The organism is Pararhizobium sp. PWRC1-1 (assembly GCF_049897905.1).
Taxonomy (GTDB): Bacteria; Pseudomonadota; Alphaproteobacteria; order Rhizobiales; family Rhizobiaceae; genus Pararhizobium.
This window is the reverse complement of record NZ_JAFCXE010000004.1, coordinates 230,687-287,054: the sequence shown is the minus strand read 5'-3', so window position 1 is coordinate 287,054 and position 56,368 is coordinate 230,687. Positions and strand designations below refer to the sequence as shown.

52 protein-coding genes and 10 pseudogenes (2 of these 62 cut by a window edge) are annotated in these 56,368 nt (G+C 56.2%); 40 read left to right on the top strand and 22 right to left on the bottom strand.

Features of this window, described 5'->3' with window-relative positions:
• The 12 genes from ACP7E0_RS09300 to ACP7E0_RS09245 form a co-directional block, all read left to right on the top strand.
• A protein-coding gene (locus ACP7E0_RS09300) for a methyltransferase domain-containing protein (protein ID WP_426124440.1) crosses the window boundary here: on the top strand, positions 1-2,983 show its 3' portion. Its footprint begins 1,145 nt before the window's first position; the window shows 2,983 of its 4,128 coding nt (coding positions 1,146-4,128); the start codon falls outside the window, past its left edge; it ends in the stop codon at positions 2,981-2,983.
• Positions 2,984-3,022: 39 nt separating this feature from the next.
• Positions 3,023-3,766, top strand: coding sequence for a glycosyltransferase family 2 protein (locus ACP7E0_RS09295; protein ID WP_426124438.1), 744 nt, complete (start codon positions 3,023-3,025; stop codon positions 3,764-3,766).
• 45 nt (positions 3,767-3,811) lie between these two features.
• Positions 3,812-4,741: an NAD-dependent epimerase/dehydratase family protein gene (locus ACP7E0_RS09290; protein WP_426124437.1), complete on the top strand. Its 930-nt coding sequence runs from the start codon at positions 3,812-3,814 to the stop codon at positions 4,739-4,741.
• 31 nt (positions 4,742-4,772) lie between these two features.
• Entirely contained in the window at positions 4,773-5,702 is a 930-nt protein-coding gene (locus ACP7E0_RS09285; protein ID WP_426124435.1) for an NAD-dependent epimerase/dehydratase family protein, read from the top strand.
• Positions 5,703-6,062: 360 nt separating this feature from the next.
• Positions 6,063-7,064, top strand: a complete 1,002-nt coding sequence (locus ACP7E0_RS09280; RefSeq protein WP_426124434.1) for a polysaccharide pyruvyl transferase family protein — start codon at positions 6,063-6,065, stop codon at positions 7,062-7,064.
• 146 nt (positions 7,065-7,210) lie between these two features.
• On the top strand, positions 7,211-9,895 hold the full coding sequence (locus ACP7E0_RS09275) for a LuxR C-terminal-related transcriptional regulator (protein ID WP_426124433.1): 2,685 nt from the start codon (positions 7,211-7,213) through the stop codon (positions 9,893-9,895).
• Between the two features lie 120 nt (positions 9,896-10,015).
• Entirely contained in the window at positions 10,016-11,707 is a 1,692-nt protein-coding gene (locus tag ACP7E0_RS09270) for a hydantoinase B/oxoprolinase family protein (RefSeq protein WP_426124545.1), read from the top strand.
• Positions 11,704-13,767: a hydantoinase/oxoprolinase family protein gene (locus ACP7E0_RS09265; protein ID WP_426124432.1), complete on the top strand. Its 2,064-nt coding sequence runs from the start codon at positions 11,704-11,706 to the stop codon at positions 13,765-13,767. The genes ACP7E0_RS09270 and ACP7E0_RS09265 overlap by 4 nt, the downstream gene beginning before the upstream one ends.
• Before the next feature lies 1 nt (position 13,768).
• Positions 13,769-14,851, top strand: coding sequence for an ABC transporter ATP-binding protein (locus ACP7E0_RS09260; protein ID WP_426124431.1), 1,083 nt, complete (start codon positions 13,769-13,771; stop codon positions 14,849-14,851).
• A gap of 52 nt (positions 14,852-14,903) precedes the next feature.
• Positions 14,904-16,082, top strand: coding sequence for an ABC transporter substrate-binding protein (locus tag ACP7E0_RS09255; RefSeq protein WP_426124429.1), 1,179 nt, complete (start codon positions 14,904-14,906; stop codon positions 16,080-16,082).
• A gap of 60 nt (positions 16,083-16,142) precedes the next feature.
• Positions 16,143-17,012, top strand: a complete 870-nt coding sequence (locus ACP7E0_RS09250; RefSeq protein ID WP_426124428.1) for an ABC transporter permease — start codon at positions 16,143-16,145, stop codon at positions 17,010-17,012.
• Positions 17,009-17,809, top strand: coding sequence for an ABC transporter permease (locus ACP7E0_RS09245; protein ID WP_426124427.1), 801 nt, complete (start codon positions 17,009-17,011; stop codon positions 17,807-17,809). The genes ACP7E0_RS09250 and ACP7E0_RS09245 overlap by 4 nt, the downstream gene beginning before the upstream one ends.
• 25 nt (positions 17,810-17,834) lie before the next feature.
• Here ACP7E0_RS09245 and ACP7E0_RS09240 read toward each other — a convergent pair whose 3' ends face one another.
• Positions 17,835-18,416, bottom strand: coding sequence for a TetR/AcrR family transcriptional regulator (locus ACP7E0_RS09240; protein WP_426124543.1), 582 nt, complete (start codon positions 18,414-18,416; stop codon positions 17,835-17,837).
• An 89-nt stretch (positions 18,417-18,505) separates the two neighbouring features.
• On the opposite strand from ACP7E0_RS09240, the pseudogene ACP7E0_RS09235 reads away from it, so the two are divergent.
• Positions 18,506-19,102, top strand: a pseudogene (locus ACP7E0_RS09235) (3-keto-5-aminohexanoate cleavage protein); the annotation flags it as partial.
• 323 nt (positions 19,103-19,425) lie between these two features.
• On the top strand, positions 19,426-21,360 hold the full coding sequence (locus tag ACP7E0_RS09230; RefSeq protein ID WP_426124426.1) for a M10 family metallopeptidase: 1,935 nt from the start codon (positions 19,426-19,428) through the stop codon (positions 21,358-21,360).
• A gap of 426 nt (positions 21,361-21,786) precedes the next feature.
• On the opposite strand, the gene ACP7E0_RS09225 is transcribed toward ACP7E0_RS09230, so the two are convergent.
• Genes ACP7E0_RS09225 through ACP7E0_RS09215 form a run of 3 tightly spaced genes read right to left on the bottom strand, consistent with a single transcriptional unit; the run spans position 21,787 to position 23,403 of the window.
• Positions 21,787-22,458, bottom strand: a complete 672-nt coding sequence (locus ACP7E0_RS09225; protein WP_426124424.1) for a hypothetical protein — start codon at positions 22,456-22,458, stop codon at positions 21,787-21,789.
• Positions 22,436-23,182 (bottom strand): CbtA family protein, encoded by a 747-nt coding sequence (locus ACP7E0_RS09220; RefSeq protein WP_426124422.1) that lies wholly within the window; start codon positions 23,180-23,182, stop codon positions 22,436-22,438. Before ACP7E0_RS09220 ends, ACP7E0_RS09225 begins: the two co-directional genes overlap by 23 nt.
• Before the next feature lie 11 nt (positions 23,183-23,193).
• Positions 23,194-23,403, bottom strand: a complete 210-nt coding sequence (locus ACP7E0_RS09215; protein ID WP_426124420.1) for a CbtB domain-containing protein — start codon at positions 23,401-23,403, stop codon at positions 23,194-23,196.
• Positions 23,404-23,613: 210 nt separating this feature from the next.
• Here ACP7E0_RS09215 and ACP7E0_RS09210 point away from each other — a divergent pair, with 210 nt between their 5' ends.
• Positions 23,614-24,180, top strand: a complete 567-nt coding sequence (locus tag ACP7E0_RS09210; protein ID WP_426124419.1) for a histidine phosphatase family protein — start codon at positions 23,614-23,616, stop codon at positions 24,178-24,180.
• Positions 24,181-24,469: 289 nt separating this feature from the next.
• Here ACP7E0_RS09210 and ACP7E0_RS09205 read toward each other — a convergent pair.
• Positions 24,470-24,691: pseudogene (locus ACP7E0_RS09205) on the bottom strand (GSU2403 family nucleotidyltransferase fold protein); the annotation flags it as partial.
• A gap of 63 nt (positions 24,692-24,754) precedes the next feature.
• Positions 24,755-26,461 (bottom strand): adenylate/guanylate cyclase domain-containing protein, encoded by a 1,707-nt coding sequence (locus ACP7E0_RS09200; protein ID WP_426124418.1) that lies wholly within the window; start codon positions 26,459-26,461, stop codon positions 24,755-24,757.
• 387 nt (positions 26,462-26,848) lie between these two features.
• On the opposite strand from ACP7E0_RS09200, the gene ACP7E0_RS09195 reads away from it, so the two are divergent.
• Positions 26,849-27,157 carry a hypothetical protein gene (locus ACP7E0_RS09195; protein WP_426124417.1) on the top strand — a complete coding sequence of 103 codons (309 nt, stop codon included), beginning with the start codon at positions 26,849-26,851 and terminating at the stop codon, positions 27,155-27,157.
• Positions 27,158-27,427: 270 nt separating this feature from the next.
• Here the strand turns inward: ACP7E0_RS09195 and ACP7E0_RS09190 are convergent, their stop codons facing one another.
• The 4 genes from ACP7E0_RS09190 to ACP7E0_RS09175 form a co-directional block, all read right to left on the bottom strand.
• Entirely contained in the window at positions 27,428-28,156 is a 729-nt protein-coding gene (locus ACP7E0_RS09190; RefSeq protein ID WP_426124416.1) for a response regulator, read from the bottom strand.
• Entirely contained in the window at positions 28,119-29,078 is a 960-nt protein-coding gene (locus ACP7E0_RS09185) for a PAS domain-containing protein (protein WP_426124415.1), read from the bottom strand. The genes ACP7E0_RS09190 and ACP7E0_RS09185 overlap by 38 nt, the downstream gene beginning before the upstream one ends.
• Positions 29,075-29,872 carry an alpha/beta fold hydrolase gene (locus ACP7E0_RS09180; RefSeq protein ID WP_426124414.1) on the bottom strand — a complete coding sequence of 266 codons (798 nt, stop codon included), beginning with the start codon at positions 29,870-29,872 and terminating at the stop codon, positions 29,075-29,077. The genes ACP7E0_RS09185 and ACP7E0_RS09180 overlap by 4 nt, the downstream gene beginning before the upstream one ends.
• A 160-nt stretch (positions 29,873-30,032) precedes the next feature.
• On the bottom strand, positions 30,033-30,434 hold the full coding sequence (locus ACP7E0_RS09175; protein ID WP_426124412.1) for a hypothetical protein: 402 nt from the start codon (positions 30,432-30,434) through the stop codon (positions 30,033-30,035).
• A 61-nt stretch (positions 30,435-30,495) separates the two neighbouring features.
• On the opposite strand from ACP7E0_RS09175, the pseudogene ACP7E0_RS09170 reads away from it, so the two are divergent.
• The 3 genes and pseudogenes from ACP7E0_RS09170 to ACP7E0_RS09160 all read left to right on the top strand — a co-directional run.
• A pseudogene (locus ACP7E0_RS09170) lies at positions 30,496-30,675 on the top strand (alkyl sulfatase C-terminal domain-containing protein); the annotation flags it as partial.
• Between the two features lie 52 nt (positions 30,676-30,727).
• Positions 30,728-31,174: a hypothetical protein gene (locus tag ACP7E0_RS09165; RefSeq protein ID WP_426124411.1), complete on the top strand. Its 447-nt coding sequence runs from the start codon at positions 30,728-30,730 to the stop codon at positions 31,172-31,174.
• A complete protein-coding gene (locus ACP7E0_RS09160; protein ID WP_426124409.1) occupies positions 31,171-31,362 on the top strand; it encodes a hypothetical protein in 192 nt (63 codons plus the stop codon). The genes ACP7E0_RS09165 and ACP7E0_RS09160 overlap by 4 nt, the downstream gene beginning before the upstream one ends.
• 15 nt (positions 31,363-31,377) lie before the next feature.
• Here the strand turns inward: ACP7E0_RS09160 and arsH are convergent.
• From arsH to ACP7E0_RS09130, 6 genes and pseudogenes are all read right to left on the bottom strand, one after another.
• A pseudogene (gene arsH, locus ACP7E0_RS09155) lies at positions 31,378-32,060 on the bottom strand (arsenical resistance protein ArsH).
• A 16-nt stretch (positions 32,061-32,076) separates the two neighbouring features.
• Complete coding sequence (gene arsC, locus ACP7E0_RS09150; RefSeq protein WP_426124408.1) at positions 32,077-32,499, bottom strand: arsenate reductase (glutaredoxin); 423 nt, start codon at positions 32,497-32,499, stop codon at positions 32,077-32,079.
• Positions 32,496-33,197 carry an aquaporin gene (locus ACP7E0_RS09145; protein WP_426124542.1) on the bottom strand — a complete coding sequence of 234 codons (702 nt, stop codon included), beginning with the start codon at positions 33,195-33,197 and terminating at the stop codon, positions 32,496-32,498. Before ACP7E0_RS09145 ends, arsC begins: the two co-directional genes overlap by 4 nt.
• Positions 33,198-33,201: 4 nt before the next feature.
• Complete coding sequence (locus tag ACP7E0_RS09140) at positions 33,202-33,711, bottom strand: arsenate reductase ArsC (protein WP_426124407.1); 510 nt, start codon at positions 33,709-33,711, stop codon at positions 33,202-33,204.
• A 4-nt stretch (positions 33,712-33,715) separates the two neighbouring features.
• Positions 33,716-34,099 carry an ArsR/SmtB family transcription factor gene (locus ACP7E0_RS09135; RefSeq protein WP_426124406.1) on the bottom strand — a complete coding sequence of 128 codons (384 nt, stop codon included), beginning with the start codon at positions 34,097-34,099 and terminating at the stop codon, positions 33,716-33,718.
• A gap of 696 nt (positions 34,100-34,795) precedes the next feature.
• Entirely contained in the window at positions 34,796-34,957 is a 162-nt protein-coding gene (locus ACP7E0_RS09130) for a hypothetical protein (protein WP_426124405.1), read from the bottom strand.
• 236 nt (positions 34,958-35,193) lie between these two features.
• Between ACP7E0_RS09130 and ACP7E0_RS09125 the strand changes: the two are divergent.
• Positions 35,194-35,913: pseudogene (locus tag ACP7E0_RS09125) on the top strand (sulfatase-like hydrolase/transferase); the annotation flags it as partial.
• A 20-nt stretch (positions 35,914-35,933) separates the two neighbouring features.
• Here the strand turns inward: ACP7E0_RS09125 and ACP7E0_RS09120 are convergent.
• On the bottom strand, positions 35,934-36,383 hold the full coding sequence (locus tag ACP7E0_RS09120; RefSeq protein WP_426124404.1) for a MarR family winged helix-turn-helix transcriptional regulator: 450 nt from the start codon (positions 36,381-36,383) through the stop codon (positions 35,934-35,936).
• 344 nt (positions 36,384-36,727) lie between these two features.
• On the opposite strand from ACP7E0_RS09120, the gene ACP7E0_RS09115 reads away from it, so the two are divergent.
• From ACP7E0_RS09115 to ACP7E0_RS09090, 6 genes are all read left to right on the top strand, one after another.
• The gene (locus ACP7E0_RS09115) at positions 36,728-37,495 is read left to right on the top strand and encodes an alpha/beta fold hydrolase (protein WP_426124403.1); all 768 of its coding nucleotides are present in this window, start codon (positions 36,728-36,730) and stop codon (positions 37,493-37,495) included.
• Between the two features lie 69 nt (positions 37,496-37,564).
• The gene (locus ACP7E0_RS09110) at positions 37,565-37,981 is read left to right on the top strand and encodes an aconitase X (protein WP_426124402.1); all 417 of its coding nucleotides are present in this window, start codon (positions 37,565-37,567) and stop codon (positions 37,979-37,981) included.
• Positions 37,982-38,282: 301 nt separating this feature from the next.
• On the top strand, positions 38,283-39,257 hold the full coding sequence (locus ACP7E0_RS09105) for an MBL fold metallo-hydrolase (protein WP_426124401.1): 975 nt from the start codon (positions 38,283-38,285) through the stop codon (positions 39,255-39,257).
• A gap of 595 nt (positions 39,258-39,852) precedes the next feature.
• Positions 39,853-40,239 (top strand): cytochrome P460 family protein, encoded by a 387-nt coding sequence (locus ACP7E0_RS09100; RefSeq protein ID WP_426124400.1) that lies wholly within the window; start codon positions 39,853-39,855, stop codon positions 40,237-40,239.
• Between the two features lie 32 nt (positions 40,240-40,271).
• Positions 40,272-40,511: a cytochrome P460 family protein gene (locus ACP7E0_RS09095; protein WP_426124398.1), complete on the top strand. Its 240-nt coding sequence runs from the start codon at positions 40,272-40,274 to the stop codon at positions 40,509-40,511.
• Between the two features lie 36 nt (positions 40,512-40,547).
• Entirely contained in the window at positions 40,548-40,967 is a 420-nt protein-coding gene (locus ACP7E0_RS09090) for a cupin domain-containing protein (protein ID WP_426124397.1), read from the top strand.
• Between the two features lie 348 nt (positions 40,968-41,315).
• On the opposite strand, the gene ACP7E0_RS09085 is transcribed toward ACP7E0_RS09090, so the two are convergent.
• On the bottom strand, positions 41,316-41,930 hold the full coding sequence (locus tag ACP7E0_RS09085; RefSeq protein ID WP_426124396.1) for an alpha/beta fold hydrolase: 615 nt from the start codon (positions 41,928-41,930) through the stop codon (positions 41,316-41,318).
• 179 nt (positions 41,931-42,109) lie between these two features.
• Positions 42,110-42,631 (bottom strand): DUF417 family protein, encoded by a 522-nt coding sequence (locus ACP7E0_RS09080; RefSeq protein WP_426124394.1) that lies wholly within the window; start codon positions 42,629-42,631, stop codon positions 42,110-42,112.
• An 81-nt stretch (positions 42,632-42,712) separates the two neighbouring features.
• On the opposite strand from ACP7E0_RS09080, the gene ACP7E0_RS09075 reads away from it, so the two are divergent.
• The 6 genes and pseudogenes from ACP7E0_RS09075 (at position 42,713) to ACP7E0_RS09050 (ending at position 49,696) form a co-directional block, all read left to right on the top strand.
• Positions 42,713-43,225, top strand: a complete 513-nt coding sequence (locus ACP7E0_RS09075; RefSeq protein ID WP_426124393.1) for a MarR family winged helix-turn-helix transcriptional regulator — start codon at positions 42,713-42,715, stop codon at positions 43,223-43,225.
• Between the two features lie 313 nt (positions 43,226-43,538).
• Entirely contained in the window at positions 43,539-44,258 is a 720-nt protein-coding gene (locus ACP7E0_RS09070) for a substrate-binding domain-containing protein (protein WP_426124392.1), read from the top strand.
• A gap of 870 nt (positions 44,259-45,128) precedes the next feature.
• A complete protein-coding gene (locus ACP7E0_RS09065; RefSeq protein ID WP_426124391.1) occupies positions 45,129-45,638 on the top strand; it encodes a DUF417 family protein in 510 nt (169 codons plus the stop codon).
• Between the two features lie 342 nt (positions 45,639-45,980).
• On the top strand, positions 45,981-46,673 hold the full coding sequence (locus tag ACP7E0_RS09060; RefSeq protein WP_426124389.1) for an FMN-binding negative transcriptional regulator: 693 nt from the start codon (positions 45,981-45,983) through the stop codon (positions 46,671-46,673).
• Positions 46,674-46,686: 13 nt separating this feature from the next.
• Positions 46,687-47,252 (top strand): annotated as a pseudogene (locus tag ACP7E0_RS09055) (glutathione S-transferase family protein); the annotation flags it as partial.
• A gap of 497 nt (positions 47,253-47,749) precedes the next feature.
• Positions 47,750-49,696 carry a HAMP domain-containing methyl-accepting chemotaxis protein gene (locus tag ACP7E0_RS09050; RefSeq protein ID WP_426124387.1) on the top strand — a complete coding sequence of 649 codons (1,947 nt, stop codon included), beginning with the start codon at positions 47,750-47,752 and terminating at the stop codon, positions 49,694-49,696.
• Between the two features lie 84 nt (positions 49,697-49,780).
• On the opposite strand, the gene ACP7E0_RS09045 is transcribed toward ACP7E0_RS09050, so the two are convergent.
• Positions 49,781-50,146 carry an SH3 domain-containing protein gene (locus ACP7E0_RS09045; RefSeq protein WP_426124385.1) on the bottom strand — a complete coding sequence of 122 codons (366 nt, stop codon included), beginning with the start codon at positions 50,144-50,146 and terminating at the stop codon, positions 49,781-49,783.
• 460 nt (positions 50,147-50,606) lie between these two features.
• Here ACP7E0_RS09045 and ACP7E0_RS09040 point away from each other — a divergent pair.
• The 3 genes and pseudogenes from ACP7E0_RS09040 to ACP7E0_RS09030 form a co-directional block, all read left to right on the top strand.
• Positions 50,607-51,013, top strand: a pseudogene (locus tag ACP7E0_RS09040) (non-homologous end-joining DNA ligase); the annotation flags it as partial.
• Between the two features lie 171 nt (positions 51,014-51,184).
• On the top strand, positions 51,185-51,661 hold the full coding sequence (locus ACP7E0_RS09035; protein WP_426124383.1) for an Hsp20 family protein: 477 nt from the start codon (positions 51,185-51,187) through the stop codon (positions 51,659-51,661).
• Positions 51,662-51,732: 71 nt separating this feature from the next.
• Positions 51,733-51,897: pseudogene (locus ACP7E0_RS09030) on the top strand (DUF982 domain-containing protein); the annotation flags it as partial.
• A 144-nt stretch (positions 51,898-52,041) separates the two neighbouring features.
• Here the strand turns inward: ACP7E0_RS09030 and ACP7E0_RS09025 are convergent.
• Positions 52,042-52,938: a LysR family transcriptional regulator gene (locus ACP7E0_RS09025; RefSeq protein WP_426124381.1), complete on the bottom strand. Its 897-nt coding sequence runs from the start codon at positions 52,936-52,938 to the stop codon at positions 52,042-52,044.
• A 134-nt stretch (positions 52,939-53,072) separates the two neighbouring features.
• On the opposite strand from ACP7E0_RS09025, the gene ACP7E0_RS09020 reads away from it, so the two are divergent.
• From ACP7E0_RS09020 to ACP7E0_RS09005, 4 genes and pseudogenes are all read left to right on the top strand, one after another.
• A complete protein-coding gene (locus tag ACP7E0_RS09020) occupies positions 53,073-54,059 on the top strand; it encodes an MBL fold metallo-hydrolase (protein ID WP_426124379.1) in 987 nt (328 codons plus the stop codon).
• Between the two features lie 122 nt (positions 54,060-54,181).
• A complete protein-coding gene (locus tag ACP7E0_RS09015) occupies positions 54,182-54,805 on the top strand; it encodes a pyridoxamine 5'-phosphate oxidase family protein (protein WP_426124377.1) in 624 nt (207 codons plus the stop codon).
• A pseudogene (locus ACP7E0_RS09010) lies at positions 54,802-55,286 on the top strand (DUF1348 family protein). The gene ACP7E0_RS09015 and the pseudogene ACP7E0_RS09010 overlap by 4 nt, the downstream one beginning before the upstream one ends.
• Positions 55,168-55,596, top strand: coding sequence for a hypothetical protein (locus tag ACP7E0_RS09005; protein WP_426124559.1), 429 nt, complete (start codon positions 55,168-55,170; stop codon positions 55,594-55,596). Before ACP7E0_RS09010 ends, ACP7E0_RS09005 begins: the two are co-directional and overlap by 119 nt.
• Positions 55,597-55,598: 2 nt before the next feature.
• Here ACP7E0_RS09005 and ACP7E0_RS09000 read toward each other — a convergent pair.
• Positions 55,599-55,972, bottom strand: a pseudogene (locus ACP7E0_RS09000) (adenylate/guanylate cyclase domain-containing protein); the annotation flags it as partial.
• A gap of 333 nt (positions 55,973-56,305) precedes the next feature.
• On the opposite strand from ACP7E0_RS09000, the gene ACP7E0_RS08995 reads away from it, so the two are divergent.
• Positions 56,306-56,368, top strand: partial view of a hypothetical protein gene (locus ACP7E0_RS08995; protein ID WP_426124375.1) — the 5' end (the start) only. Its footprint extends 138 nt past the window's final position; the window shows 63 of its 201 coding nt (coding positions 1-63); the start codon lies at positions 56,306-56,308; its stop codon lies off the right edge, out of view.

Sequence of the window (56,368 nt, the reverse complement as noted above, 5' to 3'; positions counted from 1 at the left end):
TGGGGTCAAAGATTGTGAGTGGTGTGTGGCTGTTTGCATGCGGCCGCCTCTTGCCGAAACCAAGGCAGAATATCGAGAAAAACTATTTCCTAAAGAAGCGTCAGACCGCAAACCAAATTTGCTAAACTTCTCTCAAGAATACAGCAATCCGTGGCTTATGAGGAGCATGGTATCGATTGGTGTGAGGATGAGCGATCCTTTAGAGTTGAGCAAACTCGCCGAGAAGGTGAAGAAGACGTCGACTAACTGGAACGAGCGGGCCGCCGCGCTGTGTGTTCTATCTTATCGAGAATTAGACATTTTCAGCGGTTTTCCACGAATAAGAAAACTGTTGGTGGAGATACAGGATTTATTAGAAGCTGTTGGTAAAATGTCGCCGGCTAAGGTTCGTTGGGTCACGTCACTCACTTTTGTGTCCGCGTTGCTTCACTTGACACTCGGAGAATTGGTCAAGGCAGAAAAATTATTCGGGCAGACTGCGGATATGCCGTTTGACCAATACTCAAGCCTGCTTGCTACCAAAACGGTGGAAGCTTCGTTTAGAGCAGGCGTTATGGCGTTCGGACGGGGAGACCGCGCCAAGGCACGCTATCTTTGGCGGCGAGGGCTCGATATAGCCAGAATTGCAGTTGGGGTGGATTGGGAAGCAGATTTTGGTAGTCTGGATCACCCTCCGGATTTCGCGTTAAGAGAAATGACTGCGGTACTTGACGCAGGCACACGGTGCGCAACTGCCCTAAGCGTTCTTGTGGATGGAGAGCAGCGACCAGAAGCTGTAGCGAGAATATTCTACAATAAGACCTCTCAGATCAATTCACTGACGAGCACGGCGTTCGACGCTGCCAATAACCTGCAGCGATATATTAGCGATAAAAAAAATCTAATGCACGCGATCGATACTTTCCAAGCCGACATTGCCAAGCTTGATTTGGAGCTTGAAGAAAGTCGGTTGCGTGAAACGCAAGACCAAATCAGGATACAAAAATTGCTAGAATCTGAACGAGACGCTTTAAAAATGCTGTCTTTGTATAAGGCAAAACTTTCTCAAGAGAGATACTCTCACTTCAAGGAAAAAGAAAAAAATGAACTCGAGAACAAAACTCTTAAATTAATTATAGAAATGGAAAACCATGTATATCAACGAAATATACAGTTGGCAAAAAATAGTTTAAGTGTTCAAGATGAAGTCTTGATGAAGTATCAGCGTGTCGTCGAAGACGTATTGGCAAATTCTGCCTACTTGGCACAGTTTATAAATAGAAAAGCTCTACCCCTGTCGTATTCTGGGATTGCTGAGCGCGTCCGGCGAAAATTGAGTGGATCAACCCAATTGGTGTTCGATGCCACCAACGAATTGCAAAAATCCCTGTCGGCTCTAGCTAGCATTGGTCAAACGCGCGATTTGAGCCACCTCGATCCGTCGCTCGATAGGGTGCTGGAGACATCTCCTGCGCTCCATGCGGCGTTGATTCACGATTCCGGACTATTCGACCCTCAATGGTATCGAAATGCAAATCCTGACATAGGGGATATGGATCCCTTTTACCACTTTTTGAATCATGGAGGATTCGAGGGACGTAAGGCAAGTCCTGAGTTTGATACTAGGCAGTATGTAGAGCAGTATCCCGACGTTCGGGAGACGGGACTTAACCCATTGGTACACTACATTGTACGCGGGCTTCCCGAAGGAAGGCTATTGGGTCGAGATGAGAGATTGCTCTCGCTAGCGCAAGAAGTGATTCGCGATAACTCGCAATTCGAGCCGGATTTGGTTGCAACAGTTGAGTTCTCCGATCTTAAGAACGTTCCATGGTTCAGAAGCATTAGGGGCGACAAATTTGCGTCAGTTTGGGGTGCGATCTACTCATCACTTAAGAGTTCCTACACGCATTTTATAATAGCGCCCTGGCTGACACATGGCGGGGCCGATTTGGTTGCGTGCAACCTAGTCAAAGCCGCGATCACCCGGCATGGTGCTTCTAACGTGCTTTTTATTATTTCCGACTACGCTGATGTAAGCGCCGGATCATGGCTACCTGCCGAAGCGAATATATGTGTCTTTTCTGAATATGACGCTGACTTGCAGCATGAAGAACGGATACAACTGCTAGAGGCGCTAATTTTGGCCCTCAGGCCAATATCGGTCATTAATGTTAACAGTCGTGCCGCTTGGGATGCGTTTGAGCGTCGTGGAAAAGCTCTATCTAATATATCAAGGCTATTCGCAACACTATTTTGTAAGGACTATACGAAAGATGGACAGCCTGCCGGATACTCGAGCACTCATTTTCGTTCGTGTCTGCCATATCTCTCTAAGGTGTATGTTGACAACAAGCGATTTAGCGAAGAACTCTCCTCCGAGTATGGGCTTACAGAGAGCTATAGAAAACGGCTAATTGTTCTTAAGCAGCCCGTCTCTGATGATGTGCATTCGCGGTCCCAAAAAGATTGGGACGTCTCCGGGCGTCCAATCCTTTGGGCAGGGAGATTTTCGCGTCAGAAAAATGTTGAATTGCTCGTGTCAATAATAGAAATGGCACCACATTTGCAATTTCATGTCTACGGTCGAGGTGACGAGGAGTATAATGATATGCTCGTTCAAGCTAACGACAAACTAACTAATCTTACTTTAATGGGCCCTTACGATTCATTTGGAGCGATCCCTCTGGAGGATTACTCGTGTTTGCTGTTTACGTCATTGTGGGAAGGGACGCCCACAACGATCATTAATGCGGCAATGGCGGAACTGCCCATAGTGGCATCGGATGTCGGCGGAGTTTCTGAACTCGTGGATGGTTCTACAGGATGGATTATCGATAATGTTGCTGACGCGAATGCCTATATTCAGGCCTTGGACCAGGTTCAATTAAACCCCAGTGAGGCGAAAGCCCGTTGTGGTACGATGCTTGAAAGAATTAAGGAAGCGCATAAGTGGGAAAAATTCCTTTTCGACCTGTCATCGTGTGATGGGTTTCTTGAGTGAATCGTATCTTCTGATGTGGATTTTACGCATGGGGCTAAAATGAGTGATTTTGATATCAGTGTAATTATAAACGGCCATAAAGAGGGGCTTTTGGCGAAGCCTTCTTTGCTAAGTCTCTCTCAAAATGTGATGATGGCCGAAAATTCTGGACGTAGTGTGGAAGCAATACTGGTTCTCGATCGACCGGATGACGGCACCCTCGAGCTGTTTAGCGAGTTTGCGGCAGAACATTCTTGGGCCCGGCTATTAGCGGTGGACTTTGGAGATTTAGGCTTGGCGCGCAACGCTGGAGTAGACGCTTCGGCAGGAGAATGGATCGCCTTTTTGGATGCTGACGATCTATGGGGTGCCAACTGGCTCGTCAGTGCGCTAAAAACCGCGAGAATGGACACGAGAATGGTCGTTTGGCATCCCGAGCTTAACGTTTATTTCGGACACGATCCACATGTATATCAACACATTGATATGGAAGATCCAGACTTTACTCTCTCGTCTCTTGCACTTTCTAACTGTTGGACTGCCCTTTGTTTTGCGAAGCGAGATATGCTGATTCGTATACCGTATAGAATGACAGAAATATCAAAACAGATTGGTTACGAAGACTGGTCTTGGCATTTGGAAACAATTTCTCATGGAGTGATCCATAAAATTGTCCCAGGAACTGGTCATGTTATTAGGAGAAAGCGGGCATCGCTTGTCGCTGAAACTAATTCGGCGAGATGCATGCCGCGGCCATCTGACCTGTTTTGCAACGACATCGATCAACGTTATCTTGGGGTCTAAAGGCCTTGATTCACGGAATTTTTGGTTAGCGGTGAGATATTAACAGTGATTGCAATATTTGGAGGAGATGGCTTCATTGGTCGTCATCTAACCACCCGGCTGTTAGCCGGGGGGGAGAAAGTCAAAGTTTTTTCCCGACGCTTCGACGGAGTGCTGGACAAGAATACAACGGATTATGTCCAGTTCATAGAAGGTGATTTCTTTCACCCGATGGATCGCGCTAATGCTCTTGTTGGAGTGGAAGTTGTCGTTCAGCTAATATCCACGTCAAGCCCAGGGCTGAAAAATGATTTTGCTATTGCTGATATACAAGAAAACGTGATTCCCCATGTAGAGTTTATTCAGGAATGCATTAGGAGCGGCGTAGAAAAAATTATATTTTTATCTTCTGGTGGCACCGTATACGGACCGGATGCAAAAGTACCAAGTAGTGAGGATAGCCCAACCAATCCAATTAACTCCCACGGCTTAACAAAATTGGTGGTCGAAAAATACCTTGGAATGTTCGGATTTGTTGATGGGTTAAATAGTATAACACTTAGAGTTTCTAATCCTTACGGACCTGGTCAACAGTTGAAAAAGGGCCAAGGGCTTGTTCCTGCTATTCTTCGAAATATCAGCTTGGGAGAACCTATAAAGATCTTTGGTGACGGCAGCGCGAGGCGCGACTACATATTTATCGATGATTTGATCGAGGCAATTCTACACGCAATAAAGCATAACGCGAAGGGCGGTGAATTGTACAACATCGGAAGTGGTGAGTCTCGTTCTGTTCAGGAAGTAGTTCTTGCCATAGAAGAATCATTAGGGATCCAGATTGAACGGGAATATCTGGCGGCGAGGCCCACCGATGTGGATGTTGCGTATTTGAACACAACTAAGGCTCAGGATGTGTTGAAGTGGCAGCCAAAGGTTTCGTTCAAAAAGGGAATAGAGAAAACTATCGCTGATTTTATGTTAGCAAGAAGTCGATGAATATAGTCATGAAATTTAAAAGAGAGATCTGTTGAGTAAGTTCTTGGTTACTGGCGGGTGCGGGTTCATTGGCTCACATCTTGTACGCTCCTTGATTCGGGAGGGGCATACGGTTCGCGTACTCGACGACCTCTCGACGGGCAAGAAAGCAAAATTGCCACCGGGTGTCGAGCTCGTAGTGGGGGATGTCGCGAATGGGGTTGTAACTGATAGATGCATGCAGGGAGTAGATGGATGCTACCATCTGGCTGCTGTAGCTTCGGTGCAGAGATCCATTGAAGCTTGGCAGGAAACGCATCGGACCAATATGTCTGGTACCATCGCGGTTTTGAATGCTGCCCGTGGTAGCGAAGACCGCAGGAATATACCAGTAGTATTTGCCTCGTCAGCAGCAGTGTATGGAGCTAATAAAAACGTGCCGTTAGTGGAAGGTGCGAGTGTAGAGCCATTGTCCGCCTATGGAGCCGATAAGCTGGGATGTGAACTTCACGGAGCTGTTGCTGCAAGTGCATTCGGAATGCAGGTAACAGCTTTTAGGTTCTTTAATGTTTATGGGCCGGGTCAAGATCCTTCGTCTCCGTATTCAGGTGTCGTAAGCATTTTTGTACGCCGGATGATCGAGCGTAAACCGATCACTATATTTGGTGATGGGAAGCAAACTCGAGACTTTGTATTTGTCAGTGATGTAGTTAATGCGTTAAAGAGTGGAATGGAATTTAATAAACTAGGATTTCGTGTTTATAACGTTTGCACAGGTAAAGGAAGTAGTTTGCTTGAGATCATAGATACACTTGAATCTATAACGGCAAGAAAAAACGTTGTTTTGTTTTCACAGGAGCGGAATGGGGAGGTTCGTGACTCTATTGGGGATCCATCCTCTCTCAGAGATGAGCTCGGTGTTGAAGCACAAATTTCGCTATCGCAAGGTCTTTCAACACTTTTCGCTGAGGAGTTCTGTTGATTTATGGCTGATGCGGCGTCTGGCGGGCGGATTTTGCTAGCCAGGCAATATTCTAACGTTAAAACCGGGGTTAATGCTGATGACCTGTGACGTTAGAAAGCTCTCCTACTAGCTCCCGGGCCGGCTGTAGTGTGGCGTCCTGGAAAACTTGGTCTCTCGAAAGGAAAGCTTGTGCGTCGATTTCAGCTCTGGCACGACCATCGCAGAGAAGCGTGTGTCAACTAATAAACTTTTAGAGGTGTAAACTTGGGTCTAGCAACTGCGTTTTTTAGCAAAACTCGGTCGGTTGGGCGTTCTGGGCGGGCGCTACTATTGAACGATACGTCAGATAGTTATCATTGGGGATGCTATGGCACATCCATGATGATCTATAATCACCTCATAGAATCTGGATATTCTGTGAAGCCTATAGATGTTGAAAGTACTCATTTTGGACTCCCTGACGCTCCTCTCTCACCGGGTGATCAAGATTTCTTCCAGTTTTATAATCAATTGAAATTGATAAACCCATTTCTTCATAGAGCCATCGAAAGAAGCGATCTAATTGTCGTGAACGGCGAGGGGACTATACATGGATTTCATGCGGGATGCCGACAGTTACTGTCGCTCATTTATGTTGTTAAAAATATTTACAAAAGGTCAGTGCACCTAATCAATCACAGTTGTTTCCCGTCTGCCAAATCGGAGGGCGTTATAGAGGAGCGTGATTTATTCTATAAGGCATGCTTGGAAAAAGTTGATAGAATCGTTGTCCGGGAATCCAAGTCACAGCTAAATTATTGCCGACTGAGTATCTCCAGTGAACTAGGATTTGATTGCCTTCCCCTCTTTGTATCGAAATATACGAAAGTCCGACGTGCGCAGAATGCAGTTGTTATTGGTGCGGCATCGTATTGGTCGCCTGAGGTTGCAGCTTCAGTGGCAAGAGAAATACGACTGCACATTAATGACAGATCTCGTGTGATCTTTCTATCAGGTGGGCACAAACATGAACCGCCCGAAGACATTGTTCATTTTGAAAGCATGCAACAAGAGATTCCCAATCTTGAAATCAGCAGACCTACTTCCATCGACGACTGGATGGCGGAGTTCCGATCCGCCAGCTTGCTGATTACAGGCAGATTTCATCATTACATTGCGGCGGCGGCCGTTCGCACTCCAGCCGTTATCTTTCGGGGCAATACTGAAAAGTCTGATGCCGTAGCGGCCATGTTAAATCATCCACCTGCGATCGATGAGCGCCTCGATGACTGGAAACAGATTCTGGCTCAGCGATTATCAGCACCTTCAAGAACTTCGCCATCACAAGTACGACAGATCCTGAAGTTGGCCAAAGTGAATTTTGCTTCTGGCACCAACTGAACCCAGCAAGCTGTTAAAGCTCGTCAACTCCGTCTAGCGCCATTGTTTCTGAGGCGTCCCCACAATAGTCCACCATTTCCGAATTTAGTAACCGCTTATTTCCATCCTGAACTTGCAATCTGTTCCGGCCCCAGCAAACATAGGGAATGGTGACGCGTCAAACCCGATTTCAACCACCGGTACATGGCAGCCAGCATATCCGCCGGCGCAATCTCTTGCACCAACTGCTGCATTTGGGGCCACGGCGGTTGACGACGATCGTCGCGCCCGCCGGTTACGGCAAGACGTCGTTTGCTGCGCAATGGCACGATCTGCTGAAAAGCCAGGGTGGAAAGCTGATCTGGTTGCCGCTCGAGCCGGATGATTGCGACCAAAGCCACTTCCTCATTGCCCTGCTGGAGGCGCTGCAGGGTTTGCTTCAAGGCGAGCGGCGGGGCCTTGATGCCAGCAGCATGCCGGTCGCTACACTTTTGTCGGTTCTCGTCACACGGTTGCGGCGGATCGACGGCCCAATCACGCTTTTCCTGGACGACTATCACTTCGCCCAGACAGATGCGACGGAATCGCTTCTGGCAAAGCTGTTGGCTGCAAAGGATCTTGGTCACGTCAAATTCGTGTTGATTTCCCGTAGCGCCCCGCGGTTTCCGATCTCCGCTTTGCGGCTGAACGGCGAGTTCCGGCAGCTCGGTGCGGCCGATCTCAGCTTTTCGGATACCGAGGCGCAAGAGTTTTTTGCCGGAAAGGCAGCAACGCTGACACGCGAACAGATCGGCGAATTGAACAAGCGAACCGAGGGTTGGGCCGTGGCGCTACAGATGGTCCGCGTTCTCGTTGCAGAAAGCAAGGACAGCGCTGCCATCCTGGAATCGTTCGACGGCAGCAATTTCGAGATGGCCCGTTATCTCTCGGAACAGGTTTTTTCCAGTTTGCCAAAGGTGGTTCAGCATTTCCTCCTCGAGACGGCGTCGCTGCCGGCAATCAGCCGCACGCTGGCAGGCTCAATATCTGGCAGCCCAGATGCAGCAGCTCTGTTCAATCGGCTTGGAGAATACGCTCTCCCCATCGCTGTTCTGGACAGCCAGGGGACATGGATTCGCTACCATCCGGTCTTCAACAGCTTCCTCAAGGAAGAGGCGGAGCGGGTCGGCATTGAGACGCACGCGATCTTGCGAAAGGCCGCGCACTGGTTTGAGGCCGCCCACGATTATGACGCAGCGGTGCGTCACGCTCTCCTGGCTGGTGACGCGGGCCTCGCAGCTGCCATCGTCGAGGCCGCCGGCGGATGGCGGCGGGTCTATGCCACCACGCGCGGTGGAACGTTGCTGTTCCAGACGCTCATCGCCAAAGCCCCCGACATCAATCTTTCCAGCTTTCCACTGACAACCCTGGGTCTGTGTGTCATCAGCGCCAAGGCGGGTCAGCTCGATGCAGCCAACCACTATCTGGCGATCGCCGAGCGGGCATGTGCCGATGGAAAATTCTCCCGCGACCTGCGCGTGGTCCGCGTGCTCATGTCGCTTTATACCGATCGCTGGGCCACTGCTGCCGATCTCTCGGCCCTGGAGGCTGACCTGTCGCATGGCGATGATATGGAGCTTATCTATCGGGCACTGGCGCTCAACATGCTGGCCTATAACTTCCTGATCCGCACGGATCTCGAACGGGCGATGCACTATGGGCAACTGGCGATCCGCGCGTTTCGCGACGGGGGCGCAGATTTTGGTGCAATGCATCTCTACACCCATATCGGTCAGGCGGCTTTTTTCAGCGGTGACAGCAAAAGTGCGCAGGATGCATACCGCAGCCTGATTGCCGAAGCGCAGGCCAATATCGGCGACGGCAGTGACCTCGATGCCGTCGGTCAGGTGCTATGGAGCGAGGTCCTGTCGATGCGGGGCGACCACGATGCCGCTTCCGCTGCCCTGGCCTGGGCGCTCCCGCATCTGGAACTGCACGATACCTGGTTTGACCTTCTGGCGGCAGGCATAATGGCGCAACAACGCGTCTTGCGGCTGAGCGGCGATATGCTTGCGGCGCATGCCGCAATCGACAGCGCCCGGGCCGCGGCGCGTCGGCGGGGTTTCGAGCGGCTCACGCGGTTGATTGACGGCGAGCGCGTCACGCTCCTCATTGCGACAGGCGATATTGAGGAAGCGATACGCTACGCCGAGATCAGCGGGTTCCAGGCACAGACTGGTTATGCGGATGCCCCCAACAATCTTGCTGTCAACCTGCGTGGCTGTGTTCCTGCCCTCCTGTGGACGAGAATTTACGCAGCTCAAGGGGATATTGCACGCGCTCGGGATCTGTTTTATCGCCTGACAACGCAGCAAGCCCTGAAACCGCATGTCCCGCGGCGAATCGAACTCGGATTGCTCGATATCCGCCTGTTGCTGGCGCAGGGGCAGCCGGACAAAGCTGCCGCCTGCCTCTCCAGTCTCCTATTGTCACTGCCAATGGCCGACTACCGGGCTATCCTTCAGATCGAAGGGGCCGATTTTACAGACTGGCTTCGACGCCTTGCGTCGACAATGGAAATGCCGGCAGTCGTCTCGCAGCGATTGACGTTTGTGCTTGATGGAAGCGCTAAACCTCCGGCCACGACGCGTGCAACGGCAGTCGCCCTGACCGAAGCCGGTGGATTGACGGAGCGCGAGCGCAGCGTGATGCGTCTCTTGAGCGCAGGTCTCAGTAACAAGGAGATCGGCCGAAAGCTGGATCTCAGCGACAATACGGTCAAATTTCACCTGCGTAATATTTTCACCAAGCTGAATGTCACGTCCCGGACGGCAGCGGTGACGGTTGGTCGCGACACAGGTGTCCTGCAATGATCAAGGACCCACCCAAACGGGTAGGCCGTGGAGAAACGCAACCACCCATCTGACCAGCTACCGCCGCGCGTCAAACGCTCCTAGTCTGCCCTTAATAGGTGTGATGAGGGTTTGCAGACGATGATCACCGGCGGAAAACTTGTCGATCCTGTGACGCAGGAAATCATCGAAGGCAAGTTGATGGCCACAGTCGACGAAATGGGCATCGTCATGGCCCGCACCAGCATGAGCCCCGTCATCTACGAAGTGCTCGATTTCGCCTGCGGCCTTTTGACGGCGGATGGTGAGCTGGTTGCCCAGATGAATGGCATCACCCTGTTTACCGGCACCTTTGGCGTACAGGTGCGGGCGCTCATCGAGAAATTCGCGGGTAACCTGGCCGATGGGGACATCCTGTTGTCCAACGATCCCTATGCCGGCGGCACGCACGCCTGTGATTTCGCCATCGTCAAGCCGTTGTCCGTTGACGGTAAAATCCTCGCCTATGCAATCAATGTTGCCCACTATCTGGACGTGGGCGGGTCTGTGCCGGGAAGCCTTGCGCCGAACGCGACCTCGGTGTTCCAGGAAGGCTTGCGGCTGCCGGGCGTCAAAGTCGTTCGCGCAGACGTTTTTTCCGATGAAATCCTCAATATTGTCAGTGAGAATGTCAGGCTGCCCGAAATCGCGCTTGGTGACCTCAATGCGCAGGTTGCAACAGTTCGGGTTGCCGGGCGGCGGATGGCGGAGCTGGCGTCCCGGTACGGGGCCGGTATCGTCGAGGCGGCTTTTGCCAATCTTCTAGCGGCCAGCGAGACCCGTAGCCGCGCGGCAATTGCGGCACTTCCCGATGGTCGTTATGAGGCCACGGATATTATCGATGGAGACGGCGTTAGCCACCTGCCGATCCCTGTGAAGGTGGCTGTCACCATTTCCGGCGACAGCATCACGATCGATTTCACCGGGTGCCCGCCGGCGGTTGCCGGGCCGATCAATTGCGCCCGTGGCGCTTTGCAGTCGGCGGTTAGGACGATCGTCAAGGCAATGGTCGGGCCGCACGATCCTTCCAACGAAGGTTGGTTCAGGTCCCTGACCGTTATTTGTCCCGCCGGAACCATCTTCACCGCCGAAAAGCCGTCACCGACCGGTTGGTATTACGAAGGATCCGTCCACGCATCCGAACTTGTCTGGAAGGCTTTGGCGCCTCTGATACCGTCGCGCTTTTCCGCCGGGTCCTATTCCAGTCTTTGTGTCGTCTATATTTCCGGCACGGATCACAGCGGTCAGCCGTTTATCCATATCGAGCCGCAACATGGCGGCTGGGGGGCAAGCGAACATCGCGACGGTGCTGGCGCCCTAATCGCGCTGACAGATGGTGATACATACAATTATTCAGTCGAGGTGATAGAGGCGCGCTTCCCCTTAAGGGTCAAGCGCTACGGCTTCAATGTCGAGGGTGGTGCCGGCGCGGGGCGCCGCCGCGGCGGCTTTGGCATCGTGCGTGAATACGAGATGCTTGCCGACAACGTATCGGCATACGGCAGTTTCGGGCGCACAGCCACACGGCCCTGGGGCATGGATGGCGGCGGGCAGGGGACACTCAATGCCTTACAGATCGCGCCAGTCAATGGGGCGCTGCAGACCTATAGCCGGGTGGCGCATCTCGATCTCAGCAAAGGCGATGTTCTTCGCGTGATAACCGGTGGCGGTGGCGGCTGGGGTGATCCGGGCCTGCGCGAGCCTCTCCTGGTTGAGCAGGACGTGCGCAATGGATTTCTCACCGGGGCGCAAGCCTCAAGTCTTTATCGATATAACGGGGAGGCTTCAGAATGATCAGGCTGGCAACCGATGTTGGAGGCACATTTACCGATCTCGTCGGCTATGACGAGCGCAGCGGTGAGCTTTTCACCGCAAAAAGCCTGACCACCGTCAAAAACCAATCCCGCGGCGTACTCAACGCCATTGCATCGGCGGAAGAGAAGGGTGGGCTCAGAACCCGGGATGTCACGTTCTTTGCCCATGGTGGAACCACCGTCATCAATGCCATTACCGAACGCAAAGGCGTGCGCACGGCGCTGGTAACCACTGCGGGTTTTCGCGATGTGCTCGAAATCGGCCGGGGCAATCGCCCCGATCTCTACAATCTGCAGTTCCACAGCCCCGAACCGTTCGTCCCACGGGAATTGCGCTTTGAAGTGCGCGAGCGCCTCGATGCTTCGGGCAAGGTCATCGTACCCCTTGAGCTTGATGATTTGAGACCGATCATTGCCCGGTGCAAGGCAGAAAAGATCGAGGCAATTGCCGTTCTTTTCCTTCACAGCTATGCCAATCCCGAGCACGAAATTCTGTGTGCCGGTATACTCGCCGATGCGCTTCCAGAGGTCACCGTCTGTGCAAGCCACTCCGTATCGCGGCAGTGGCGCGAATACGAACGGTCCAACACGGCTGTGCTGAACGCCTATGTCCAGCCGATTATTCAGTATTACTTCGAGCGGCTGGAGGAGGCCCTGATGAAGCGGGGGCTGACATGCCCCTATTACGCGATGCAGTCGAATGGCGGTATCTCCACCTTCGATCAGGCAGTCAAAAGTCCGCTGACCCTGGTGGAGTCTGGACCCGCAGGCGGCGTTGCCGGTGCAGCCAGGATTGGCGATGCGCTGGGGGAAAGCGAAGTGTTGTCGCTCGATGTCGGTGGCACGACTGCCAAATGTTCACTGATCCACGCGGGACGCCCGACACTCAACGTCGATTACAAGCTGGAGCACACCCGTATCCGTCCCGGCCATCCCGTTCAGGTGCCTGTCGTGGATATCGTCGAGATCGGTTCCGGTGGCGGCTCGATCGCCCGGCTTGACGAACGGGGAGCATTGCGGGTCGGCCCGGAAAGTGCGGGTTCAACACCTGGGCCTGCTTGCTACGGACACGGCGGCAAAAAGCCAACTCTGTCTGATGCCATTCTCACGCTCGGAATCTTCGATCCGGCCACCTTTGCCGGCGGCAGCATGCATCTAGACAAGCAGAAAGCTGCAGATGCGATCGCCACCGTTGCCACGCCCCTCGGCATGAGCATCGAGGATGCGGCGCTGGCGATCGTCGACATCGCCCATGCCAACATGATCAACGCCCTGAAACTCGTGACGGTACAGCGCGGCCACGATCCCAGGGACGCCGTATTCGTCGTCAGCGGTGGTGCCGGGCCGGCGCTGGCGACCCGTCTCGGCCGCGATCTCAGCGTCAAGGCAATCGTCATACCGCCGCATCCGGGAATCTTTTCCGCCTGGGGCATGCTGGCGGCAGAACCGCGGGCCGATTTTCGCGGTACCTGGTTTGCGGCCTTGACGCAGGAAACCTTGAAAGAACTGGCAGGCCGGTTCGATGGGCTGGAAGCAGAAGCCGTCGATTACTTCGCCAAGGGTCAGGACGCCGATATCCGGTTCACCTATCAGGTTGAAGTACGTTATCGAGGCCAGGAACACGGTGTCTTTGCACAGTTTGACCGCAAGGATGATATGCATAGCTTTGCGGAGCGCTTCCACGCCGCCCATGAACGGGCCTATTCGTTCCGCTTGCCGGATGCTGGGGTAGAAATCACCACGTTGCACCTTGAAGCCGTCCTGAACGGTCCTGTGATCTCCTTGCCGTTGCTGGCCGCAACCAGTAATGGTATTGAGGTGGCCATGACGGGGCGTCGTAATGTCTATTTCGGTGCATCATTGGGTTGGGTGTCATGCCCGGTCTATGAACGCAGCCTGCTTGGGCCTGGGCAATCGATCGAGGGACCGATGATCATCGAGGAGGCGACGGCAACCACACTCGTTCAGGACGGCCAGAGAATGGACGTGACGGATACAGGTATCCTGATCATCCGGGATAACCGCATCGAGGCACGGTAAGATGGCGATATCGATCCAGGTCGATCATGTCAGCCGCGAATATGGGCCGGTCAAGGCTCTGGACGATGTTACGCTCGACATCAAAGCCGGTGAATTCTTCACATTGCTTGGCTCGTCGGGATGCGGGAAAAGCTCACTCCTAAAGCTTATTGGCGGCTTTGATACGCAGACATCGGGCCGGGTTTGTTTCGATGGCAAGGATGTCAGCGGTTTGGCGGCCAACAAACGGCCGGTCAATACGGTCTTCCAGAGCCTTGCCCTGTTTCCACATATGAGTGTCGCGCAGAATGTTGGTTACGGACTTCGCCTGTGCGGGCTGTCGGGTTCTGCCTTGGACACCAGGATTAACGATGCTCTCGATCTGGTTGAACTTTCGGGCTTCGGTCCGCGCAACGTCAATATTCTCTCCGGTGGCCAGAGGCAGCGTGTTGCACTTGCCCGTGCGTTGGTGATGGAACCGGGTATCCTGTTGCTTGACGAGCCGCTGACGGGCCTTGATGAACGCCTGCGCCAGCAGATGCGCGACGAATTCGGGCGACTGCACAAGCGGACAGGTGCGACCTTTATTCTTGTTACCCATAATCAGGACGAAGCACTGAGCCTGTCGGATCGCATGGCGGTCATGCATAAGGGGCGGATCGAACAGGTGGATACGCCGGCCCGCTTCTTCGACGCCCCGGCCAATGGTTTCGTCGCCCGTTTTATCGGGATTGATACATTGCTACGGCCGGAGAAGATTGACACGACAAACGGTCATGTCGAGGCGACGGTTGCCGGCCAAAAGTTGCCGGTGCGCGTGGAGGGACCTTTGGATCCGGAAGCGAGTGTGGTCGCCATTCGTCCGGATCGATTGGTTCTGGCGCAAGGCGCGCCATCCTCGTTGCTGCTGACGGTTGTCGAAACGACGTTCCGCGGTCTGCATCGTGACCTGAAACTTGCTTTTTCTGATGGCCAGACACTGGTGATCGCCATTGAGGCGGACGCGGAGGCCGGGCAACTTATCGCCGGACAACAGGTGCGCGTTGGGCTCAAGCCCGATGCCGCGGTCCTGGTTTCCAGCGCGGGACTACCGCAGGCCGGGTGATAGGCCGCGGTCGATTGATCAATGAATGCCAAGAACCAAAAGGGGAATGTTCATGACACAGCAGCGCAGACCACTTTTACCTCAGTCGCACAGCAATGTGCAGCGGCGTGATTTTCTCAAGTTGATGGGGGCGGGCGGCATGGCCCTGTCTGCCGGAGGTTTGGGTTTTGCCTCGCGTCTTTCAGCGCAGGATGCGGGAACTGTCGCCTTCTGGGCAACGGCGACGCTGGATATCGGCGACAAATGGCCGGAATTTGCCAAGCAGAACGGCGTCACACCGGAATTCACCGATAATGGCAACGATCTCGGCCCGGTCATCGCCCGCCTGGCCGCCGGCAACGCCAACGATCTCTTCGATATCGGCGGTTTCCAAGGCGGCGCCGAAAAGGAATTGGCGCGCCAGGGGGTGATCATTCCCTGGGATACCGCCAAGATCCCCAATTACGAAAGCCTATGGCAATGGGCCAAGGACATTCCCTATCTCAAGCATGAGGGCAAGCAGTACGGTATTCCAGCCGTCGTCAATGCCGACTCGATCATCTACCGGCCCGACAAGCTCGGCAAGATCGACAGCTATGGCGCCATCTTCGATCCGAAGCTGAAGGGCCGCGTGGCGATGGAAGATGCCTGGATCAACAGCGCCATCTTTACCGCCATGTATCTTAAGGAAAGCGAAAACCAGCCGATCGCCGATCCCGGCAATCTGTCGGAATCCGAACTCGGCCTGGTGATGGAATTCCTGATCAAGCACAAGTCCGACGGCCAGTTCCGAACCTTCTGGAACGGCTGGGAGCAGGGCGTCCAGCTTGTTGCCGATCAGGAGGTCGATGCCATGACCGGCTGGGAGCCGATTGTCTACGAAGGCCGCAAGCGCGGGCTGCAGGTGGAATATGCCGTCCCCGTCGAAGGGTATGAAGGCTGGGGCAACAACATGGTCCTGCTCAAGGGCGCCGGCGACCGCGGCGTTGCGGATACGGCCCATAAGTTCGTCGACGGTTTGCTTGGTGGCTTCTACGGCTGCGAACTCGGCCAGGCGCGCGGCTATCTGGTGCCGACCGACAACAACGTTGTCTACGCCAAGGCCCACCCGGACGAATACAAGCCGGAGGAAGTCGAAAAGCTGGCCGAGCACGTGAAGGCAAAGTTTGCCGGCAAGATCTACTGGCAGAATGCCCGGCCGGATAATTTTCAGCTCTACGAAGAATGGTGGCAGAAGCTGCGCAATGCCTGAGGTCAATCCTTGGCAGCGGCAAGCGTCTTTGCCGTTGCCTCCACTCCTTGAAGGACTAGCATGACCGGACCGCGCCTGCCCATTTCACCTGTTCTGATGACGCCGCCGCTGCTGGCGATCTTGGCGCTCGGGTTGGCGCCGCTGACCATCGTCGTCGTCTGGAGCTTCTGGAGCTGGGACCCGTCGACATACTGGATCAAGCCGGATTTGAGCCTCGCCGGATATGCAGGCATACTGGAGGCGGGGCGATGGACGGTGATCGTCTCGACATTGGTCAAGGCCTTCGGAACGGCACTTTTGTGCCTGCTGATCGCTTATCCGACAGCCTATGCCGTGCATTTCCTTGCCGGACGGCGGCTCAGCATCATTCTACTGGCGCTGATCACAATCCCCTTCTTCACATCCTACCTGATCCGGTCCTTCTCGTGGCGGCTCGTTCTTGGGCGCACTGGTGTGCTCAACACGTGGCTGCAGGATCTGGGGATTATCAACGCGCCACTCGACTGGCTTCTGTTCAGCAATTTTGCCGTCATCGTCGGTTTGGTCGCCTCTTACCTGCCGTTTGCAACCTTTCCCTTGCTTCTCTCGATGCGCCGGGTCGATCCGACCTTTCTTGCCGCAGCCCAGGATCTGGGTGCCGGCTTCTGGAAAAGCCTGACCAGCATTCTGTTGCCGCTGACCATGTCTGGCATCTTTGCGGGCTTCCTGTTCGTCTTCGTCATGGTGGTCGGCTCCTCCACCGAAGTGCAGATGCTGGGCGGCGCCGGGGCGTCGATCGTCTCGGTGATGATCAACGACGTCATGCGCGTCGCCAACTATCCGCTGGCCTTCGCGATCTCCACCATCGTCCTGATCGTCATCTTCGGTCTTGTGCTCATCGGCAACCGCATTTTCGGACTTGGATCGCTGTTTGAGGATCAGTCGCCATGATGATCCGGGAAGGCCTATCCAACCGTATCCTGCTTTGGGCAATCACCATTGCCGGACTGATTGTCATCTATGCGCCGCCGCTCTACTTGCTGGCCGTATCCTTCAATCCGGCCTTGCAGCCCGGCCTGCCGCGCCTCTCCGATCTCAGCCTCACATGGTATGCAGCACTGCCGAACGACCGGGCGCTGGTTGGGGCGTTGCAGCAGTCGCTGATGATCGCGACAATCACCGCGGTGCTGGCGACCGGCATGTCGCTTTTGGCAACCCTTGCCTATTTCGAATTGCGCGCGCAGCGGACAGCCTGGTTCCTGACCGTGATCCTGCCGATGTTCGTGCCGGGGGTGATACAAGGGTTGGCGTTATCGGCGGTTTTTACGCGAAGCGGCATCAAGGCTTCGAGCCTCACGGTGATCGCGGGTCATCTCCTGTGGGCCTTGCCCTTTGCTTTCATCGTCATCCTCACCAGCTTTGCCGCCGTGCGTCGTTCATACCTGACCGCCGCAGCCGATCTCGGCGCGACATGGTGGCGTCAGTTCGTCGATATTACATTGCCGCTCATTCGCCCGGGCCTCATCAGCGCCTTCATCTTTTCCTTCCTGCTGTCGCTCAACGAATTCACCCGCGCCTTCTATCTCGCCGGCCGCCAGAACACCTTGCCGGTTGTGCTGTTCGGCAAAATGAATTCGGGCGCATCACCGGTGATCTACGCAATGTCCGGCGCCATCTTCCTGGTGTCGGTGGCTTGCGTCGCCTTGGCGTCTATCCATTTCATGCTTCGCCGAAACCCAGCACAGTGAGCAGATCGCGCTGAGTGCGCAATCCTTATGCTTTCAGGTATCCGATAACAGCGTCGGCGATCATCGTCCGGTGACGCTCGATCGTTGCTGGTTCTGAGAGGTCGCGCCGGAAGATCGAACCGAACGTGTATCGGTTGAAGACGCGGAAGAAGCAGAACTCGCTGATCATCATGTGAATGTCGATCGGATCGGCCTGGCGGGTGAAGACAAGCTGGTTGATGCCGCGTTCAAGAATGCCGGCGATCGTCTCGATGCCGAGACGTTGAGGTCGCGGATCACCCCCCGAGCGCAGCATATGGGCGGCGTGGTGGATGTTTTCGATGTTGTCCAGCCGGACGAAGTCTGGGTGCGCTTCGTCATGATCGAATGTCGTCGAGATCAGGACGCGCAGCGCCTCTTCCGGCGCCAGATTGGAGAGCTGGAGATCTGCTTCGAGGGTGCGGATCTTGCGACAGGAGCGCTCCAGATGGGCAAGGTAAAGGCCCTCCTTGCTGCCGAAATAATAATAGATCATCCGCTTGGACGTGCGGGTCCGCTCGGCGATGGCATCGACGCGCCCGCCGGCAAGGCCATGGGTGGAAAACTCTTCTGTCGCCACCTCAAGGATATTTTCCTGGGTGCGCTGCGGATCGTTTTTCCTGCCGTTTTCAGACTTGGTTGCCCTACAGAGAGCCAGCCCGGCACAAATGCGAACCCGACCATATGGCCCAGACGGTTGCCTATGAGGAATTGTTGACTTGGCTCTTGTTTTACACCGCGATCTTTGAGACGCAGAACGCACCGATGGTGGATATCATCGATCCGGCCGGCGTCGTGCGCAGCCAGGTGATCGAGAATCCCATTGGAACCTTACACGTTGATCGGCTCGGAAAACCGCCGCACGCTTGCCGGCCATTTCACCGCCGAGACCTTCGGCTCGGGTATTCAGCATCTGGCCTTCAGCACCGACGACATTTTCGCAACGGCCAAGGCGCTCAAGCAGAACGGTTTCCAGCCGCTGCAGATTTCACCAAAAATTATTACGACGATGTCGAAGCCCGGTTCGGCCTTGACCCGGGGCTGAGCGAGCGGTTGAAAGCGGAAAACATTCTCTACGACCGCGACGAGCACGGCGAATTCTTCCAGCTCTACAGCGGCACCTATGGTGAGGGTTTCTTCTTCGAGATCGTCGACTGGTGCGGCTATCGCGGCTACGGCGCCGGCAACGCCATCTTCCGCATCGCTGCTCTGAAGAAGCAGATCCGCCCCGAAGGCATGCCTGCTATCGCAAACAAGCCGTCACGGAAACTCTAGATGTTTGCCTTGGGGCAATACGTTTAAGCGTATCGTATAGCGATCGTACAATGCCGCCGATCACCCGCCGACCCTCAACGTGCTCAATGCGCAGAGCCAAGAAATAGCGCTTGATTCGACCGATCTGCGGCGCGATGGCGAAAGAACCATTAACAGAGTTTTAAGAGATTAACTGAACCGCAACGAAGTTCGTTCATCTCTATCTTATGGTTTTTGCTACATAACTCCAAAAAACACTTGATAATTTAAGGTTGCGCGGGTGTATACATGCACGCCCCATCAGCGTGCAGTTCGTACGAATCAGCATCAATGAAGAGAGAACCATGCCAGCAGCCACTACCTATGCCTTTTCCGGCGATATCTATGTTGACGGCGTTCTGGGTGACTGGAAATGGGCAGTGCGGGATTTTACATTCAGTTTCCCGGCAAGTGCCTCGTTTTATGAGTCCAATTATGGAAGTGACGAGTCATGGTATGATTTTTCCGGCCTCAATCCAGCGCAAAAAAACGCCGCGCGAGCAGCATTCGAGCAGTTATCATCGGTCGCTGACGTGACGTTCACAGAGATTGCGGAGAGCACTATCCAGCACGCCGATCTCCGGCTTGCCTCGTCCAGCCTTCCAATTACCGCGTGGGCGTACTTGCCGTCCACGACACCCGAAGGTGGAGACGCCTGGTTTAATACAGTGTCAGGCCACTTCACGGCTCCCGCCAGAGGCAATTATGCCTATCTATCATTCTTCCACGAGATTGGCCACGCCCTTGGCCTTGACCATCCTCATGAGGGCAACGTGATGCCGACTGGTCGCGACTCTATGGAATACACGATGATGAGCTACAACTCCTACGTTGGCTCTGACGATAAAGTATATACAAACGAGACTTGGGGCTTTGCTCAATCGCTGATGATGTACGACATCGCAGCTCTGCAGCATATGTACGGCGCCAATTATAACACGCAAAGTGGCAACACAGTCTATTCGTGGAGCCGGGCAACGGGCGAAATGTTCGTCAATGGGCAAGGTCAGGGCGCACCGGGCGATAACCATATTTTTCTGACCGTTTGGGACGGAGGCGGCACCGACACTTATGACTTTTCAAATTATACTACCGCAGTAAAAGCTGATCTACGCCCCGGCGAATGGACCACAACATCCACTTCACAACTGGCGAAACTTGATACTGATGGATCGAAAGTAGCGGTTGGCAACATTGCCAATGCCCTCCTTCATAACAACGATACTAGGTCGCTTGTCGAGAACGCTATCGGTGGGTCTGCTGACGATACTATCATTGGCAACATTCAGCACAACAAGCTGCTTGGAGGACACGGCAATGACTGGTTGAAGGGAGGGGACGGCTCAGACACATTGGACGGTCAGGCAGGGTGGGACACAGCCGCCTTCGAGTTCAGTCTGACGGATGCCAAATTTTCGTATCACGACCGCGCGATGATACTCGAAAACAATGGTTCATTTGACCATCTCTTTTCAATCGAGCAATTTCAGTTTTTGGATCGTACGATCGTTCAGGCCGACGGCAACCCGCTCGTTGATGATATGTATTACTACAGTCAAAACAGTGATATCTTTCATGCATTCGCGGATGCGGAGCAGCACTATTCGCAAAGCGGATGGCGAGAAAAGCGCGACCCCAACAGCTTCTTCGATACGTCAGACTATCTCGAAACATATGCCGACGTTGCCGCCGCCGGCATAAATCCGCTGGAGCATTATGCCCTGTACGGCTGGAAAGAGGGGCGGGATCCTTCGCGTCTATTCGACACTATCGACTATTTACGACTGAATCCAGATGTCGCGGCATTGGGTCTAAACCCACTGAGCCATTACCTTTCTAACGGTATCTATGAGGGCCGCAGGATTGATAGTGGCATGGCGCTCGTCGACGACATGTTCTATTTCAGGAATAACAAGGACATAGCCGCAGCTGGCTTAGACGCCGAGCAGCATTTCCTTCAGTACGGATGGCGTGAGGGCCGTGACCCAAACTCCTTCTTTGATACCTCTGGATATTTGGCTACCTACGGCGATGTGGTTACGGCGGGCGTGAACCCTCTGGAACATTATCTTTCCGACGGCTGGCGGGAAGGGCGAGATCCATCGGCGAGTTTCGATACAGCAGGATACCTTCAGCTTAATCCAGACGTGGCTGCGACAGGTGTAAACCCGCTGGATCATTACTTACGTTATGGTATTTACGAAGGTCGAAGCCCTGTCGATGACGGAATGTTTGGGTGAATGTTCCCGATGGACAGGATGATGCAAATTCCTCGCTCGGCTGATATTCATGTCATCCCTAAACATTTTTGCATCTATTCCGCCTCATATCCTGTTGCTTTTAAGAAGGTCCGGCATTCTCTGATGGAGAAGAGACCACAGATGTCGCGAGAGCGTCTGAGAGGGCATCAAAGGTTCGTTCTGGCGTTTTCGCAACAGGGCCTTGAGCTTGCAAAAGGCCACTCCCATGGGATTGAGGTCCGGCGAATAGGGCGGCGGGAAGAGAAGCTCCCCCAAATGGGGGACGTCCGGCACCGCTTTTCGGTGCTATCGATCCGCGTGTGAATGCGGCGCGACCTGGGCCACCCCGCATCTCAGTGGTGCGGGGTGGGGCGCGCCTTACGGATGTTGGCGGTATAGTCGGCTGGCTTTTGGTCACCTTGATCGTCAGCGAGGCGAACGGCGCACGATTCTGAAGAAAACCGGACTGGCCAGGATCATCAGCAGCCCGCCTGTTGCCGCCATTGTCGGCATATGAGCAGGCACGTTTTCCCAATGCGGCGTCACTACACCGGCCGTATTGAATGAGCCGCCGGAATACTGACAGCCGATAAAAGCGGCTCCCGTCCGGATCATTTCCGTGTCGATCTGGGAAACAAGCTCGGCGATTGCCGGAGCAGCGTTCGGCATCGCGCGCATGTAGAGGAGCAACGCCTTGGCCGCCGCCAGATAGGCATGGGCACATTCGTTGAATGGGCTGGCTTCATCCGTGATCGTGCCGGGGGCTGCACCCCAGAAGCAATAGGAATATTGAATGGCGGCGTAGTTCTGCAGCCGCCTGAACGACGGGTCGGTGCGTTTGACCTTATCGGCAACGCCCATGATGTCGCTGCGATATGTGGTCAAAACCGCCATCTCGCCATGCGAGAGGTTGGGGATAGAGATGCCTGAAACAGGGCCGGTGGAAGACCTTCCGTGTGCCAAAACGTCCGTGGCTTGCAAGAAGGCCAGCAAAAGAAGAATACAGGATAACAGCTGTGTCACGCCGCTTATAAGAAACGGGCGCCGCATGTTTGCGGCGCCCGGCAATGGATAATCAACGCGCGGCGGAAAGCGCACGGTAATTTCCGGTTTGGCTCAAAAGCCGTTCAGCAAGGTAGCCGAAGACCAGCGCAATACCTGTCCAGACCGTTGCCTGAAGACCGAGGGTCGCAAGACGAAAGGAATAAAGGTTCGTTGCCGAGAAGTTCTCGGGGACTTCGTTGATCGCCGGCAGTAGTCCATGAACGATCGCGATGAAAACGATATATGCGCTGCCTGCGAGGATGGCGGCATTCCAGGCACCAAAGCGCTCACGCAGGTTCTTGGCCACAGCAAATGCCAGCGCCATGCCGAAGATCGAGGCGGCGATCATCACGAAGAACAGCTGGGTGCGAACACCGATCGTTTCCGGATTACCGACCGCCGGCGGGTTTGGCGCGTATTTGAGGTCAGGCACGATCACGAGTGCGATGAATGCGGCAATCCCCAGCACGGCTGACAGACCGCGTGGGCCAAGCCCGCTGGCGCGGCCGTAAAGCCCCGCGAAAACCAGCGAGAAGATGCCACCCATAGCAACGCTATAGGTCATCACGCCAGTAAAGAGCCCGATGCCGGCTTGGGTCTCGCGGCTGACCACGTCTGGCTCGGCCGTTGCGTTCGGGTTTTCCGCCGCCGCCATCTGTTCTTCAAAGGCGATTGCCAGCTCGACTTGCGGTTCGCCGAAGACGCTCGCAAAACCAAAGGCCAATAGACCGGCGATGAGGCCGGCAATCATGCCCCTCATTAAGAGATGACCAGTCATAGCGGTACCTCTCAATGGCACGGAAAGCCGAGAAGATGGCGCCCATCATGAACGAATTCATGAACTTCCATACCCGGAATCATTTGCATTGCACCTTCTTCGGTGCTGACAAAATAGAGTGCGATCAGGAGGAGGAGGCCGCCAAAGATCGCCCATGGGGCCACTTGCCCAATCGGAACAGGAGTGGCGATCGTTTCTGGTGCGTAACTGATATTGGCCATGCGAGTTCCCCTGTGAATAGCGCGTTCAACGTATGAATGACTTACCGCAATCAGGGTCTGGCTTTCGATTTTCTCGATTACAGTGGCGCGACCGCACCAGAATTTCACTGGCTTCCCGAATTGCAATGATCAATTGTTATAGGCTTGCGCTGAATACTGTCAATCACCGGCATGGACTGTACCATGTCATGTTCATGGAAGAGGCTCGTCTTGAGCAGAGCAACGCGTCTGACCCTGATTTCCCGCGGCCGCACCGAAGCAACGAAACTTTCAGGCTTTTCATCGGATGAGCCCTTGCTGGAGGGCGATGCAAATATCGCTGCGGGTATGGGAAGCACGCTACGGCGGGTGGACCGACTGCTATCGGCGCCGGAGCGGAGCGCACGCGAGACAGCAGCAGCAATCGGCGCCGCACCTGCAATCGATCCCGCCTTCCGCGATTTGGCTTACGGGCGGTGGCAAGACAAAACTCTGGCCGATATTGCAGCCAGCGAGCCTGATGCCCTGGGCCTTTGGATCAGCGACCCGAGTGCCGCACCACACGGTGGCGAGCCGGTCACGCAACTGTTCGAACGGGTCTCGCAGTGGATGGCGCAGAACCTTACCGCCGGCGGCCATACTGTGGTTGTGACCCATCCTATTGTCATCAAGGCGGCGGTGCTCTCTTCACTGGATGCTCCTGCCAGTTCGCTCTGGAAACTCGATGTCGACCTTCTAAGCGTCACCGATCTTCGCAGCGACGGCCGCAGATGGGTATTGCGGTCGCTTGGCAAATGAACGCCGTTCATTGTCGAATTTGGTTGCCGACATGACGATTGCCAACCTGGGTCCGGCCATCGCCTTACGGTTCTTCGGCGTGTGATCAGGCGGCCTTCACAGATGACCCCAGGGATGGGACTGACCCCATGGCTGTCCGAGCTCGGGTCGGTGCCAGAGATTGTGAACGCTGCTCATAGACATCCCAGTCTTCTACTGCCTAGAATGGAATGATCAGCGTTTCCCCGATCTGCTTGCATCCCGCTTCGAGCGAGGCGAAGAGGGCACCTACCCATATCTGACATTAAGCTGCACCGGTTCGGATTCCCTCCTGCCATGCATGACCTCGTTCCCACGCTTCGACATATGGAGGCGATGTCAACAGACTGTCGATTCTCACCCATGGCTTCGAACAGGATCTCAGCTGGCGAACGTCCTTCAGCTTCTTCAGGGCGCTATCGCCGTGGGAAAGACGGCGTGATGCGACGATCAGCTTGTGGACCGCGTACCGGGACGGATCCGGGACAAGTACGCTCGCGCAGCGCATATCCGCCGGTCGAGTTCTCGAACGCGTCGCGACTGTCCCCACCCGCTGTCACATCTCCGGCAGGCCGGCCTTTCGAAAGCCGTCGACAAAGTGGTCTCGTACAGATGCATCGCGCAGCGGCTGGGAACTGAGCCAATGGCCGATCGTGAAATGAGGGTGGGCGATCAGGAACAATTCTGCTTCTCGCCGCGCCTCTTCACGGTGGCCCAACTGCGCCAGCGTAGCAGCCAGGAATTTGCGTGAGTTGGTACGATACGTGTCTTCCCTGCGAAGTGTCGCGGTTGCCGCCTCATAGTCACGAGCGGCGTACTGCGCCTGCCCAAGATGACAAAGATACCAGCAGGTTGGATAGGGATTGAGCCGCAGAGCTTTTTCGATTTGCGCTAGTCCGTCGGCAACCCTGCCGTCCAGCACGGACATGTCCGACATGGCGGCCCAGGTGTCGGCGTGGTTGGGGTCCAACTCCAGGGCCTTGGCGAAGGCGGCCTCTGACTCTTCCCATCGCCGCTCATAAGCCAAAATGGTCCCCAGAACGTAACGGCAGCCGGCATCGTTGGGATCTAGGTCGACCGCCTTCTGCGCGAACGTCGCCGCCATCTGACGGTTAGGATCTTCGGGCTCGCCGAAATGAGTCCAGGCAAGCCAACGGTTATAGGCGAGCAGACCGACCGCCTCAGCATATGATGGCTCGAGCTCAACCGCGCGTTGGAGCAGCATATAGGCCTCACGCTCAGTTTGCGGCGACTCTTCCGTCAGGAGGCGGGCGCGCACACACAGATCGTACGCCTCAAAGTTCTTCGGCCGGTTGCGGTGCTTCGAGATGGTCAGCCGGCCGACGAGGGCTTCAACAATCTTGGCGTTAACTTCATCCTGTAATTCGAAAACATCTTCCACCGTCCTGTCAAACCGGTCGGCCCACAAGTGCTGGCCGCCAACCGCGTCAATCAATTGGGCATTGATGCGGACACGGCCCATTGCGCGTCTGGCGCTCCCCTCCAGGACGTAGCGGACGCCGAGTTCCTGGGCGACCAGCCGTACGTCGACCGGCTTTTCCTTGTAGCCGTACACGGAGTTGCGCGCGATGACGAACAGGCCAGCCGTACGGGAAAGGTCAGTGATCAGGTCTTCGGTCAAGCCGTCGACGAAAGGCGCGTCCGCTTCATCCCCACTCATATTCTTGAACGGCAATACAGCGATCGAGGGACATTCGGGCAGCGGCAATACGCTCGAAAGCGCCTCCGGCCAATGCCACACGTGGACCGGGCGAGTCAGGTTCTTTAGGTAGCGTTCGCCTGCATCAAAGAACCGGTCACCGATCTTGCCGACGATCTCGCCGTGAACTTTGGCTGAAATGCAGATACCTCCCGGTGCGGCCTGCGTCTCGAGGCGCGCTGCGACATTGACGCCGTCGCCGAGGACGTCTGATCCGTCGTCAATGACATCTCCCAGATTAACGCCTACACGCAAAAGCAGGCGCCGGTCTCCGGAAGCCCCAACAGCAGTGGTGCCCCGTTGCATTTCCAACGCTGCTGCGACCGCGTCCACCGCGCTACCGAATACGATTAGGAATCCGTCCCCCATCACCTTAAAGATGCGACCGTTGTAGCGCATCACAGCCGGCTCGATAACGCCGGAACGGAGTTCCCTGAGGTTCGCCAGCGTTGCGACCTCATCAGCCTCCATCAGGCGTGAATATCCCACCACATCGGCAACGACGATGGCGGCCAGACGACGCTGAATAGATTGATCCGTCATGTGAGGACAAGCCTAACGACCGAGTTAGCAATTTATTGTTCAACCGCGGGTTAGTCAACAAGTGGTGAGAGGGAATGTCCAGGCGATCTCTACCTCCATCGAGCCGTCATCCTTCTGTGTGACCGACGGCGTCGAGGTGGACCACACGGAAATGAGTATCCACGGAAAGCGGCCGGTTCTTAAGCGTCTGGTGATGGGCGGCGAGCGGGGGGCCTCGGCGGAAGTGCCCAGTTCTGTCCGGGGGAGACCCAAACTGCAACTGTGAACTGCGCTAAGTCTGCATTTCTGGCTAACTCTCCAGATGCGACCAGTCTCCTTCCGGCCCCTTGAATCCTGCGCTCATGCATTTCCCCGAAAGCCAATTGTGGTGTATTGCACAATACGATAATGCAGCACTGGTCCAAACCAGCACTGTTACTGACCGTGTTGTCGAAATCGTTCGGCCAGCTACTGACAAGGCCCGCTTCAATAAAACAAGCGTTTGCATATGTTGCGGACGCCATGCCTGGACGGATGAGGATGGGTGCGGCATCTGCGAAGAATGTCTCGCTCCGGATGAATTGTTCATCGTCACTGGCGAGCGGCTTGCTCGATCGTCTCGATCAACGTCGCGGGCGGCGAACGTCCGCGAAACGTCATGACGTGGGCGAAGTGATCGAAGTCATCGGCTTTGACAGTTCGGTTTTGGCTGGGTGACGCGGCGACGCCCGTTTCATACGGTCCAGCCAACCACCACCCGCAGCCGTAAATCTGGACCGAGCCCGCGGTCGCAGGTGGCCAACCGCACGAAGTCCTATGAGGCGAATTTAGCGAAAGCTCGTTAACGGTGACGCCGGGAAGCCTTGCCCAGACATCGAAACAACCGGGTCTTGTGCCGCACCTATCGGGTCTGACCAAGTCATTTTATCCACCTCATGCGGTCTCAATCGATGGCTTGTGCGACAGCGATCGTGTCATATTTCCATGTCACGCATCGAGCGCGGCACGAACTTTGCGGGCAAGATCGCCTAGCGTCGCGGGCTTTTGAAGGAAAATGACTCCTGGATCCAGCACACCGTTATGGACGACCGCATTGCGGCTATATCCAGTTGTAAACACCACCGGCAGTCCCGGTCGCTTAATCCTTGCCTCGTCTGCAAGCAGCCGACCATTCATCTGCGGCATGACAATGTCGGTGAACAGCAGCGCCACATCTGGGCGCTGCTCGATAGTGGCAAGAGCTGCAATGGGTCCGTCGACGGCGATAACCGTATAGGCGAGCTCTTCTAGCATTCGAGTGTGGATCTCCCGGACGCTGGTATCATCCTCAACCAGAAGAACGACTTCGCTTGCTGCCCCGCGGGGCACGCTGTCATTTCTCACATGCTGCGCGGTATCGTCTTTTCCATACTCACGTGGCAGATAGATCTTCAGCGTCGTGCCGATACCGACCTCCGAATAAATCTTCATGTGACCGCCGGACTGCTTGGCAAACCCGAAGACCTGACTGAGGCCGAGGCCCGTTCCCTTGCCCACCGGCTTCGTCGTAAAAAACGGGTCGATCGCCTTTTTGATAATGTCCTGCGGCATTCCGCAGCCCGTGTCAGTAACAGCAATCATGACGTACTGGCCGGGTTCGATGTCATGCTCGGCAGCATAGGCTTCATCGATATGGGCATTAGCCGTTTCGATCGTTTGTTTGCCACCATCTGGCATGGCGTCGCGGGCATTGACCAGCGAGATTGAGCACGGCGTTCTCGAGCTGGTTCGCGTCGGCCTTTGTGCGCCAAAGTCCTGAGGTCAGCACAGTCTCTTTCTGGATAACCTCGCCAAGAGTAGAGGCAAGGATCTCCGCCATGTTCGCCACTAGCTTGTTGGCATCTACGGTTTCTGGCGACAGCGGCTGCTGCCGAGAGAAGGCCAGAAGCCGCTGTGTCAGCGTCGCGGCGCGGTTTGCGCCATCCAGGGCGGCTGCTAACAATTTAGGAACGTCGTCAAGCGCGCCACGATCGATACGGCGTTGCGCCATGTTAAGGCCGCCGATTACGACGGCGAGCATGTTGTTAAAATCGTGGGCAACATCACCGGTGAGGTGACCAAGCGCCTCAATCTTCTGAGCCTGATGCAATGCAGTTTCAGCGGCGATTTTTTCCTGCACTGCCGTCGCGACACGCTCCTCAAGGTTTGCGTTCAGGTCTTTCAGCGCCGTTGCCGCGCGCTCTGCCACCGCTCTCGCTTCGAGGAGTTCCTTTTCATAGCGGCGCCGATCGGTCGCGTTGAAAATGGTAATCCGGATAAACCGGACAGCTCCCTCTTCTGCAATCCGCGCGACAGCGTTCACGAGCACGGGCAGGCGAGACCCATCTGCTTTTACCATGTCGAGAGCAACTTCGTTGAATGCGCCCTGCATCGTCACCAACGGCGCGAAATGGGTTTCGAAGTAGATCTTCCCAGGCATGGTCAGGAAATCGATGAACCTGCGGCCAACGATCTTGTCACTGGATAGGCCAAGCCAAGAAGACAGCGTTCTGTTGGCAAGCATGATGCGTCCGTCAGGTGCTGCCGAGATGTAACCGCAAGGCGCGTTCTCGAAGAGGTCGACGAGTTCGTCGACCTCGCTGCCAATCTGCGGGGTCATTCGACGTCCACAAACGACCGAATCGCCTCAGTCGTCTCTTTGGGATGGCTAAGGTTCGGGCAGTGACCCGTTGCATTCATCAAGACCAGCTTGCTGTCGGGCAGTTTGGCATGCAGGTAGTGACCGACGGATACGGGAGCGATCACATCCTCAGCACATTGCAGGATTAGGGAAGGAACCGTCACGTTGTCGAGATCGTCTCGATTGTCCGCCATGAAAGTCGCGCGCGCGAAATGCTTGGCGATTTCCGGGTCAGTCTTGCAGAAGCTGTTTGTCAATTCCTCTGACAACTCGGGGTGCTCCGGATTGCCCATGATGACAGGCGCCATCGCCTGCGACCAGCCCATATGATTGCTGTCTAGGAACTCCAACAATTCGTCCACTTGTTGCTGGGTAAAGCCGCCGTGATAGTCACCGTCGTTGATATAGCGCGGCGATGGGCCGACAAGCACGAGCCTGGAGAACATTTCCGGTGCCTTCAACGACGCCAGCACGCCCATCATGGCACTCACGGAATGGCCGACGAAAATGCCGTCGTCGATTCCAAGCTCATGCCCGAGCTCAACGATGTCGGAGGCATATCCCTCAAGCGTCCCGTACTTCTGAAAATCATATGCAGAAAGGTCGGAGCCGCCGGCCCCGACATGGTCGAAGGTGACGACACGGAAATCGTCCTCAAACTGTGGTGCTACATAGCGCCACATATTCTGATCGCAACCGAACCCATGAGCGAACATCATGGTACGGGTACCGTTGCCGGTAATCTTCGCGTTATTGCGGCGGGAAAACGACATAGATGAGACCCTTCGTTTGCTCGAAAGATAAAAGGTTCGGCTGCTCGGGTGACGTAAGCCTCTGATATTCGCAGAGACGCGTATTCGTCAAGCCAGCCATGAGGGCCACCCCAAATCCTGCTCGAAACATGGCTGCCCCTTAGTCCGGCCGATGTCGCGCCTACGCAATCTCGTAAAGGAAGTCGCAGACGAGATCCGCGATGAGGCCGGCTTGGGCGTCGCTCATGTAGGCGGCCGTTTCCACTGCGGTAGCCTCCACGTCACCCCGATCGACGGCGATCAGGTCGAGTATTCTTGCAAACTTGATTGTTAGTTCAGGATCGCCGGCGAACTCATCGATGGTCACGCTCAGCAGACTTTCGGTCGCGTCGATCAGCCGGGTCTGAATACTTTCAGGAGATGAGGCCAGCACTCGGAGCGCTTCGAACAGAAGGGCCCGTGCTTTCGGGTATTTAACGTCCATTTTCGTGTAACCTTCTTCTGGCGCAAGACCAGACGCTCGTTTGTTGCAGGGCGAGGATATGCGTTCGTTGCTGCCTATCAGCGTGTCGATTTCGAACAACCTCGGCAAGCAGTATGCCCTTACCGTTGAAAATGCGACCTAGAACTACACGGATAGACCTGCAGACAAGGCCGACGTGAAATTGACCCCCACCAAGGAGCTTCTCGACAGGATACAGCTGAAGGAAACGTCGCTCGTCAGCTCTGGCGGCTTGAAGGTCGACGGGAAGAGCGAGGCATTCACCGAATTCATTGACTTGCTCGATAACTATCCCTTCTGGGTCAACATCGTGACACCTTAAACTAATCGGGCCGGTAACCGCATCCGACTTGCTGTTATAAGGGGTTGCCGCCATGCCTTCTAACAAATACCAATCACCGATGGCCTCGATTGTTATCGCCGCTTGGGTCGGGGTATCTTTGGCGGCGATCGTTATTCTTGGGTCAGGGACTGCAAAAGGATGTTCGCTTGAAGGCGGAATAGCCTCAGATTTCCTGACCCCTCAGCACCATCGCTCGCTGGAGGTCGCGATGGCAATCCGCCAAGCGGCCTCCGACAAAATCCTCATTCTGATCGCAGCAAAGCATTCGCCATGGGCGTTCTATCAGGTGTCGAGGTATCTTCGGAAGTTCAGCGATGTGCTTTCCGCCAAGGGCGAAGTCGGATTACTGACCGGGGATTACTACGTGTTACTCGTCGAGTATGGTCTTTGGGGAAAGTCGTCCCCCGAACGCGGCGGCTCGGTTCGGCTGAGGGTGCACGTCGACAAACCTGCCGCTGACGCAGGAGGCCGCCGATGACGGTCCCGACGGTCGAACCTGCCGCCATGACGAACAAGAAGCTCCGGTTGCGGCCGATGACCGCAAAGCTCTGGTCGTGGCTGTATCAGGTGAATGCAACCAGTATCGTCGGAAGGCTGACGGCGCGCGAGACGGTGTTTTTGGGGTGTCATGGCACGGCGCGAACTGTCCGGCCAGATACAACGTGAAAATTCCACGGTGATTCAGATGGATTTCAGTGATGCACGCTGCTCCAGCCTTTCGGCATCTTCCCTGCGCTCGCTGTAGCGATCGGTCAGGTAGCCGGAGACGTCACGAGTAAGGAGTGTGAACTTAACCAACTCTTCGCAGACGTCGACGACGCGGTCATAGTAGGAGACGGCTTCATTCGTCCGTCGGCGTCGAATTCCTGGAAAGCCTTTGCGACCGACGACTGGTTCGGGATGGTGATCATCCGCATCCAGCGCCCCAGAATGCGCATCTGGTTCAAGGCATTGAACGACTGCGAACCGCCCGACACCTCCATGAGCGCGAGAGTCTTGCCCTGCGTCGGCCGTACCGATCCAATCGAAAGTGGGATCCAGTCGATCTGCGCCTTCATGATTCCGGTCATGGCGCCGTGGCGTTCAGGACTGACCCAGACCTGGCCTTCGGACCACTCCGACAACTCGCGCAGTTCCCGCACCTTGGGGTGGCTCGTCGGTTCTGCATCGGGGAGGGGAACGCCCGCCGGATCGAAGATGCGAACCTCGCATCCGAGATGCTCCAGCAGGCGCGCGGCTTCCTTTGCGAGAAATCGACTGTAGGAAACCGTGCGCAGCGAACCATAAAGGATGAGAATGCGTGGCTTGTGCGTCGAGAAGGCAACGCGCAACGCATCATTGTCGGGAAGCCGGACATGCTCCATGCCGACAGCGGGGAGATCAGCCAATCCGCTTGCCCTCCGCGTCAAGCACCTGTTCGCCGTCTTCCTTGGCGAACGCCCCCTTGTGGGTGTCGGGAAGGATTTCGAGCACGACTTCGGACGGACGGCAAAGGCGGGTTCCCATCGGGGTGACCACGAAGGGACGGTTGATTAGGATCGGATGGTCCATCATGGCGTCCAGGAGCTTGTCGTCAGCCAAGGCGGCATCATCAAGGCCGAGTTCTGCGTAGGGCGTTCCTTTCTCGCGGATCGCTTCACGAACAGCCAGACCCGCGTCTGAAATCATCGTAACGAGCTCATCCCTTGACGGCGGCGTCTTCAGATATTCGACGACGATCGGTTCGATGCCCGCGTTCTGGATCATCGCCAGCGTATTACGCGACGTCCCGCAGTCGGGGTTGTGGTAGATGGTGGTTTTCATTCGGCACCTTTGAGAGTGAGGTTGGTTGCGGGAGTGGTTTCAGGCTCCCGCAGCATCCATCCTGCAATGGCCATGGCGAGCAGCGCGCCCAGCACCTCCGCCACGATGAAGCCGGGCAGGTCTATCGGACGGATACCTGAGAAGGTGTCGGACAAAGTTCGGGCGATCGCGACGGCCGGATTGGCAAAGGATGTCGATGCGGTGAACCAGTACGCGGCGGTGATGTAGAACGCGACCAGCGCCGGTATGGATTCAGGTCGGAACCGGATGCCGCCGAGAATGGTCAGGACGAGACCGAACACGGCGACTACCTCCGCGATCCATTGTCCCGAGCCCGTGCGCACCGTCGCCGAGATCTGCAGGATCGGTAGCTCGAACATGGCATGGGCGATCAAGGTTCCTGCAATGCCACCGAGAACTTGTGCGAGGACATAAGAGAGCGCCGACCGTGCCTCGATCTCTCGCTTCAAGGCAAAGACCATCGTCACGACAGGATTGAAGTGTGCACCCGAAATCGGCCCCAGGAGCGTGATCAGCACGAAAAGGATCGCACCCGTCGGGATGGTGTTGCCAAGCAGGGACAGCGCCACGTCGCTTGTCAGGCGGTCCGCCATGATGCCGGAGCCGACGACGGTGGCGACAAGCATGGCGGTGCCAAGCGCCTCCGCTGCAAGGCGGCGCGACAGATCAAATGCCACGGCTTCAGCCCGCCCTTGGAAGGTTGCGACCGATCTCGTCAAGCCGTTTCTGCAGGGCGAGCTTGTCGAGAGTGCTCATCGGCAGGCTGATGAAGATGGAAATCCGGTTGTTGAGCATCCGGTAGGTGTCGGCAAACGCAAAGTGGCGCTCTGCCTCCGTACCTTCCACCGCTGCGGGATCAGGGACGCCCCAATGGGCCGTCATGGGCTGACCGGGCCAGACGGGGCAGGACTCATTGGCCGCGTTGTCGCAGACGGTAAAGACGAAATCCATTTCGGGCGCGCCGGGGACCGCGAATTCCTCCCAGTTCTTCGAGCGGGCGAACGCGGTGTCGTGGTTCAGACCCTTGAGGAGCTGCAGCGTGAACGGATGGACTTCTCCCTTGGGCTGGGAGCCAGCCGAGAAGGCCTTGAACTTGCCGGAGCCGATCCGGTTGAGGATCGCTTCGGCGATGATCGAACGCGCCGAGTTTCCGGTGCAGAGGAAGAGGACGTTGTAGGTTCGGTCGGTCATTGGATCAGTTCCGTGGGTTGGTGTCGGAGGTTGCGGAAATGGTCGGCGTCGTCGGTAGGCAGCAAGAGGTGAGGTCTGCAATCAATGGAGCGCATAGCTCGGGGTTGCCGCCGCAGCAGTCCTTGATGAGAAACAGGGTCAGGTCACGGAGACTGTCGAGGTTGGCCCGATAGATGATCGAGCGGCTATGTCGTTCGCTGTCGATGAGACCGGAACGAGATAGAATGCCTAGATGCGTCGACATCGTGTTGTGCGGCACGAGTATGAGCTTGGCGATCTCGCCAGCCGGGAGGCCTTCGGGTTCGTGCTTCATAAGGAGGCGGAACACCTCGAGCCGTGTGGACTGGGCAAGGGCGGCGAGGGCGGGAATTGCTTCTAAGTTATCCATATGTCGAGAATAATAGAAAATATAGGATTTACAAGTGCGTTGCTGGCCGTCTGTTGATCACGCGCTAACCGCAACAGTCCTTCGCATTTGCCGAAAGGTCTTTGACACGCAGTCGCTTCCCGGACCGCCTGCGAAGGTCTCTTTGCACGGGGTCACAAATACCTTAAGGCGCGTTTCAAGGAGACGCAGTTCGTGTCCACCAGGATGAAACAGGACCAACAAGGACGGGCGTGAGGTTGTCTGCCAAAACTTCAAATCCGCGCTTTGCGAAGCCGGGTACTTACTGCGTTCACAGTTTCAAACAGGGCACCCGGAGGGCGTATCGTTTTAATACAAGCGTAAATTGGGATGTCCGAATATGCGCACGCCGAGGCGCCCACGATCTGTCCCGCCTAGGTATTGTTACTCACCCGCGCTCGCCTCTCGGATGGGTTTACCGCGCCGCCCGCTCCCGAGGGTCTCGTCGGAGCAAACGTTATACCGCACTCCAGATCCTCATGGCAGGTTCCCGATCAAACTTGTGAAGGGGAGGCCCTTCTCGGGGAGGACGAGAAGGGTGAAGGTTTTGGTGCTGGAAAAATAGCCTTATGCGAAGGTTCGCTCCCTTGGCTACTTGCAGTATCGCTAACTTATGTGAGCGACTGATGTCGTCCAAACGTCCAACGGTTCTCCAGCCTTGTCTAAATCCGTGTCAGCTCACTTCCAGAACCGTTTCGCATCGAGCACATCGTCCAACGCGTCCTGCGCTTTGCGGATGAGCGAGGCCTTATTCGCAAGGGAGACAAGCTGGGCGGCCTCCGGATGTTCGCGGAGGCCGTGTTTGTCGAGGACGTCCGGCCCGGTGGTGAGATCGTTCAACGCGCCTAATTGATCTTGGAGGCTTTCCATTGCGGCGATGAAACGTTTGTAGCGACAGGCGCTTCGCTTATCCGCAAAGGACGACCCGAAGAACTCGGTACAAGGCCTCGGATGCGAGGCGCTTCAGGTGAGCGAATTCAGAAGGCGATCCCGATAGAACGTGTTGGTTCGGCCGACAGGCGACCTCAGCGGACGGCCATGCTGGCGGCCCTGCCGTGAGTCTCAGCCTAGTCGCCGAATTGGCGGATGACGTCGGCATCTGGAACATAGGTGCCTACAATCGTGGCATGATGGCTGGACGAACGCCTCACCTCGACAAACTTGCGGCTGAAGGATGCTCTTTACCGACTACTACGCCGAAGCAAGCTGTACTGCGGGCCGAGCGAACTTCATTACCGGCGAATTGCCAGTCCGCACGGGCATGACGACGGTCGGTCAGGCAGGTTCACCGATTGGGTTGCCCGCAGCCGCTCCCACCATTGCAACCGTACTAAAGGACATGGGCTACGCCACGGGTCAATTTGGTAAGAACCATCTTGGCGATCTTAATGAGTTTCTTCCGACCGTTCATGGGTTCGACTTCGACGCCATGGAGCACCCATCACACCCAGGCTATCCGCAAGAGTTGTTCAATGTCGTGGGTCCGCGCAACATGGTTCACTCATGGGCGACACAGGTGGATGATCCCACGGTGATGCCGCGCTGGGGCAAGGTGGGCAAACAACGGCATCGAAGATGCCGGGACGCTTTATCCCGAGCGCATGAAGACCGTTGACGACGAAATCCAGTCCCTCTCCTTCAAGTTCATTGAGAAGGCCAAGGCGGAGGGCAAGCCCTTCTTCCTCTGGCTGAACCCGACCCGAATGCACATAGTAACGCATCTCTCGGACAAGTATGAAAACATGCGCAACTCTGAGAATGGGTGGACCATTCACGAGGCTGGTATGGCTCAACTGAAGGGAAGTCGGGTCTCAGGTCACTTGATCTTGTCTCGAATGTTGTCGATCGAGGCTTTGACGGCTCGCACCACCTCAGCGTCCATTCCGACGGCTTCCTCAATGCAGCGCATGACATCAGCGGCGTGGATTTTCAGGGCGTGCCCTTTCTCCGTCGGATGAATGAGGACCTCGCGCTCGTCTTTAGGATTGCGGGTCCTCCTAATCAGCCCTGCCGCATCCAGCCGCTTCAGGAGCGGTGTGAGCGTACTGGAATCCAGAAACAGGATTTTACCGAGTTCCTTCACGTTCTGACCGTCACGGTTCCACAGCGTCACCATGACCAGGTACTGCGGATAGGTGAGGCCGAGGCTATCGAGCAATGGCCTGTAGAGCTGTGTGAATGCATGGCCTGCAGAATAGAGAGAAAAGCAAAGCATGCCGCTGACGTCGAACGAGACGTTGTCGGGGTCAGATGGGGCATCGATCATAGCAGACTCCTTTCCCCACAAATAATTTGTAGGCAATCTATTTGCAAGCGATTGACAGATGGCGCAGCACCGGGCATATAGATCGTGCACAAATTAATCGTCCACAAACAAATACTGATCCTGGAGGGCGAGATGTCGGTTTTTACCACCGACGGAACACGAGATCGTGCTGATTGACAACTCGGCCCATTACACTGCCGTGCCTTACATAGTGTGGGAGTGACCGGAGCTGACCGTTTCAACGCCTATGGAATCGCTTTCATCCGCGGCTGAACATCCGCAGCTTCTCCCCCAAGCGAAAGAACCTTCTAACCACCACCCTGACCTTTAGAAAAGGAACTATCATGTCGAAGTTCGTTGCAAGCCTTGTCGTTGTTGGCGCCCTGCTTTCGGGTAACGCGGTTGCCCAGCCCGCCAAACCCACAGTTGTTCTCGTTCATGGCGCCTTTGCCGACTCTTCGAGCTGGAACGGTGTCACTCGGATACTGCAGAAGGATGGCTACCGTGTCGTTGCCGCCGCCAATCCATTGCGCAGCGTCTCATTCGACGCTGCCTATGTCTCCGATGTTGTCGCAAGCATCGAAGGACGTGTCGTACTCGTTGGCCACTCCTACGGCGGCCAAGTGATCACCACTGCTGCAAACGGCAGGGATAACGTCAAGTCGTTGGTGTATGTGGCGGCATTTGCGCCGGATGAAGGCGAGGCGGCGGCCGATCTTGCCGGCAAGTTCCCGGGTGGCACCCTCGGGCAGGCGCTCGCTGCTCCAGTAAAGCTAGCCGACGGCGGCACGGACCTCTCCATTGATCAGGTAAAGTTCCACGATCAGTTCGCTCATGACGTAGGCGCCGATGACGCTGCGCTTATGGCGGCCGGTCAGCGTCCGATCACTGAAGCGGCACTGACGGAAAAGTCAGGCAAGCCGGCCTGGAAGGCGCTGCCCTCCTACTTCATTTATGGCAATGGCGACAAGAACATTCCTGCCAAGGCATTGGGCTTTATGGCTGAGCGAGCAGGCTCGAAGCGCACGGTCGTCGTGGAAGGCGCCTCCCATGTAGTCATGGTCTCCCAGCCACAGGCCGTCGTCGATCTCATCGAGGAAGCTGCGCAGTGAGCCACTAGCCTCTTACAGAAGACCGGTCTCTCAAACGACCGGTCTTTTGCCACCGTCTCCAGCGCACCGATGTTTCGCATCGTTGGGGTGACGCCGGAGGCGATGACGCTGGATGCCGTTGTGCCTGAAGGCATTTGTGTTCCTTCGATTTGTCTTCCGCTCGATTCGCTTGCGTCGCGTTGGGAGGAACTCAACAGTGCTGGCGGGGAGCGCGTCGATCTCGTCTCGCGCGGTAATCCGCACTTTTCTCTTGGTGAAATTGAAAGGCTGGCGTCTCTGTGCGGCGGGCGAATAAAACATGCGCATGTAGAGGTACTGGTCACCTGCGGCCGATTCTCACGACAAGGCCAACGAAGCCGGGCTGATAGTTGCGCTCGAGCGATTTGGGGTCCAGTTTGTGACGGACACGTTTTTCGATTGAGGGGAAATCCTTGCCGCCTGTTAGCGCGGGTTGCGCGTGCCGAGCCCGGACGGCAAGGCTGCTAGCCCTTGCCATTGCCTGCATGACCTGGCCTACGCCCCTGAACACTCGTCCTTGAGCAGCTTCCTTATGGGAACAAGTGTGGCTCAACGCCGGTCACTGAGTTGGTCGTCTTTGCGCAGTGTTCGTCACGCGTCCCTCAGCCATAATCACTTCGAACGCGACGAGAAGGCCAAGATCGAAGGCACTCACAAAAATGATCGATAGGTGTCATCAGTCCTATCGGTTTGATTACTTGTGGAGGTATTGATACCTAAAAGCTAGTTGACACCCCCAATTATCTTGGTCTGAAACTCTGGAGCTGCCATGCACACCCGCCGTTCACTTCTGATCAATTCCGGTAGAACTGCCCTCGCTGCCGGGACGCTAACCGCGCTTCCCGCCGCTGTTTTCGCCAAAGCGCCCATGGTGGGCAAGCAAGCAGCTGGTTTCTACCGCGTCAAACTCGGCTCTTACGAAATTACCGCACTCTCTGACGGCACAGCAAAGCTGCCAATGTCGAAGATCTATAAAAATATCGGTGAGGAAGAGGCGGAAACATATCTGGTCGACAGATATCAGTCGGGCTCGGCGGAAATTTCGGTCAACGCCTTCCTTGTCAATACCGGGGAACGGCTCGTCCTTATAGATGCGGGCACTGGTGACTTATTGGGCCCATCATTGGGGAAGCTTGTCTCTAACATCGAGGCCTCGGGATACAAGGCGTCCGAGATCGACGACGTGATACTGACCCACATCCATGCCGACCACTCCGGCGGGCTTATTACCAATGGAAGGCGCGTGTACGAGAACGCGGTTCTGCATGTCAACCGGCGAGAGGAGCTGTTCTGGCTGAAAGCCGACGCCGAGAGGAAGGGTGACAAGGTTCTCGGCCCGCAGATCGCTCAAGCCGAACAATGCGTCGGTCCTTATGTGGACGCCGGCAGGTTGAAAACCTTCGATGACAACGCTGCGCCTGTTTCTGGGTTCGGCTCGGTTCTGCTCTCCGGTCATACACCCGGGCATAGCGGCATCATTGTTGAAAGCGAGGGGGAGAAAATTGTTTTTTGGGGCGATGTCGCTCATGGCGATGTTCTCCAGTATGATCAACCGGAGGTAACGGTGGACTTCGACGTCGATCAGAAAGCCGCTTCGGCCACACGTGCTGTCGCGTTCGCCGAAGCCGCTGATCAGCGATATCTGGTTGCAGGCGCTCATCACGCGTTTCCCGGGATTGGTCATGTTCGTCGTGACGATACCAACTATGACTGGGTGCCCCTCGTGTACCGGGCCTCTTACTAGAGCTTTTCACCGTTTTCGCCGTCGCCGACATCCCGCACGACGGGCTTGGCGACGGTGACGGCGGGCTTCGGTTGTTCCGACCCAAGAGAGGCTACCACAACGCCTTCTTAGATTTTCGAACCAAAGCCGTTAGTCTAAAACACCAGCCGGATCGTAGTTCTCGTCGTAGAAACATTGACGCCGGTTTCCGCGAACTATGATTTTTAGCGCGTAAACGAGCAAAGTGCTGTGGGCGCGTTCATCAACCACGCTAAACCGTTGTTTCAGCAATGCCTGATGTAAATCGCCAGCGACGGAATGGCTCTGCCTGCCGCGGCCTCCAAGACGCAAGACAGGGAGCGTGTGTCGATCTTTGCACGGAATGTAAACACGTCCTGTCCGCGATTGTTTGAAGTACCGCGCGCGGGGAGGCATCTTACCCTCGCAGACGGTCTGCCGCTTTGAACAAAAGAGCCAACCAGTCCCACAATGAGGATTGCGCATGGCGCCATACGCGATGCGCATTGGCTTCTTACCCGTTAAAAATGTAATATTTTCGGTAAGTTAGCAGGCGAATAGGTTTTCGCCATGAGCGAATAACCCAGAGGGAGCTTTCATGAGGCGCATCTTGACGTTTTTCGCCGGAACTCTCATCGGTGGAATACATTCGGCTGTAAGCGCCAGCGGGTGTCCATCCGCAGTAACGGCCAAGCTCGCGTTTACCGAGAGCGGCCAAGCCGAGCTCCCAAGGGGTTACAGATCCTGGGTTCACGCATATGTGGCCTGGGAACCGATAACCACTTCCTTGCTGGATGAAAAGCTTACTCCTACTCCAGAGTTTCATAACGTTAATGTGGAGCCTTACGCTTACCGAACTTACATGGAGACGGGAAAGTGGCCTGAAGGATCGCTGATCGTAAAGGAGTTCAGCTTTACCAGCGTCGACGCTAAAAATTGCGATGGTCCGCCGCGTATCTGTGTAACGCCTGGTTCGGCAAAGTGATTTATCAACACGGTTTTACAGGTATCGCCCTGATGCTCAAGGACAGCGAGCGCTACCCGGAGGACACCGGAGGCTGGGCGTATTTCTCGATCGGCCATCAGCAGCCTCCCTATCAGAAACTTGCAACGAAGCATCCGAAAGAGCGGTGCGCACAATGCCATATTGACCGCGTAGGCGCAGAACAGGACTACGTGTTTTCCGTAAACCAACCTGGCCTAAGCCGGGAAGGGGATGACGCGAGACACAATCTGGAGGCTGCTTTTCCGAACTGACAACAAGGCCGCTAGGCCTGGGATGGGAGAAAATAAATGATCGACCTGAAGAAGCTTTTTGTCTGTGCAGTGGTCGCCGGCGTGGCCAGTTACGCTCATTCTGCATCTGCCGAGGATCAAGTCGACATCAAAGGAATCACTTGGACCGAATTGGAAAGGGTCCCGCTCGCAGGTTCACCCAAAAGGGAAGAAATCCTCGGCATCGCCGTCATTGAGCCGGGGGTAACGGTCGAACTCCACATCCACGAAGATTATGAAGTTGGATATCTTCTCGACGGCGAGTTCAGCTTGGAAACCGAGGGTGAAGCCGTGCGGACGTTCAAAGCTGGCGATAGCTATGCTATCCTGCCGCGCAAGGCCCACGCCGCGACGAGCACAGGGAAAACTGCTGTGAAGGAACTGGTCACCTATATTGTCGAAGCTGGAAAACCGCTTGCTGAGCCGCCGAAAAAATAAGTGATTTCCCCGGACGCCGTCTACCCGCGTCCGGGCCACGCACGATGCCAAAGATTGGAAGCGGGATGGTCACGAGGGGATTTTCTGGAAAATCCACGGACAACAACTTAATCAACCCTATTCCGCCTGGGCAGCATGTCGTTGAAGGATTTCCGGTTCTTACCGCTGGTCCGACGCCTCGGCGTGCTTGGATCCTTTGCCGCGCTGCCGATGTAACGCGATGACCAGCCCGCAATCACGCTGGCGGCATACTCGGCATCCTTGGCGCGGGTCAGAAGATGATCCGCTCCGTCGAGGGAGACAAAGCTTTTTGGGTGTTTCGCTGCCGCAAAAATCAACGCGGCATTTTCAATTCCGACGGTGTCGTCGAGCGGCGGATGCAGGATAAGAAGCGGCTTGCGCAGGGCGGGGATCCGCACCGACAAAATTGGCTGTCCTGGCATCCTCAATAAACTGCCTCTCAATCGTGAATTCACGTCGATGTAACGAAACCGTCGCCTCGCCCTTTCCCTCGATTTCCGCCAGGTCCGATCCAAAATTGTGCAGGACGTGGGCGACGTCTGCCGGAGCGCCGATGGTCACCACAGCCTCGATGCCGGGGATGGAGGAGGCTGCGGCTAAAACCGCAGCACCTCCAAGCGAGTGGCCGATGATGAGGCGGGGCGCCTCGCGGATATCGGCCAGATGGGCTGCTGCCCGCTTGAGGTCCTCTATATTGGATGAGAAATTCGTTGACGCGAACTCTCCATCCGAGGCTCCCAAACCTGTAAAATCGAAGCGCATGAGAGCGAATCCATGCCGTACAAGCCCGGCAGATATCCGGCGTACAGCCATCAAATCCTTCGAGCAGGTGAAGCAGTGCGCAAAAAGCGCATAGCCGCGGATGTCCCCGTCTGGCAAGTCGAGCCGGGCGGCAAGTATGCCGCCCGCGTGGCCCGCGAATTCCAGTTTCTCGGTTTTCATTGTGGTTATCCTTGGAGAAATCAGGCTGTCCGGGGCATGGGCTTTGCCCAGCCCCCGTTGGAGTTTCTAGCGGGATCGACCAAGGCCAAGCTTGGCCTGGCCGTCCCAGTCTGTCGAGGGAAACGAGATCGTGATGATCTGCGACGTGTTCTTCGCCAATCCTCGACGGAAGCGATCGATCAGGCCTGGGAAACCTGGGACTTGGCACGTGTGAGACTTTCGCCAAAAATGACGATGCTTATGCCGAGAAGCGACACGTCTTTGAGCAGGAACTGACCAACAGGATTGATCCAGGGGAAGCCGCCAAGTTCGGCGTACCAGATCGGTAGCGCGAACATCACCGAAACGGTGGTGAGGAAGGTGAGCGAGCCGATCGCACCACCGAGTACCCCGGCGCGCGCCGACCAGGGCGATGCGATCAGGAGAATGGCGGTGAAGATTTCCGCGGTACCCAGAAGGGCCGTAGCGCCGACTTCTCCGAAGGCGGGATAGAGCCATGACAGCCATGGGGTGTTTGTGATGAGAGGCTTCAGCGCATCGACTTCAATCTGGGTGAATTTGAGAAGGCCGATCAGCAGAAGCGGCAAGACCACTCCCGCGAGTGCTACGCCTCGGCCGGCCTTCGTAATCGTGGCGGCGGATATGATGCGATCCAAGCCTGTGATAGCGCGATCGGCGACGGATGTGATGTTCTGTGTCATTTCGTTCTCCTTTGATTTGTATGCGCCAAGCATATATTAATTTTGCTTGATGTCTATGCGTGACGCATATATATTTTCGCAATGGATGAGAAAAAAACAGAGAACGTGATCGGCGCAATGGTTTTGGGCCTCGCTGACGCCGTACTGCGAGAGACAGAAAACCAAGCTCCGGAGAAAGGGCAGGCGGCGGCGGCGATCGCGCTGTTGCGGCACCAGCCTGGGATGCCGATCGAGCAGATGCGACGCGCTTTGGGACTTTCGCATTCCGCCACGGTCCGCCTGATAGATCGGCTTGTGACGGATGACTTGGTCGTAAGACGACCGAGCGCAAGCGATCGGCGAGCCGTCGCTCTCCATTTAACGGAAGCGGGTGAAACGAGCTGTGATGCGATCTTGTCTTCTCGCTTCGAGCGTATAGCCAGAGCTTTACAGGGCTTGGATCCCGCTGAAAGAGAGACATACCGATTGCTCACCGAGAAGCTTCTCTCGAATTTCGTCGAAGATCTCGATCACGGTTATTCGGTTTGTCGCTTGTGCGACCTCAGTGCTTGTCCAGACTGCCCGGTAGTATGTGCTCTTCAAAATAAAGTATGACCTAAGCGCGAAGAAGTGAAGCGAATGCCAATTATAAACTAATTGCTCCCTCGGCACTTGTGAAGTCAAGAACTGGTCGCGCAACATGCGAATGCAGCATCGTAGATTGCAATATTCGCATGAGTAACAACCGCATGCACCACGTAGTCTAAAGCTAACGGAGGCATAAATGCTCGATATCAGATGACTCGAAGAAAGCAAGAATCCCATCTACCTAACTAAGGCTGGCGAAGAACTGCTGGCGATATCAAGCGATGTCGTTGGGCGGTTGAACGGAACCCGCAGGGCGATACGCGACGAAGCCGATAAAAGAATGACAGCCGTACGGTTCGCCGCGCCGCATGTCCTCTCCGTTACATTTTTCCCGAAATGGCTTCCCATCCTCCAACGTCAGGTCGGATCGCTTCCCCTCAACGTTCGATCCGACGGCCTCGGATCCTGTTGCGGCGCCCTTGAAAACGGCGACGTCGATTTCGTCGTATGCTTTGTCGATGCTCGAGCTGATCTGAAAAGCGCGTATGAAGCTCTCCCTCTTTCAAGGTGCGATTCGATACTTGTGGGGAGAGATAAACTCGTTCCGTTATCGGTTCCGGACAGGGCAGGCGAGCCACGCCATCGCCTGACTAGCGGCAGCGAAACCGACGTGCTTTATCTAGGGTACGAGACGGTGTGCACTCTAGGCCGGGCCGTCGACGGTGCCATCGGACGGGATGGCTCCCTCTCCCGACTACGCCTGATCTTCGAAAATGCGCAGGCCGACGGCCTGCGCTCGATGACCCTTCTGGGGATGGGAGTGGCGTGGCTACCTTTGAGCATAACACATAACGACATCCTGACTGGCAAGTTGGTCCGGGCTGGACCAGAACCTCTGGATGTTGATCTCGAGGTTAGGGTTTTCCGCACCAATAGGGATCTGGCGAAGCGCTCTGAAGCAGTCTGGCGCCAAATGTCGGCGCAATCCATGACGGCCCGGAGCAAAATTTCAGGGCTGTCCGACAAGATGTTAGCTAGCGGTCACGTTGTCGGCTTTTGAGGCGGGTTGCCCAAAGCGGCCTCGGTTTGAAGTCTTTCGTACCGCTTTGCCTAGGCGAAGCTCTTATCCAAAGCTTCCAGCCCTTTGCGCACGATACTTTAAAGGAAGTGCACACAAGCCATCGGAACTCGAACGTTCGGGCCATCTACACTTAAATCTGTAGTAACTTTGACCGCATCAATACACCCGTGTGACATTGAATTCGCCGATTAATGAATCATCGCCCGCCTGCAGTGCTGCCAAGCGTATTCCTCCGCCCGCCTGCGAAAGCAAAGCTTGGCTGACTGGGCAATCGGGTGCAGGAGCCGTGATCGCATAGCCGGCATACCCGAACACGCGTCTTCTATACTCCCTATGAACTGAACCAGCATTTTTTAGGTTAGTTCACCAAAAGCAACGCGTTCCAAGGGCTCGAGATGCTTCAAAGCCTACGCCATTCTGCGCTGTCTCGCGGATAGATTGCCGCGGATCTCTCCCTGCCCACTTCTGTCAGATGCACCTCCGCGGCGCGGAGGTCATTTTTACTCGGGTGTCGCCGAACCAGTCCCTCGGCGGTCAAGCGATCGACAAGGCAAACGGCCCCAGGATGCGACAACCCGAGGGTCCAACGTAGCCGCTCGATGGAGGGCGCATCTCCCAACAACGCCAACGCGGAAGCGGCCGCCCCCGGCTCGGGCGCATGGCGCTCACTATCCCGAACCATAGAGTCCGACAGTGCAAGCAGAAGCGCCCCCAAGACGTTTTCAATTTTTCCCTCATCCATGCCCTAAATATATATGCACCAGGCATAGACATCAAGTTGCTTTCGTGTTTTATATGCGTCGCGCATACAGTTTCCCTGAGTTTTTCCATGATAAAGGATCGTTTCGAATGGCTACCGTTCACATCCCTACCGCTGCCGAAGCTTGCCTGAGGGCTCGGCCAGCAGACCGCCTAACACTCACTGCTGGCCGTGTTATTTCCCTGGCCGGCGTTGTCTTGCCTCTTCTCCTCATCGGTATTCTGAAGTTTACCCAAATGGAAATTGACGCGCTCAAACCTCTGATCAACGGCACGCCCTGGTTGGCATGGCTTTACTCGGTCTTTGGATTCGCCGGCACCAGCTACCTGCTCGGCGTCGTCGAACTCTTCACAGCCGCTCTGTTCATCACGTCATTCTGGTCGGTCCGCGCAGGGCTTGCTGCCGGGGCCCTCGGGGCATTAACGTTTGCGACGACTGCTTCGACATTGTTCGCCTTGCCGATTTGGGAAGCCGCCTCGGGCGGATTCCCGTACCTCACATTTGTTGGATCATTCTTGATCAAAGACATTGCCCTCCTTGGAATCAGTCTCGCTGTGCTGGGCGAAAGCTTGATCAAAAGCAGCGCCTGGAAGCATTGAGCGCCATCCGGCAAGAGATGGCGGCAACGATGCAGCAGCGGTAGTTTGGAAAGCTGGGCTACACCGCGAGTTAGGCCACCCTCCAATAAACGTCATCACGTGATGGCATTCCATGCGGAAACCGCAATTGCCGATGTGTGAACCGCATTGGATGTCGCGAACTACGGAAGGCTAAATGGCTGTCTATATTGACAACGAAGGCCGGTGTGTTCTGCTGAACTCGTGCGGTGCTGATCGTCACCGGCAATCGGCCGCGTCAACAAAGTCCGAGCAGCCTGATTTCGTGTTGCGTACCCAATGGTCGCTGACAGCGGTCGAGGCAAACCCTATCGAGGACGAAGCATGCATTACGCTGAATACAAACACACCGATCCGGCTCTCGTTCGTGCTCTGGTGGAAACGTTTCCGTTCGCGGCCATCTCGGTCAACGGATCCCAAGGACCGCGCATTGCCCATGCCCCCCTTACTTTCCGAAACGGTAAAGCTCCGGTCGGCGCGCTTGAATTCCATCTAGCGAGAGCCAACCCCATCGCTCCCGACATGAAAATTGGAACACCTGTTACGATTCTGGTTCAAGGTCCTGGCGCCGCCATTTCGCCGAGTTGGTTTACATGCAGCTTTCAACAGCCTGACTCTGATCGAAGCAGGACCGCACCTACATATAACTACGTCAGTTTGATTCTGAACGGTCGACTGGAGTTTATGGATGACCTCGCGCTACAAACGCAGATTAGGGACTTAGTGTCAGCCAGTGAACCAGAAGGTGGCTGGCGCACCGATGAGTTGGCACCCGACCTCTGGCAGGGCTGGCGCAAGCTGATCCAAGGGTATCGGCTGGAGATCGAGAGTTTTGATCTCACCGCCAAGTTGAGTCCAGGCGATGCACCGGAAGACAAGTTTGGTGTCGTCGCAGGCCTGCTGGAGCGCGGTGTGCTCGCTGACGTGAGCATGGCGCATCTCGTAGAAGGGTATGACGGCACATCTCAATCACTGCTCTCCCTTGTTCGCGCGTTGAAACATGGCGTTGGCCTTTGAGGATCGCAGAATTATGCAAGACCTCTCGTCCTTTCCGATCACGCAGCGCTGGCCGGCGTCTCATCCCGATCGCCTGCAACTTTACGCGGCTTCTCCCACGCCCAATGGCGTCAAGATCTCGATCATGCTGGAGGAGACTGGCCTGAAATACGAGCCCCACCTGGTCGACATCTCAAAAAACGAGTCGAAGGATCCGGCGTTCGTGTCTTTGAACCCGAACGGCCGCATACCGGCGATCATCGATCCGTCAGGGCCAAACGGCGACCGCATTGTCGTCTGGGAAGCCGGTGCGATTCTCCTCTACCTGGCCGAGAAGACGGGCCAGCTCATTCCGGATGCGCCCGCCCAACGTTACGAAACCCTGACCTGGGTGTTCTTTCAGATGTCGGCCATCGGGCCGATGTTCAGTCAGCTTGGCTTTTTACTTCGGTCGAGCGGTAGGGACTACCAAGACAAGCGGCTCGACAGCGCTTTGCCGACGAATCCAAGCTTCTCCTCGGGGTCCTGGATTGCCAGTTGGAAGGCCGCGACTGGATCGTCGACGATTATTCGATCGCGGACATCGCGACGATCGGCTGGTTCGCAGACGATTGGATGCGATCGAGTAGCCGGTCCTAGAAGACTGTCAGCCTTTGTAAATGGCTTGCAACCGCCACCAAATTCTACAGGCGATCGATAGCCAAAGGCAGAACGCAGTCGTCTCGCGTTTTAAAACTCCCACGTGCGGGACGACGAAGGTAGTCCGTGCGCTCGGGCAAGCGTCCACGCGGCAAAAGAAGGCATTTTACGTGATGCTAGGTGATTTCTTTCAAGGCGAAACACCATTCACCGTGTCCGACCCCGATCAGCGCTGAAGCACACGATTTCTTGAGCAACACAAGACCTAGGAGTAGCCAGCGCTAATCCGAAGGTTAAATAAAAAGAAAGCTTTTGGCTTAATATTAGAGCTAGCTTTTGAAAAGCTAAGAAATTGGTGCGGAGATGTATTCCCACCAACCCCACTCCATAAGCAGAATGATTTTGCCTGACGGGTTTTGTTTGTGCCGCCGGACCACGGTCCAGCGATGGGAGATTCTATGTCAAGTCCGAAAATCAAAACCGCGCTCGTGGGAATGCTGATTGCAGTCAGCATGATATTTGGTGGCTTCGCGTTTTATTCGGTAAATCGCCTGGAAGTCGTCAATAACTATGTTAGTGATCTGGCAACACACTGGATGCCGAGCCTTGCCCTCGCCAAAAATATGAGCGCCGACTTGACCACTCTGCGCGTTGTATACCGTGACCACCTTCTGTCCGTTGATGACGCAGGGAAGGAACGTGCGGAGGCGAGGATAAAGCAGACTGGCGCTGCTTTTCTCGCGCACTTGGTAGCCTACGAAACGAGTGGCATCAATCAGGGCCAGTTCGATATCACCACTCAGATCCGGGCGGATGTGCAGAACTACAACGCCGTCGGCGAGCGAGTCGTCACCGCCTCCCGTATAGGCAAGACCGAGGAAGCCAAGCAAATACTTTGGTCGGAATTGGCGCCTCTGGGCGACAAGATCGTCAAGCAGGTGAGCACTCTTGTCGAGACCGCCGAAGCCGGGGCGAAGGAAACCTATTCGAGCAGCCAGGTCGTCCATGACACTGCTCTGGTCATGACGTTGATCGCCATCGGCTTGTGTGCCGTGGCGATCGGCGGTTCTATCTGGTTTGCCGTGGCGGGCATTGCCAAGCCAATCCAGACAATTACCACCTCGATGAAGAGGCTGGCGGAAGGTGATTCAAACTCTGCAATTCCCTACGACGGACGCGCCGATGAGATCGGTGAGATGGCCGCCGCTGTCGAAGTATTTCGCGCGAACGCTGTCGCCAATCTGCGCCTCGAGCAGGAAGCCCATACTCAGCGAAACCAGACTGAAGTAGAGCAGCGCAAGGTGGCCGAGGTCGAGCGGATAAAGGCCGAGGCAATGGCTAAGGCAACATCGGGTCTGGCCAACGGTTTGAAGCATCTCGCCAGCGGAGACCTTACTTTCCACCTTTCTGAGCCCTTTGCCTCCGATTTTGAGAGCCTTCGATCGGACTTCAACGCGGCAATTGGACAGCTTGCCGAAACGCTGGGCTCTGTCGCTCGATCAACAGGATCAATTGACAACGGCACACGAGAAATCAGCCAGAGTGCGGAAGATCTGTCAAAGCGGACCGAGCAGCAGGCCGCGTCGTTAGAGGAAACCGCCGCCGCACTGGATCAGATCACCGCAAACGTTACCAACTCTTCTAAACGTGCAGATGAGGCGCGGACGGTGGCCGTTGAAGCCAACAAGAGCGCGGCGGAGTCTGGCCGGGTGGTTGCGGACGCTGTCAACGCCATGCAGAAGATCGAGCAGTCCTCAAACCAGATCGCCAGTATTATCGGCGTCATCGACGAGATCGCCTTCCAGACCAACCTCCTTGCGTTGAATGCAGGGGTTGAAGCGGCACGTGCCGGGGACGCCGGAAAGGGCTTTGCTGTTGTGGCGCAGGAAGTACGTGAACTGGCGCAGCGCTCGGCGAAAGCGGCAAAGGAAATCAAGGATCTCATCCGCAATTCCAGCGTGGAGGTTCAGAGCGGCGTCAAGCTTGTCAGCGAAACTGGCCAAGCGCTGAAAATGATCGAAAGCTATATCGTCACGGTAAACCAGCATATGGATTCCATTGCTATTTCCGCGCGTGAACAATCCATTGGCCTTGCCGAGGTGAACACGGCCGTCAACCAGATGGACCAGGTGACACAGCAGAACGCAGCCATGGTTGAAGAAACCAACGCAGCCAGCGCAACGCTCGCCAATGAGGCTGGCCGGCTACGCGAACTTATCAGCCAGTTCCAGCTTGGCGGGCAACGCACGCAAACGATGACTGCCAAGAAACCGGCAGGGCTGACGATCGCAAGCAATCAGCATAAGCCTGTCTCCTCGCCGGCGCGGCGGATGGCCAACTCGGTTGCCAAGGCGTTTGGCGGTGGCCAGGTTGCAAGTGCGACCGATAGCTGGGAGGAGTTCTGATACAAGCAGCGTTTGTCTCTCTGACGACATCGCCGGGCGAAGGCCGCGATATCTATGTGAAGGCGCAAGGTGTGGCTGGAGTGCTCACCAGCCTTGCGGCTTGATGTAGCGGCCGAAGACCCAGCCCGTCTGCCAGTCGCCGTTCTGGCCCGGATCATGCCAGATCTGGCACCAGGTGGAGCGGACAGCCTTGCGCTGGGCACCGGTCGACCAGCCGGAAATCACATTGAGATCGATGCCGTTCATGCAGCGACCGGTCATCTGCATGGTGGTGCCGTTCGGATAGCCGGCACGGACGGCCGACTGCGCCGACGGCCAGGCACGCGCGTTCAGCACGTCGTTCCATGCGACGTCCGACACCTGCCAGGCGACGAATGTATTGGCCATCGCCGCCGGTGCGGTGATCGCAAACGCCGCAGCAGCCAGGGCAATCTTCAACAGGCTCTTCATTGTCATATCCTCTTTGGGTCGGGCGTTGCCGACCGTCGTTTCGGTCCCTGATCCTGTTCTAGAAGAACGGTGCAGTATCGGCAGTTCCGAAGGGAACATGGCCTCGGATATTGTCGCGGTGATGCGCGACAGCCAGGTCGTGAAGCCTGACTGGAGGGTTCGTTGGTCCCCCCATCGTCTCTTGATCTATTGTGGGCCGTTTTTATGGGGCCACCCCACACTCCACCAGATTGGTCGGTGTAACCACGCACTTATACACCACTTTCTTGGCTCCACATGCAGTCAGCATCGCTATCGCTGCAACGATCAGAAGCGTTCGGATCATAAATGTCGGCTCCGCGTGGGGGAATGTTCCTTCGGGTTTGCCTACTGACGTGGCGCAGCCTGATTATCAACTTCGTTACCCGTCCCCCGAACGGTAAACGGGTAAACTTCGGGGTTCGATTATCTCTACAATGGTGGGTTGGAAGGGATTTTCGCGAAACACCGCGACAGCCCTTACCCCTCGGGCGGAGGGGAGACTGGCTAAAGATCAAATGCGTGCAGAGCGAGAGTTTCATGATCGTCGGCTACGAGCAGTCCGCCGCTGCGCACGGTGGCATCGGCAGTCTGCTGCTTGCAGGCCGACGAGGCCATGATTGGGTTTATGTTGGCGCCGTGGGCACGGGCTTCAAGGAAAAGGATGCCGCATATCTGAAGAAGACGCTCGACCTGCTGAAAACCAAGGCGCCGGTCGTCCCTTTGAAAGGCAAGACCTATGTGTTTGCGCAGCCGACGTTGATTGCTGAGATCGAATTCCGGGGCTGGACCGACGACAAAGGCCTGCGCGAGGTCCAGGATAATGCGGCCGTTTATGAACTGGATTGAGCCAGTGGCTGGGTGATGAAACCGTGTCAAATTTTTTCTGCTGGTGCTCTTGAATCCGAAATTGCCAAAAACCAAATCGATTGACGCCAGCCGCTGATGACGGGGCTGGCCTTGCTGGAAGGGCCGCTTTCGGCGCTTCCGTACCCATGTTGCTTCAAGGAGGATATGGCTATGGCAACATCTACTAATGACTATGCACCACTGTACCGGTCGAGCGTCGGCTTCGATCGGATCTTCAACCTTCTGGAAAATGCTCAGCGTGCCCGCTCGATCAGCGACTGGCCGCCCTATGACATCGTCAAGACCGGCGATGACACCTATCGGATCTCGATTGCGGTGGCAGGCTTTGCCCAGGACGATCTCGACATCACCTTCCAATCCAATCTTCTGACCGTGACAGGCAAGAAGCAGGAGACATCCACGGATGGTTACCTGCATCGTGGCATTGCCGGCCGGCCGTTCGAACACCGGTTCGAGCTTGCCGACCATGTCAGGGTGAACGGGGCGGATATGAGTAACGGTCTGCTGTCGATTGACCTCGTTCGCGAGATCCCGGAGGCACTGAAGCCACGCAAAATCTCGATTCAGTGCGAGCCCGCACGGATATCCGGTGCTCCAGGGCAGGTCGAAGCGCAGAAGGCGGCTTAATCCATATTTCAGCAGAACAGGGCGCCGTAGCGACGGCGCCCGTCAACATCCGGGTTGGGAAGGAGAGAGCGATGAAACCCGATATGTTCAGACAGCCTGTTCCAATTCTCGTCGGCCTCGGATTTCCGGCAGAGGTTCGCAGCGTGATGGATGCCTATCGCCATCTCGCCGAATGGCCGGCCTCGCTGAAAGACACCGCACACTCGGTCGCGCTAAAGGCATGCACTGCGGCGTTGATCGCCTGTGCGCCAAAGCGGAAATCAACTCGCCGGTGGCGGATGTCCTTGACGGTCCGCTAGGGCAAGCGGTCGTCAATGCAGGCGATCGACTACCGGTGAGCCTGACCGCCATTAACGGGGGCGCGTCTGATAGGCGGAAGGCTAGGATGCCATCCGCGCGCGCAGGCGGGGGCCGATCCAGTCGAGGAAGCAGCGCACCTTCAGCGACAGCGGATCGGCTGGTCCGTGAATAACATTTACTGGCAGCGGCTCCGGTGCGAACTCCGCCAACAATTCCTGCAGAGCGCCAGAGCGCAAATGTTCGTTTATCTGGTAAGAAAGCACGCGAATAATGCCGATACCGGCCAGCGCAGCCTGAATGGCAGCCTCTGTCGTGTTGACCGCGAGTTTGAGGCGCGGCTCGACGGCAAAGGCTGCGCCGTCCCGGCGGTATCGCCATTCCGGGGCGGTTTCGAAGCCCTGGAAGCTTATGCCATCATGCGGGGCGAGGTCTTCCGGCTGACGCGGCACTCCTCGGCGGGCGAGATAGTCGGGGCTCGCGCAGATCACCCGGCGGACGGCACCAACCCGTGTTGCGATAATCGGGCTGTCCGGCAGGTGCCCGATCCGTAGGGCTACATCGACGTGCTCATCCGTCAGACTTAGCTGCCGATCAGTCAGGGTCAGCCGCAGGTTGATATCGGGTTGCTCCTTCAGGAATTCGAGCGCGATTGGCAGCAGATGGCGCTCGCCGAAGGCAATCGGCGCGGTCACGTGCAGCCCGCCACGCAGCGCTCCATAATCGCCGCTGGCCTGCCGCTCCGCCGCGTCCAGTTCCTCGAGAATACGACGTGACGCGGCGACGAAGGCGCGCCCCTCCTCCGTCAAGGCGAGGCCGCGGCGGGTGCGCACGACCAAGCGAACGCCAAGATGCTTTTCAAGATCGGACACTTTGCGGCTGACCGTGGCCAGCGGCGCATTCAGCCTCCGTGCCCCGGCAGAAAGACTGCCAGCGTCGGCCACCGCCAATAGCACCGTCATCGCGTCAAAACGATCCATCGAAGCCTTCCATAAAATGAGAAGAATGTTTCCATATTGCCAGGATACCCCGTTATTTGTGGATGTCATAGCATTCGCGTCGTCAAGGGGCTCGACGTAGCTCCCATCGTGCTACTGATCCGGAGGAAGATGTCATGCCTCAACTTTCACGTCGCGCCTTCGCTGGCGCTCTGCCTCTCGGCCTCATCGGGGGAAGCCTCCTCGGTGGAAGCCTGCTCGGCGGCTCAGCCGCCCGTGCGGCGACGCAGGAAGCTACCAAGGCGCCTGTTGCGGTGAACCCGGTCGCACAAATCCGCATCGGTCGGTTCACCGTGACGGCACTGACGGATGGGTATGCCGATATGCCCTATGACTACTTTCCGGGGCGCTCAGCGCCCGAGGTCGAGAGGGCGGCAAGCGCACAGTTTACCGCCCGGCCGAGTGGCGTTCGGTTCCTCTTCAACCAATATCTCGTCGAGGATGGCGAGCGCTGCATCCTGATCGATGCCGGTGCGGCAGGTTCGATCGGGCAGACCGGACAGTTACCACAGGCACTCGCCGCGCTCGGTCTGAAGCCCGACAAGATCGACGCGGTTATCGTAACGCATATGCACCAAGACCACATGGGTGGGCTGGTTCTGGGAGGTAAGAACAACTACCCCGGAGCCGAGCTTTATATCGATCGTCGCGACATCAATCACTGGACCGATCCGGCCAAGCGCAACGGCGCACCTGATTACCTGCAGACGAGCTTCAGGATGGCGCAGGAGGTCGTGCGGCTATATCCGAGGCTCCAAGCGATCGACGGAGAGCGCGAGATTATGCGGGGCGTTTCGATCGTCGACTTGACCGGCCATACACCCGGCCATATCGGCGTGCGGGTCGAAGATGGCGGGAAGAGCATGATCATGGTTTCGGATATGATTTTTCCGGTCGTGCATCCGGCCGCGACCGATGTGTTCTTCCTGTTTGAGCAGGACCGTGCCGCTGCGAAAGCCATGCGTGATCGCTTCTTTCCGCGTGCCGCGTCGGAAGGCGCACTCATCGCTGCCACGCACATGCCGTTCCCTGGGCTCGGTCGTGTCGTTGCTGATCATGGGGAGATGCGTTGGCAGGTCGCAGACTGGGCCTTGCAGGACTGATGTCTGCTCTCGGTGATCTTAAGGGTATAAATTGCCAAGCACTGATTTCGGCTACCCAAAGATAGATCCGGGCTCGCACCGTGAGACTACGATGCGAGCCTGCCTGGGCAAGGAGAATAGGCATGCCATATCATTTCCTTGAGGTCGCTGTAACGCCAAGCGTCAGAGCGGCTCAGGCTAACATGGGGGTGGACCAGATATGGCTGGGCGCTGACAACCGCCCTTCAGACACGCTCACCGAAGACGAGATCGCCTTCATCGCCTCACGTGACAGCTTCTATATGGCATCGGCCTCCGAAAGGGGTTGGCCATACGTTCAACACCGTGGAGGAATAGCCGGCTTCCTTAAGGTCGTCGATCAGCGAACATTGGCCTTTGCCGACTACCGGGGTAATCGCCAGTACATCAGCGCCGGCAATTTTGCCGCTAACGATCGGACCTGCCTGTTTTTGATGGATTATGTGCGACGGGCACGGCTCAAAATTTACGCGTATGTGGAGCGACTGGCGCTTGATGCTGACCAGGAACTCACCGAACTGGTCTCCGACCCGACCTACAAAGGAAGGGCGGAACGGATCTTCAGGCTTCGGCTTGAGGCGTTCGATTGGAATTGCCCACAGCACATCATCCCGCGCTACACCGAACAGCAGGTTGAACAAGCTGTCGCTCCTCTTCGTGAACAACTGCAGCGATTGGAAACCGAGAACGCGACTTTGCGCGCGCGGTTGGAGAACCCGGAAAGATGACCGAAGCTCAACGACCACCCCTCCACCTTTTACGTTTGAAAGCGCAGTCGAGAAAGTTCGTCTTGCTGAAGACGGCTCGAACAGCCGCGACCCGGCGAGGGTCGCTCTGGCATATACGGTAGACAGCCAGTGGCGGAATCGTGCCGAGTTTGTCACCGGGAGGGAAGCGATCGTCGCGTTCCTTTCGGCAAAATGGCGGCCGGAGCTCGACTACCGTTTGATCAAGGAGCTCTGGGCGCTTAGCGACAATCGTAGCGCCGTTAGGTTTGCCTATGAGTGGCACGACCACAGTGGGAACTGGTTCAGATCGTTCGGGAACGAGAATTGGGAGTTTGACGATAGCGGCCTGATGCGGATGCGCTATGCCTGCATCAACGACCTGGCTATCCGCGCCGACGACCGCTGCTTTCAGTGGCCGCATGGTCGATGGCCTGATGATCATCCCGGAATTAGCGTACTCGCTTTTTTTAGTCGAAACTAGCCTGTCTCTTTTCATCTGGCACTCAAAGGCGGTGGCTCAGGAGCCAATCTTGATGAACTTTTCAGAACGCTCATTCCCAGAAAAGGAAGACGCCATTGAGGCCCCGTGGACGGCAGCCTGGGCCGATCCCTCTTCACCGACGTTCCGGATGTCTGCTTCTGGCATTGACCGTTTTGGCAACCGACGGTCCGCCTCCGGCCCCCTTGCTGTCGAGACGCCGCGGCAGCTTTGCACCTCCAATTCGGCCGTTCGACATTTTCATGAAACCTCCCAAAAGCTGTCGCTCCGGTTAAGTACCGAAGCGGTCTAGCCCGTCCCCGACACCATCACGCCGCCACGCTCGGCCAACTGCTCGAGCCGCGCGGCGACATTCACCCCATCGCCGTACACATCGCCGTCCACCAACACCACTCGCCCAGATTGATCCCGACGCGGAATACAATGCGCTGACGCTCCGGTAGCCGGCGTTGCGCGCCGCCACGGCATTCTGAAACTCCCGGCGCAGGCAACCGCATCAACCACGTTGTCAAACGCGACGAGCGCTCCGTCGTCATCAGTTTGCTCGGCGCGGATGGTCTTCAGTACTTGATGGTACCGGCCTCATCGGCCTCCATCGCCTTCGAGTAGCCTACCATATCCGCCGCCAGGATCGCCAGCAGCTTCCTGTCGAGCTCGGGGATACTCATCACCGTTCCCTTGTATGAAAGGCTGTTGTGATGGCAGTCTACACCCATCGAAGCGCCGCAACTAGCACACTGCCAGGTGGCATGTCTGCTTGCGGCCGGCGCTTAGGTGCCATCAACCCTTAGGCCAAAATCCGACGACGAACGGGGTGCCTTCTTCCAGTTCTGCAATAAAAATATGCAGAGATTCCGAACACTCGAAAACGGGTACGTACCTCATGAAAAACGTCATATTTTCATCTTGTGCGCCTGCTACTTTAGACTAAGGATACTGGTGCGGGAGGTCGCGAGGAGGCGGTTTCTCACAAAAAAAAGATGTCATCCTTGGGAGGAAAAATGATGCATTTATCCGATATCGCAATACCCCCAAAAGACCTCGATTTGCTCCAGACGGTTCTT

Excerpts from the sequence above, each read along its gene's own strand:
- ACP7E0_RS09065 (WP_426124391.1), top strand. The coding sequence starts at position 45,129 with ATGGCTACCGTTCACATCCCTACCGCTGCCGAAGCTTGCCTGAGGGCT.
- ACP7E0_RS09200 (WP_426124418.1), bottom strand. The coding sequence starts at position 26,461 with ATGACGGATCAATCTATTCAGCGTCGTCTGGCCGCCATCGTCGTTGCC.
- ACP7E0_RS09190 (WP_426124416.1), bottom strand. The coding sequence starts at position 28,156 with ATGCCAGATGGTGGCAAACAAACGATCGAAACGGCTAATGCCCATATC.
- ACP7E0_RS09095 (WP_426124398.1), top strand. The coding sequence starts at position 40,272 with ATGCTCAAGGACAGCGAGCGCTACCCGGAGGACACCGGAGGCTGGGCG.
- ACP7E0_RS09085 (WP_426124396.1), bottom strand. The coding sequence starts at position 41,930 with ATGAAAACCGAGAAACTGGAATTCGCGGGCCACGCGGGCGGCATACTT.
- ACP7E0_RS09165 (WP_426124411.1), top strand. The coding sequence starts at position 30,728 with ATGCCTTCTAACAAATACCAATCACCGATGGCCTCGATTGTTATCGCC.
- ACP7E0_RS09185 (WP_426124415.1), bottom strand. The coding sequence starts at position 29,078 with ATGACCCCGCAGATTGGCAGCGAGGTCGACGAACTCGTCGACCTCTTC.
- ACP7E0_RS09140 (WP_426124407.1), bottom strand. The coding sequence starts at position 33,711 with ATGACCGACCGAACCTACAACGTCCTCTTCCTCTGCACCGGAAACTCG.
- ACP7E0_RS09115 (WP_426124403.1), top strand. The coding sequence starts at position 36,728 with ATGTCGAAGTTCGTTGCAAGCCTTGTCGTTGTTGGCGCCCTGCTTTCG.
- ACP7E0_RS09245 (WP_426124427.1), top strand. The coding sequence starts at position 17,009 with ATGATGATCCGGGAAGGCCTATCCAACCGTATCCTGCTTTGGGCAATC.
- ACP7E0_RS09135 (WP_426124406.1), bottom strand. The coding sequence starts at position 34,099 with ATGGATAACTTAGAAGCAATTCCCGCCCTCGCCGCCCTTGCCCAGTCC.
- ACP7E0_RS09105 (WP_426124401.1), top strand. The coding sequence starts at position 38,283 with ATGCACACCCGCCGTTCACTTCTGATCAATTCCGGTAGAACTGCCCTC.
- ACP7E0_RS09025 (WP_426124381.1), bottom strand. The coding sequence starts at position 52,938 with ATGGATCGTTTTGACGCGATGACGGTGCTATTGGCGGTGGCCGACGCT.
- ACP7E0_RS09020 (WP_426124379.1), top strand. The coding sequence starts at position 53,073 with ATGCCTCAACTTTCACGTCGCGCCTTCGCTGGCGCTCTGCCTCTCGGC.
- ACP7E0_RS09265 (WP_426124432.1), top strand. The coding sequence starts at position 11,704 with ATGATCAGGCTGGCAACCGATGTTGGAGGCACATTTACCGATCTCGTC.
- ACP7E0_RS09060 (WP_426124389.1), top strand. The coding sequence starts at position 45,981 with ATGCATTACGCTGAATACAAACACACCGATCCGGCTCTCGTTCGTGCT.
- ACP7E0_RS09280 (WP_426124434.1), top strand. The coding sequence starts at position 6,063 with ATGATGATCTATAATCACCTCATAGAATCTGGATATTCTGTGAAGCCT.
- ACP7E0_RS09260 (WP_426124431.1), top strand. The coding sequence starts at position 13,769 with ATGGCGATATCGATCCAGGTCGATCATGTCAGCCGCGAATATGGGCCG.
- ACP7E0_RS09005 (WP_426124559.1), top strand. The coding sequence starts at position 55,168 with ATGCCTGCATCAACGACCTGGCTATCCGCGCCGACGACCGCTGCTTTC.
- ACP7E0_RS09230 (WP_426124426.1), top strand. The coding sequence starts at position 19,426 with ATGCCAGCAGCCACTACCTATGCCTTTTCCGGCGATATCTATGTTGAC.
- ACP7E0_RS09270 (WP_426124545.1), top strand. The coding sequence starts at position 10,016 with ATGATCACCGGCGGAAAACTTGTCGATCCTGTGACGCAGGAAATCATC.
- ACP7E0_RS09100 (WP_426124400.1), top strand. The coding sequence starts at position 39,853 with ATGAGGCGCATCTTGACGTTTTTCGCCGGAACTCTCATCGGTGGAATA.
- ACP7E0_RS09120 (WP_426124404.1), bottom strand. The coding sequence starts at position 36,383 with ATGATCGATGCCCCATCTGACCCCGACAACGTCTCGTTCGACGTCAGC.
- ACP7E0_RS09075 (WP_426124393.1), top strand. The coding sequence starts at position 42,713 with ATGGATGAGAAAAAAACAGAGAACGTGATCGGCGCAATGGTTTTGGGC.
- ACP7E0_RS09220 (WP_426124422.1), bottom strand. The coding sequence starts at position 23,182 with ATGACTGGTCATCTCTTAATGAGGGGCATGATTGCCGGCCTCATCGCC.
- ACP7E0_RS09180 (WP_426124414.1), bottom strand. The coding sequence starts at position 29,872 with ATGTCGTTTTCCCGCCGCAATAACGCGAAGATTACCGGCAACGGTACC.
- ACP7E0_RS09110 (WP_426124402.1), top strand. The coding sequence starts at position 37,565 with ATGTTTCGCATCGTTGGGGTGACGCCGGAGGCGATGACGCTGGATGCC.
- ACP7E0_RS09080 (WP_426124394.1), bottom strand. The coding sequence starts at position 42,631 with ATGACACAGAACATCACATCCGTCGCCGATCGCGCTATCACAGGCTTG.
- ACP7E0_RS09255 (WP_426124429.1), top strand. The coding sequence starts at position 14,904 with ATGACACAGCAGCGCAGACCACTTTTACCTCAGTCGCACAGCAATGTG.
- ACP7E0_RS09045 (WP_426124385.1), bottom strand. The coding sequence starts at position 50,146 with ATGAAGAGCCTGTTGAAGATTGCCCTGGCTGCTGCGGCGTTTGCGATC.
- ACP7E0_RS09215 (WP_426124420.1), bottom strand. The coding sequence starts at position 23,403 with ATGGCCAATATCAGTTACGCACCAGAAACGATCGCCACTCCTGTTCCG.
- ACP7E0_RS09195 (WP_426124417.1), top strand. The coding sequence starts at position 26,849 with ATGCAGCACTGGTCCAAACCAGCACTGTTACTGACCGTGTTGTCGAAA.
- ACP7E0_RS09275 (WP_426124433.1), top strand. The coding sequence starts at position 7,211 with ATGGTGACGCGTCAAACCCGATTTCAACCACCGGTACATGGCAGCCAG.
- ACP7E0_RS09050 (WP_426124387.1), top strand. The coding sequence starts at position 47,750 with ATGTCAAGTCCGAAAATCAAAACCGCGCTCGTGGGAATGCTGATTGCA.
- arsC (WP_426124408.1), bottom strand. The coding sequence starts at position 32,499 with ATGAAAACCACCATCTACCACAACCCCGACTGCGGGACGTCGCGTAAT.
- ACP7E0_RS09295 (WP_426124438.1), top strand. The coding sequence starts at position 3,023 with ATGAGTGATTTTGATATCAGTGTAATTATAAACGGCCATAAAGAGGGG.
- ACP7E0_RS09015 (WP_426124377.1), top strand. The coding sequence starts at position 54,182 with ATGCCATATCATTTCCTTGAGGTCGCTGTAACGCCAAGCGTCAGAGCG.
- ACP7E0_RS09070 (WP_426124392.1), top strand. The coding sequence starts at position 43,539 with ATGACAGCCGTACGGTTCGCCGCGCCGCATGTCCTCTCCGTTACATTT.
- ACP7E0_RS09250 (WP_426124428.1), top strand. The coding sequence starts at position 16,143 with ATGACCGGACCGCGCCTGCCCATTTCACCTGTTCTGATGACGCCGCCG.
- ACP7E0_RS09035 (WP_426124383.1), top strand. The coding sequence starts at position 51,185 with ATGGCAACATCTACTAATGACTATGCACCACTGTACCGGTCGAGCGTC.
- ACP7E0_RS09160 (WP_426124409.1), top strand. The coding sequence starts at position 31,171 with ATGACGGTCCCGACGGTCGAACCTGCCGCCATGACGAACAAGAAGCTC.
- ACP7E0_RS09090 (WP_426124397.1), top strand. The coding sequence starts at position 40,548 with ATGATCGACCTGAAGAAGCTTTTTGTCTGTGCAGTGGTCGCCGGCGTG.